This is a genomic window from Cohaesibacter haloalkalitolerans (genome assembly GCF_003574655.1).
GTDB lineage: Bacteria > Pseudomonadota > Alphaproteobacteria > Rhizobiales > Cohaesibacteraceae > Cohaesibacter > Cohaesibacter haloalkalitolerans.
In genome coordinates, this window is the sequence record NZ_QNUM01000003.1 from 346,029 (window position 1) to 403,699 (window position 57,671).

Below are 57,671 nucleotides of genomic sequence, written 5' to 3' on the forward strand. Positions count from 1 at the left end.
GTGGTGTTACCCCACCAGGTGAACAGCAAGAGCAGAAATTTCTTCATGACGTCCCACATGTCAGCAATTCAAACGCGAGACACTATGACTACATATTTTCGCGGATGTCCAGAGAAGCAGACAAAAATTCAGACGAATGGACCGCCCAGACAAACACTCGGACTGAAGGTGCACGGAGTGAAGGCGCAGACCTATCGGCGCCCCCGTCCAACACTTGCATAGCGCGACGGCCGTGAGTTGGTGCCTGTGCCAGACGAATCCTTCCGCGTCAGGCTGCTGCCGCGCCAGCCCGACGGGCTGTGACTGTGTGGTGTGGCCGTATCGCCTTCAAGCTCTAGTGGGTTGTGCATGATGCGATCGGCCGCCCGCTGCTGTTTCTTGGCATCCGGCAAGGTCTGTTCATGGAACTGCCGTGCCTTCTCCAGCGACCGCAAGCGCGAGCGCTTCTCCTCCAGCACTTCATGCATGCCATCGATGACATAGCGATCGCCTTCAAGGCGCATCAGGCGCTTGTCGCTGCACAGGGACCGCAGTCTTTGCTGCAAGGCCGCCGAGGACATGGGTTTGGCCAGCACATGATGAGCCCCGGTTTCAAACAGCTTGGCCACGCGCTGCTCCGTCGCATAGGCGGTGATCACGATGACAGGAATGAAGCTGAGCGGCTCCATGGTGCCGCGACGAATGAGGCTGAGCAGCTGCAGGCCGGACATCGGCGCCATGTTGAGATCCGTTATGATCACATTTGGTGGCTCATGCATGATGGCGTGCAGCGCGGCATCCCCACGATCATAGGAACGCACCCGAGCAACCTTCATCGAAGATATCATTGATCGAATCATCGTAAGCACCGACTTGGAGTCATCCACGATCACGATGTCCAACGATTCGATACTCAGCCCATATGCGGCATGATGCTCCATGGATCCGTCCAACCTGCTGTTTTATGGTCTTTTTTTAGTAGTCCGGCGGGTAGGATGACACAGAGCCATTAATTCGCGTTCAAGATCGCCTGTTGTATTTGACTTCAATTTTAACAGTTTTGTTAAAGCGCCCGAAAAAGTTAATTTCCCCACTGCTCCACCATGTGAGGCGCAGATTTTTCCCGTTCCTGATCAGGACGCAAAAAACACTATATATAGATTGACAGAAAATCTTCAGACACAAGCGATAGCCCTTCTTGCGTTCACTCGCTCAAGAATCCATAATCCGTTTTGTCGAGGCAGCGGCGTCTCTGGTTCAAAGCTCCAGACTTCCTGTTCCAACATTTTCGTACAGTAGCATGATCAAAATCTGACACGAGCAGCGGCTAGCGCTGTGTTTGTTGAAGATTTCTGGTCGCGCAATTTTGTGCGCTAAAATCTGGACAGGAAAACAGAGAGACACAACATATAGACATTGCCCTGACAACGTAGACACCATATATAGATTTTGTTAACCTATCCTCGATCTACTGGTGTCTGCAAGACAAGTTCATTGTGCCACGATTCGCTCGTGGGGCTGACTCAAAACTCCGGCAGGATTTCGGCCGTTCCGAGGCCAGGAATTCCGATGTCTTGCACCAACCACCGGCTGATCTCACAGCGAGAGACCAGCATTACCTTTGCGAAGGGGTTATAAAAGATGCGTGTAGAGCGGCGCTATACCACTGAAGGAAAATCAGCATACGAATCTATCGAGTTTCGTAAGGCTACTAGTGAAATTCGCAATCCCGACGGGTCTATCGTCTTTCGTCTGGAGAATATTGATGTGCCAGTAGCCTGGTCCCAGGTGGCTGCCGATATTCTCGCCCAGAAATATTTCCGCAAGGCCGGTATCCCTGCCGCACTGAAACGCGTTGAAGAAAATTCCGTTCCTTCCTGGCTGTGGCGCTCCGTCGCTGACGAAGAAGCATTGGCCGCTCTGCCGGAAGAAGAACGCTATGGCCCGGAAATGTCTTCCCAGCAGGTGTTCGACCGTCTCGCCGGCACCTGGACCTATTGGGGCTGGAAAGGTGGCTATTTCGACACCGACGCCGACGCCCGCGCCTTTTATGACGAACTGCGCTACATGCTCTGCACCCAGCGCGTCGCCCCGAACTCTCCGCAATGGTTCAACACCGGCCTGCATTGGGCCTATGGCATCGACGGCCCGAGCCAGGGTCACCATTATGTCGATTTCGAAACCGGCCGCCTAACCCGCTCTGCCTCAGCCTACGAGCATCCGCAGCCGCATGCCTGCTTCATCCAGTCCATCTCCGATGATCTGGTCAACGAAGGCGGCATCATGGATCTGTGGGTGCGTGAAGCCCGCCTGTTCAAATACGGCTCTGGCACAGGCACCAACTTCTCGTCCCTGCGTTCCGAAGGCGAACCGCTTTCCGGCGGTGGCAAGTCTTCCGGCCTGATGTCCTTCCTGAAAATCGGCGACCGTGCTGCTGGCGCGATCAAGTCCGGCGGCACCACCCGCCGCGCAGCCAAGATGGTTGTCGTCGACATCGACCATCCGGATATCGAAGCCTACATCAACTGGAAGGTGAAGGAAGAAGAGAAGGTAGCCGCTCTTGTGACCGGCTCCAAGATCGTTTCCAAGCACCTCAAGGCAATCATGAAGGCCTGCGTCAACTGCCAGGGTTCCAACGATGAATGCTTCGATCCGCAGAAGAACCCTGCCCTGAAGCGCGAAATCCGCGCTGCCAAGAAGATGCAGGTGCCGGAAAACTACATCCGCCGCGTCATCCAGTTCGCCAAACAGGGCTACAAGGACATCCAGTTCGACACCTACAACACCGACTGGGACAGCGCCGCCTATCTGACCGTTGCCGGGCAGAACTCCAACAACTCGGTCCGCATCACCGACGACTTCCTCAACGCCGTCAAGGAAGACCGCGACTGGAATCTGATCGGTCGTATCAAGGGCGACATCCGCAAGACCGTCAAGGCCCGCGACCTGTGGGAACAGATCGGTTATGCCGCATGGGCCTCTGCCGATCCGGGCCTGCAGTTCCACACCACCATCAACGACTGGCACACCTGCCTTGCCGATGGCGAGATCATCGCGTCCAACCCGTGCTCGGAATACATGTTCCTGGACAACACGGCCTGCAACCTTGCCTCCATCAACCTGCTGCAGTTCCTGCAGGCGGACGGCAACTTCGCAGTCGAGGAATTCGAGCACACCGTACGCCTGTGGACCATGGTACTGGAAATCTCCGTGCTGATGGCCCAGTTCCCGTCTCCGGAAATCGCAGAGCGTTCCTATCTCTACCGTACCCTCGGTCTGGGCTATGCCAACATCGGCGGCCTGCTGATGACCTCCGGCATCCCTTATGACAGCAAGGAAGGCCGCGCCATCTGTGCTGCCATCTCTGCCCTGATGACCGGCACGTCCTATGCCACGTCGGCCGAAATGGCCAAGGAGCTGGGTGCCTTCGAACGCTACGAAGCCAACTCTGCGCAGATGCTGCGCGTCATTCGCAACCACCGCAATGCCGCCTATGGCAACGCTGACGGCTACGAAGGGCTCGACATCAACCCTGTGCCGCTCGACCATGACAGCTGCAACGACAAGGCGCTGATCAGCCACGCCGTTGCGGCCTGGGACAAGGCGCTCGAACTGGGCCAGCAGTATGGCTATCGCAACGCCCAGACCACCGTTGTTGCCCCGACCGGCACCATCGGTCTGGTGATGGACTGCGACACCACCGGCATTGAGCCGGACTTCGCACTCGTCAAGTTCAAGAAGCTGGCCGGTGGCGGCTACTTCAAGATCATCAACCGCACGGTTCCCAATGCCCTCAAGAAGCTTGGCTATTCCGAGCAGCAGATCAAGGACATCGAAACCTATGCTGTCGGCCACGGCACACTGAAGAACTGCAACGCCATCAGCCACAACGCGCTGAAGGGCAAGGGTCTGACCGACGAGAAACTGGACACCATCGAATCCGGCCTCAAGAGCGCCTTCGACATCAAGTTCGCCTTCAACAAGTGGACCCTTGGAGAAGATTTCTGCAAGGAAACCCTCGGCCTTGATGACGACCAGCTGAACGATCCGCATTTCGACATGCTGGCCTTCCTCGGCTTCAGCAAGGAAGAAATCGACGTCGCCAACATCCATGTCTGCGGTGCCATGACGCTGGAAGGCGCCCCGCACCTGAAGGCAGAGCATCTGTCGGTCTTCGATTGCGCCAACCCGTGCGGTCGTATCGGCAAGCGCTATCTCTCGGTTGAAAGCCACATCCGCATGATGGCTGCATCCCAGCCGTTCATCACCGGCGCGATCTCCAAGACGATCAACATGCCGAATGACGCCTCGGTCGATGACTGCAAAGACGCCTACATGTTGTCCTGGAAGCTGGCCCTCAAGGCCAATGCTCTCTATCGCGACGGCTCCAAGCTCAGCCAGCCGCTCAACAGCCAGCTGCTGGAAGACGACGACAGCGATGCCGAGGATGCCGTTGAGGCTCTTGCCGCCGCTCCGATGCCGGAACGTGCTGCGCTGGTCACCGAGAAGATCGTTGAACGTGTTGTCGAGCGCGTTGTCGAACACCGTGTCCGTGAACGCCTGAAACTGCCGGATCGTCGCAAGGGTTACACCCAGAAGGCAACCGTTGGCGGCCATAAGGTCTACCTGCGGACCGGCGAATATGATGACGGCCAGATCGGCGAAATCTTCATCGACATGCACAAGGAAGGCGCCGCTTTCCGCAGCCTGATGAACAACTTCGCCATCGCGATTTCCCTCGGCCTGCAATATGGCGTGCCGCTTGATGAATATGTTGATGCCTTCACCTTCACCCGGTTCGAGCCGGCTGGCATGGTTCAGGGTAACTCCGCCATCAAGAATGCTACGTCCATCCTTGACTATATCTTCAGGGAGCTGGCCGTTTCCTATCTGGATCGCCACGATCTCGCCCATGTCAACCCGGACGATATCGCAACGACCTCGACGGGCAAGGGCAGCGCCGAAGGCAAGGTTCCAGTGCCGATTTCCAAGGGCCTGTTGCGCGGCAAGACCGAGCGCTTCAAGCTGGTGGATGGCAAGGAATATGCCCGTCTGCATGCCCACGATCACGACCATGATCACGATCATGACCACGATCACGGCGACCACAGCCATGGCGCTCCGGCAACCCCTGTGGTCAAGGCCGCCATCCCGTCGGCAACCGCAACAATGCTGAAGCGCGACAGTCAGGTTCAGCCAAGCACAGCTCCGGCTGTTGGCAAGGTGGAAACCAAGGCTGACCAGATCGCTCTGGCGCGCATGAAGGGCTACGAAGGCGAAAGCTGCAGCGAATGCGGCAACTTCACCATGGTCCGCAACGGCACCTGCCTCAAGTGCGACACCTGCGGTTCCACATCCGGTTGCTCCTGATCACGGGATCCGAGGCTCTGGCGCTCCCTATGGGCTGGCGTCAGACTTTGGCAGCCTGAAACAGAAACAGAAAAGCCGCCGACCTTTACAAGGGTCGGTGGCTTTTCTATGGAGTGATCCGGGGGTGCTCTCCCGGTCCCACCTCCACCGAGCGGTCAGTGTATCATTGAGACCGGATCCGAAGATTCGTCCGCCGATACACTGACGCTCCGGGGAGGGAACCGGATTGGTGGCGACAGGGCCGAAACCCTTCAGACCCTGCCCCGCCACCATGTCCCAGACGATCTGGCTATTTGGCGTCCTCAGCCCATTCAGCACCGATCGGGTATTCAAAACGATCCAGCGACGCCAGCTTCATGGTCGCGCCATAGCCGGGAAGCAGGTTCGGATAGTAACGGCCACGCTTGACGGTCAGCGGCTCTTCGAAATTCTCGTGCAGATGGTCGACATATTCGAGCACCCGGTTTTCCAGAGAGCCGGTCACCGCGATATAGTCGAACAGCACGATGTTGAGAGAATACTGGCAGAGCCCTACCCCGCCACCATGCGGACAGACCGGCACACCGAATTTTGCGGCCATCAGCAAAACGGCAAGCACTTCGTTGACACCACCAAGGCGCGCCGGATCAAGCTGACAGAAATCCATAGCCCCAGCCTGGAAGAACTGCTTGAACATCACGCGGTTGTGGGCGTGTTCGCCCGTGGCGATCCCGATCGGGCTGATGCGATCCTTGATGGCCCGATGGCCCTGAACGTCATCCGGGCTGGTTGGTTCCTCGATCCATAGCGGATTGAACTCGGCCAGACGACGCATGTTCTCGACAGCCTGATCCACATCCCAGTTCTGGTTGGCATCCATCATCAGCTGACGGTCCCAGCCCAGTTCCTCACGCAGGATCTGGGCGCGGCGAACATCCTGATCAATGTCGGCACCGATCTTCTGCTTGAGATGGGTCCAGCCATCCGCCACAGCTTCCCGGGCAAGACGGCGCATCTTCTCTTCCGAATAGCCCAGCCAGCCAGCGGCGGTGGTGTATCCCGGGAAGCCCTTCTCCAGCATCTCGGCTTCGCGGGCAGCCTTGCCCGGCTGTGCCTTGCGCAGAAGGCCGATGGCTTCGTAGGGAGTAAGGACGTCGGAGATATAGGTGAAGTCGACGCAGCGCACCAACTCTTCCGGGCTCATGTCGACCAGCATCTTCCAGACCGGCTTGCCCTCAGACTTGGCCCACATGTCCCAAAGTGCGTTGACAAGCGCAGCGGTCGCCAGATGTACCAGCCCCTTTTCCGGACCAACCCAGCGCAGCTGGCAGTCACCGGCCACAAGCTTGTGCCAGAAGGCACCGAAATTGGCCGTGATGTCCTCAAGCGTCTGACCGATGACGAACATCTCCGCCAACTCCCGGGCAGCGACGACGCACAGATCATTGCCACGGCCGATGGTAAAGGTCAGCCCGCAGCCTTCAAGGCCGCTGTCGGTCTGCAGCGTTACATAGGTGGCCGAGTAGTCGGAAATCGCATTCATGGCGTCCGAGCCATCAAGATTGCGCGACGTTGGGAAGCGGATATCGCGTACAACGACATTGGTAATTCTGGTTGCCATTTTAAACCTCATTGATGTGGAGAGACCCGCGCCGCAATGGCGGCCGGAGGCCAGACCGGTTCAGTATCGAGCCGGTCCGATTGTTCGTCAGGATCAGTGGAAGAGCATTGTCAGCTCGGGGAAGAAGAGCACCAGCAGCAGAACCAGGATCTGGATGCCGATGAAGGGTATAAAGCCCTTGAAAATGTCGGGCAGAGTGATGTGCGGCGGCGCAACGGACTTCAGGAAGAAGGCTGCCGGTCCGAACGGCGGCGACAGGAAGGCCACCTGCATGGCCACCGTGAAGACCACACCGAACCAGATCGGCACCATGGCCGCCTGATCCACCATCGGCCCAAGCAGACCAAGTTCGGCGCGCGGCAGCTCCACGACGATCGGCAGGAATACCGGCATGACGAGCAGCACGATGCCGACCCAGTCCATGAAGGCACCAAGGAACAGGAAGATCACCATCATGATGAGCAACACACCATAGGTCGGCATGTCTGCACCAATGATGAGATTGGCAATATAGGTCGGCCCGCCTGCCATGGTGTAGGCCCCGGCCAGAGCGGTGGCACCCATGGTGATCGACAGGATGGAACCGGTCGAGATGAAGGTCTGGCTCGCCGCCTGTTTGATGAGGCTGAAATTCAACTCCTTGCGGATGGCCACGATCAGCAGAACGATGATCGAACCCATGCCAGCAGCCTCGGTGATGCCGGTGATGCCACCATAAATGGAGCCCAGCACCACGCCGACGATGATGAATGGCGCGACAAGACCTTTGGACATCCGCCATGTTTCGGCGATGATCGTCTGGCCAAAAACCAGCCGTGTTCCTGCAAGCCCGATCAGCAGGGCGATGAGAGAAACCAGATGCTCCTGCATGCTATAGGGCAGATATTCTTCCGGCCTCAGGCCACCAAAGCCGTTCTGGATCTCGATGGCAGCGCCGTGAACCAGACGCCCCAGCCCCCACACCGCCAGCATCCAGCCAAGCAGGGTGACAAAACACTTGGTTTTCTCAAGCCCGGCCAGTTGGTCCTCGTCCATTTCCGGCAGCGGTGCCAGAGATGGATTGAGCCGTGTCCTGATGATGATATAGACGATGTAGAAGCCCCCCAGCATGAAACCGGGAAAGAAGGCGGCCTTGAACAGCGAGTGGATAGAGGTTTCCGTCACCAGCCCATACATGATCAGCACGATGGACGGCGGGATCATCGTTCCCAGCGTGCCACTGGCGCAGATCGTGCCGATGGCAAGGCTCTGGTTATAGCCAAGCCGCAGCATCTGAGGCAGGGCGATGAGACCAAGCAGAACAACCTCACCGCCGATGATGCCGGACATCGCGGCCATGACAATGGCCATGATCGATGTGACGATGGCGATCCCGCCGCGGGTCCGCGACAGCCACATGTTGAGGCTACTGTACATGTCTCTGGCGATGCCGGATCGTTCAAGCATCAGGGCCATGAAGATGAAGAGCGGCACAGATATCAGCGCATAGTTGGTCAGAACACCATAGATGCGCTGCGCCAGGATATTGAGTGGCCCCATGCCGAAGTGACTGAAAAGCATGCCCACGCCGAATTTCATCGCCATGACGGCGACAGCGAGCACACCGGATGCAAATGCTAGTGGCATACCGATTGCGAGAAGAAACAACATTCCCATCAGCAATACGGCCGAGATCAAACCCGCGTCCATAGCTCTGGCTCCTTTGATGAGAAGACACAACTCTCCCGTCGACTGCCTCGGCGCATCAAACAGGCGCGGGGTCACAGTCCGGAAACGGTCTTCAGAATTCTGGTTGAATGAATTGGGGTGCCAAGGGCCGGGTCAGCTTTCGCTTTCCCCGTCCTTCCAGTCCATGATCAGGTTGGAAATGGCCTGCACGACAATCAGCACGAAGCTGATCAGCAGCAGCGGCTTGAGCGTTGCCGGGATGGGGGGATCCCAGGCCGTGCCGAAGGTTTCCCACGAGATCAGCTTGCGGACAGCATCGGTGTAACTGCCCCAGACGAGCGCCATGACATAGACGCCAAGCAGAGCGACCGAGATGAGATCGAAGACATGCTGCAGCCAGCGGGGTGCAACGTCATAGATGACGGTGATGCGGATGTGCGACCGCTTGCGCATCGCATAGACCCCGGCCAGCAGATAGACGCCACCGCAGATCCACAGCGACAACTCGTTGGCCCACAAGGTGGGGCTGACGAAGACATAGCGCATGGTGACTTCGTAGAAGATCACGCAAACAACGACGGGAACGCCCCACATGCTGACCAGTCCCAAGAGGGACGACAGACTGTCTATCGGCGACCGCTTTTTTCCAACGTCCTTGTGAGAATTTGCCATCTCACATTCCTCCTGTGTGGCAACAGGCCGGTCCTTTGAAAGGCCCGCAGCCAGGTGATGACGGACGGTCGCAGGAATGAAGACCAGACTTCATTCTTCAGGGGCTGCGATCACTCCTTTTTCAAGTCTTCCAGCGAGTGCAAGCGGTTCATGATCGTGAGAACAATGTCATCCTTGTCGGATGCATTCACCCCTTCAAGCCCTTCTTCAAGGAAGGGAACACCGAAACTCTTGCAATGGATCTGCATGGCTCTGTGAGCAGCAGCAGGATTCCGCGCTTCAAGCGCCTCCAGAATGACTTCATGTTCCTTCTGCACGGCCACGATATTTTCCTTCGCCCCGAGAATCTGGCGCCGGATACGGGCCCAGTTCGGAAAGCGTTCTCGAACGCTCCAGAGCTGGTCCATGATGGAAATGAACATGTTGTTCTGCGTCGATTGCGCGATTCCCATGTGAAAGTCGAAATCATAGGTGTCCAGTTCCTGAACAGGTAGATCCGGTTCTTTCATTCTTTCCAGAATGTCCCGCAACTCGGCGAGCTTATCCTTGGAAATCGTCAGGGCAGCAACCGCAGCGATGTCGGCTTCAAACCAGTAACGGGCTTCGACCAGTTCGGAAAAACTGCAGTTGTCGATCAGTCCCAGTCCTTTTGCCGGCAATCGTTGGGCAACAAATGCTCCATATCCAAATCGTGTTTCCACATATCCCATCATTTCAAGAGATATCATGGCCTCGCGAATGGTGGGGCGGCTGACTTGCAACAGCTCCACCAACTCTACATCCGGTGGCATCTTCTGCCCTGGCTCGAGCGCACCCTGTCGAATAAGCTCGGCGATCTGATCCGCAACAACGCGATAGCGTGGCAATGGCGCTGCTGCCGGACTGATTGCCAGTTTCTGCTTGATATCTTTGGACATGTTCCCTCGCCAATCTTTCGGTGATCGTCAACTTCGCTCGCGCCCAACAGAGTTGAGACAAATAGTTGAGAACCAATACAATGCTTACCTTTAGACCACAACATTGCAAATATCGACAAGATGAGAACACTGTTCAAGCCAGACCGGCTGACATCCCCCTGAAGTCGGGACATCAGCCGAAAGAACCAATGCCGACCGGTTACTTCTTGCCCCCAAGACCGATGCGATCAAGAAACTCGATGTGGCTCTTGACGAGCTTGTCGGTTTCCGGGGTCTTCTTGGCCCACTCAAGCCAGCGAGCCTTGGCAGCAGCGCGGAAGGTAGCGCGGTCCTCGGCCGACCAGTTGTGAAGCGTCACACCAGCCTCTGGAGACTTGGCTGCGGCCTCGCCGTTCAGCACGAGGGTCTTCATCATCAGGTTCATGGAAAGCTTCTGCATGGCAGTCTCGAGAATGAGACGATGCGCCTCCGGCATGGCATCCCAGACATCCTTGTTGCAAGCCAGATGGTCGGCAGACATGGAATGGAAGCCCGGATAAGTGGTCTCCTTGACCACATCATACAACCCCAGACGATAGTTGTTGGTCAGAGTGGAAGCATCCGCACCATCGATGATCTTGGTTTCGAGCGCAGTGAAGATCTCGTTGAAGTCCATGACGACCGGCTTGGCACCAAGAGAAGCGAAAATTTCCGATTCCATCCCCGGAGGAGAACGGAACTTGAAACCTTCCAGATCCTTCACGCCATTCAGCGGACGCGAGGACACCAGCGATTCCTGGCCACCCATGAAGGCCCCGACGAATTGCATATTGTAGCTGTTATACAATTCGTTGATGGCCTGCTTGCCGCCGCCGTAATAGATCCATGACATGAACTGAAGCGGATTGTCATAGCCGCCCATGACGTCGGCAACAAACTGGAAGGCAGGGTTCTTGCCAGTCTGATAGCTGCCGTTGGTCATGTCGCAGCTGGCCACACCGTTGCGCACCGCATCAAAGGTTTCGGACGATTTGACCAGCGAACCGGAATAGTAGATCTCGACATCGATCTCCCCGTTCCCCATGGTGCGCACGTCATTCTCGAACTGCTTGATGAGTTCACCCGTCGTGGATTCCGCCGTTGTCGTCGTGGCAATTGTCAGAGATGTTTTGGCAGCTTCGGCTGCTCCCCCCAAACAGGCTGCCATGGCCGTCGCCCCCAGCAGGCGCGCCGACAAGCTCAAAAATTTCTTCATGATATTGTTCCTCCAAACTCCCATGAATTCGATCGCTATCGAACGATGAAAATGTCATATTGCCATATTGATAGATTGTCAAACAATATTACAGTTTGACGATTTTAGCAAAGGAACAGATTGGGCGCAAAATGCAGCCAGAGGATTGAAATACATACAAAAACACCTTCCGATCAGGTCTGACCAGAAGGTGGTGATATCGCACAGGATTGGGAAAAATGGGCAGAAAGACGGGAAAGTTGGACTCGCAAAGCGCCCTTGCCTGCCAGCCAGCCCCACCTGAGAAGCCAAGAACACGAGGAGCGCAAGACACAAGTCTCAGGCCTAGATGCTTCCGGCCTTCTCGATCACAAGGACCCGGGCCGGACCGTCCGGGCTGGCAAAATGTTCATCCCCATCTTCGGCGTGGAAAATATCCCCTGCCCTCAGTCGCAGAACCTCTTCGGCTCCGTCCCGACGAATATGCATGTCGACCACGCCATCCAGAACCACAAACACCTCGGGGCCATCATTGACGTGCCATTGATAGGGCGCATCCGTCCAGTGAAGACGCACTGTGGCACCCTCGATGCGTTCGATATCCAGGGCCTCCCACGCCCTCGTTCCGGTGAATGCGCTCGCAGTAAACTTTCTCATATGCCATCCTTTGTCCATCGGGGCTTTGTGCCAACCCGAGAGCATGATAAGAGCAAAGCGCAAAGCAGGAAACTTGCGTTCCGACGGAATGCGCCTGCCAATCGAGGGAAATGCAGTTGGATCAGACGGACAAGCGCATAATGGCAATTCTTGAACGGGATGGCCGGATCAGCGCAGCTGAACTCGGGCGACAGATCGGCCTGTCGCGAACTGCCGTACAGGACAGGATTTCCAGACTGGAATCCAACGGGACGATCACCGGCTATCATGCCAGGCTGTCGCCATCAGGGGACAGTCTGATCCGGGCGATCCTGTTTGTCAAAATCGCCATCCGCCCCTGCGAGAAGGCCCTCCTCTGGCTGTCAGGGCTGGAAGGAGTGCAGGAAGTGGCGTCCCTCTCTGGCGACATTGATGCAGTCGTGCGCTGCGCCGTACCGGACCTCAATGCTTTGACGAAATTGAACGACAGGATAGGTGCCAGCGAGCTGATCACAAGCTCGACATCCAGCATCATCCTGCGTCAGCTTTGACGAAAGAATACCATTTCATTTCTTAAGAAACAAAACGATAAGCGCAGGTTTTCTAGCGCTGAGTAAGAGCCAGCTTGGCCCCGAGCGCAACGAATGTTGCTGCGAAGCCGCGTTTCAGCCAGGTCATGACCTGCGGTTGCGACAACAGCTTGTCCCTCACCGAAGCCGCAGCAGCCGCCACCATTGCAAACACCACGAATGTCATCGCCATGAACACGGCACTCAACACGACCATATCCGCCAGCGGACTGGTCGTGTTGATATCAATGAACTGCGGCAGGAACGCCAGAAAGAAAATCGACAGTTTCGGATTGAGCAGGTTGAGCAGAATGCCGTCCCGCATGACACCAACCGCTGTCTTCTTGTGCGGCTCATCACCTTTGAGCTGGTCGGGGTCGAACTGTTCCTTGTCCTTCATCATCCGATAGGCCATGAACAGCAGATAGGCGACACCGGCAAACTTGACCATCTGAAAGGCCATGGCACTGGCATGCAACAGGGCAGCCACCCCGAGCGCAGCGGCAGTCATGTGGGAAAGGATCGAGAGCGTACCCCCGAGCGCGGCCAGCACACCCATGCGCAAGCCCCGGCGCAAGGTAATCAGCAGCGTGTAGATCATGCCCGTCCCCGGCGTAACCACAATGAACAGTGAGGTGATGAAAAACTCGACCGACATGACGCTCCCCCTGAAATGCACAAAGAACAATGCCCGAAAGCATAGAGAAGCATACAGCCCAAAGAGCTGCTCGACAATTGTAACATTTCCGATGAAATCAAAGTGAGCTATCTGCCAAGTTCGAGAAATTTGCACTTGTTCATCGTATGAAATTCGGTGATGACGAACTGCTCCTTGCCTTTCAGTTTGAAACGGCAACCAAAGCGCGCGCCGCCATAGGGCAGGATATTCGCGTCAACCTTGATTTTCTCTTCCACATTGAGACACATGACATCACCAACCGGCAGATTGCGTTCAATGTCACCATTCTCACTCTGCATCAGAATATAGAGCGTGCGCCCGGCCCCGTTTTCGAGACAGGCCGCAGAGGCCGACAGCCCACACAGCATTATCAAGCCGACACAAGAAACAAGAGTTCTAACACCGGCGAACAAAAAGCGTCTTTTCATAAGAACAACCCTTTCGGCACGGCAGGAATTCAGCCACAATGACGCATACAGCGCGCGTATTACACCACGACTCAAACCACTATAAATTGCACTTTGTAAAAAAACTGAAAAGAGGTAGGTATTTTCATAGATCACCTTGCCTCACTATCTATAACCATCAGTAAAGTCTTCGCAAATCAGTAGGAAGCCTGTTGTCGCACACTTAAATGCAACACAATCACCTCTATTGTTGCCCAGATCATATTTTTCCTTGACCTTTTCGGCGAAACAGCAGAAAAGGCCAGAGGAAAAGGAGAATGAAAAGAATGAAAACAGCCTTTTCCACGATCGCGCCGGATCGCTTCAGCCATGAAACATTCCGTGACGCCGAGGCTGCAATCCAGCGGCTGCTGGATATTTACGAAGTCCATACCGAATTCCTCAGAGAAGCCTTCACGCGTGTCGCCCGCAATGATGTTCCCTCCACGGGACGCTATCGCGCAACTTACCCTGAAATCCGCATGACGACCGACACGCACGCGCAGATCGACTCGCGCCTGTCCTTCGGCCACGTTCCTGGCCCCGGCACCTATACGACCACCATCACGCGACCGGATCTCTTCAGCCACTATCTCAAGCAACAGATCGAGCTGCTGCTGTCAAACCACAACGTGGCCATCGAGGTCGGCCCATCCGACACGCCGATCCCCATCCATTTTGCCTGGCCAAATGGCATGAATGTCGAAGGCGCCTTGCCCGAAACGTGGTCCCGTCCGCTGCGCGACGTATTCGATGTGCCGGATCTGGCCATTACCGATGATGCCATCGTCAACGGAACACAGCATTACGGTCCGGATGATATCGTGCCCCTCGCCCCCTTCACCGGGCCGCGCATCGACTATTCCCTGCACCGTCTGGCACACTACACCGCGACAAAGCCGGAGCATTTCCAGAATTTCGTCCTGTTCACCAACTATCAGTTCTATATCGATGAATTCGTGAACTGGGCCAAAGAACAGATGGCCTCGGGATCGACCGAATATGAAGCTTTCGTAGAAGTTGGCAATCAGATTATTCCGTCAGGCAGCACCGAGCCGGTCGAAGGCGAAGCCCCTGCCCACCAGCCGCAAATGCCCGCCTATCACCTGAAACGCCCGAACCGCGACGGCATCACGCTGGTCAATATCGGCGTCGGACCATCCAACGCCAAGACCATCACGGACCACATCGCGGTACTTCGCCCGCACGCCTGGCTCATGCTGGGCCACTGTGCCGGCCTGCGCAACACCCAGCGCCTTGGCGACTATGTTCTGGCACACGGCTATGTCCGCGAAGATCACGTACTGGATGCCGACTTGCCGACTTGGGTTCCCATTCCGGCCCTTGCTGAAATCCAGGTTGCCCTCGAAGATGCAGTTGCCGACATCACCGGCCTCAAGAATTATGAACTCAAGCGCATCATGCGTACGGGAACGGTTGCCAGCATCGACAACAGGAACTGGGAGTTGCGTGACCATCGCGAACCCGTTGAACGCTTGTCCCAGTCCCGTGCCATCGGCCTCGACATGGAATCAGCCACCATCGCAGCCAACGGCTTCCGCTTCCGCGTGCCCTATGGCACCCTGCTCTGTGTCTCGGACAAGCCATTACATGGCGAGCTGAAGCTGCCCGGCATGGCGAGTGACTTCTACACGCAACAGGTTCAGCAGCATCTCAAGATTGGCATCAAGGCCATGGAAACCCTGCGCAAAATGCCCGTTGAACGGCTGCATTCACGCAAGCTTCGCAGCTTCGCCGAGACGGCGTTCCAGTAAGGACCCGGGCATCAGCTTCATTTCGTTGGAAATAAAAAAGGCAGCGTCACGCTGCCTTTTCTGCATCTGAGCCGGACTCCAATCCCTCGGGTGGCTTGCTGACCTCATCCTTGCGGCGCCTTGCCACTTTCATCAACTCGCAGAAAGAAGCCCCGGGAAGCGGCGGTGCAAACAGATAGCCTTGAGCGGCTGAGACCCCCATCTTGCGCAACTGGATGACCTGCTCTTCGGTTTCCACCCCTTCGGCGATAACGCCGATGTTGAGCCGCTTGGCCAGCGAAATCAGCCCCTGCACCAGCTCAAGACCGGCAAAACCACCTTCCAGCGCGTCAATCAGCAGCTTGTCGAGCTTGACGATATCGACATTGATCGACGTCAGGTTATAGAGCCCGCTATGCCCTGAGCCGACATCATCAAGAGCAATCTCCGCACCGAGAGCGCGGATCTGGCTGATGACGTCAATGGCCAGATCCATATGCTGGATCGGAACACGGTCCGATATTTCAAAAATCAGATTGGAGAAGCCGAGCTTGCTGTCCTTGAAAACATCCTCGATATCAGTCACGATGGAATCGTCAATCATCTGGTGCGAGAACAGATTGAGGGCCACCTTGAAGACCTGCCCCTCCATCACCACCGGATCGAGCATCTCGCAGCTCTGCCGCATGATATGGCAGGTCACCTCGCGGGTAAGGCGATAGTTCTGCGCCAGCGGAATGAATTCCCCCGGAGAAACAACGCTTCCATCAGGCTTGTTCCAGCGCGCCAGCACCTCACAGCCCATGATCGCACCGGTATCCAGATGGATAATCGGCTGCATATAGGGAACAATCTCGCCGTTTTCGATTGCATCCAGAATGATGTCCGCGCCAGTGGCACGATAGCGTCCGAAATGCCAGCCAATGCCCATCAGAATGAGACCGATGAACGCGCCAATCAGGTTGATGAAGTCCCGCTTGTCCTGCGTGACTGCAGCAATGGCCGCCTCGGAAACGGCCATCTGGACTTCGAAGGGCAGAAACTCGGAACTCTCGGAAACACGGTCAATAAACGCGCCACCCGACTCCTCCGGCTCCAGAATGAACCAGTGGCTGTCTCCGATCAGTGACAGCATGGCATAGCGATAGCCCCTGAGATCGTTGCGCACGGGATCAAGCCGGATCAATTCCCCGGGTATCCGCGCCACGAGCCGCCGTCCACTGGCAACATGCCGGACAACAAGCAGCGACGGGATGGCATCCTGGCCGCTCTCAGCCGACAGCGAAAGCGTGATGTCCCTGCCATTGGATTGATAGGCCGGAAGTAGTCCGGTCTGCCGGGCCGACTGCCCCAGATCCGTACACACCAGATTGCCAGCCCGGTCCACCAGCCCAATGGTGTCAATCCATGCAGTGGAGCGCGCTGCCTCGCTGTAGCGATAGCGATGATCACTGGTGCACGAAAGTCCGGGAGACTTGGCCAGCTCGTTGAGTACGTTGATGGCCGCTTCCGTTGCCTTTTCCACTCGCTCAAGCATCAGGTCGGCGGAAATGGTCAGATCAGCCTTGATATCCTTCTCGGCCTGCCAGCGCATGACATATTGCATACCGGTGGTAAGCATCCCCGCCACAGCAGCAGCCAATAGCGTGTATCCGGCCATTTTTCTGGCATTTCTGATCATGTCGCCTCGCCAAGGTAAATCGAGCCGATTTGACCATAAATCAGTGAAAATTCTGTTGATTTTTTTGAAACTTATCCAACTTTCCCGGCACTTTGGCAGTTGTCACAACCAGCAAGAAGCAGAAGCAATTCCAAGGGATGAACAGACGGGGTAGCGCCCTCCGCCCCATGCAGAGAGCTCAGGAAGCGAGGTCCGCCTTGCGTCGGTCCGGACCGTCTTCAATGGCCTTCCGCCGGTGCACACCCCCCAGCGCATCGACCAGTTGCAGATAGGCCGAGGCGGGCAAGGCCGGTGAGAACAGGAAGCCCTGCGCCTCATCGATACCGGACCGCCGCAGATAGTCCAGTTGCTCGTCCGTTTCCACGCCCTCGGCAACCACCACCATGTTCATACCCTTGGCCATCTGGCTGAGAGAATCAATGATAGGAACATGTTTGCTGTCAGCAGTGATGGTGTCGACAAACAACTTGTCGATCTTGATAATGTCCATTCCCAGCTTCTGCAGATAGGCAAAGCCGCCATGGCCAGTACCGGCATCATCCAGCGCCACGCGAATCCCCAATTCCTGCATGCGCACAATGATGGCTCTGGCGCGATCAAGATTCTCGAGCGGCAGACGTTCTGTGACCTCAAACACAAGCTGACTGAACCGGACGCCGGAATTTCCGAAAACCTGCTCTGCCTCCCGGACAATTGCCAGATCATCGAAATGCCGGTTGAACAGATTGATGGCAACCTTCAGATCAGGATGGTCGGCATAGCTCACAGACAGATCCTTGGCCACCTGTTCCATCAGCAGCGCGGTCATCGGCAACGCCAGACCGGTGGATTCGGCCATGTCGATGAAATGCCCCGGCGAGACAACAGTCCCATCGGGCTTACGCCAGCGAACCAGCACTTCGCAGCCGGCCAGACGCCCGCTCTGGATATCCAGAATCGGCTGGTAATAGGGCACAAATTCCTTGCGGCGGATCGCTTTTTCAAGACTGACATAGGGGTCGGGTTTGCGCACTGCCATGCGCACGAACAGGATCATGATGAGCCCGCCAGTGAAGATGCCAAACGCATCCATCACATTGATCACCCCGTCATAGGATTCCCACACGGCATGAAATGGAACCGCAACCGAAACGACCAGTGGATAGCGAGTTGAATTGACCTCCCGCTCAATCAGATCTCGTGTCAGGTCTTCCGAAGCGGCGAACTTGTAGAAAGGCGCCCTCTCCTGCAGTCGGCTTTCCGGGGTGCTGCTGGTGACGACATCCCCGCTGTCGAGCTTCAACGACAATCGATAGGAGTTAGCCAGATCGGTTTGCATGGACTGTTCGCCCAGACTGTCGACCCGAATGAATGCTCCAATCGACACGAACTTTGAAATGGTCCACTCCACCAGCAGCCCGTCCTTTTCCGTCAGATCGTCCTGCACAGCCCGAAAGCTGAGATGGGGCACCGCTCCGGGAACCGCTTCGGATGCCGCCCCGAAATGGGTACTCCCTTTCATGGATGAGCAATACATATACTCGCCGTTATAGAGCAGCCCCACATCATGGATCGCCATATGGCGCATCATCATGACACGAAAGCTCTCTCTCAGCGCATCATCACAGACAGGAACCCGATAGTGCGGAAGGGTGGAAAGAACATCAACCGCATCCTGCACAAAGTCCTCTGCCCGCATGAGCGTTCGCCGGGCTGTCTGATCAAGAAAATTCTCACCCCGCGTCATGACGTAATCCCGCATGGCGATATGGGCGGCAAACAGAGGCAGCACGCCGAAAACCACGCCAAGAAACAGCAGGATTATGGAGCGAAATTGATTCTTCAAGGTAAGATTCCCGTTAGTCTCCAGTGAGAGTAGCGATGGACCGCTAACATATGATTAACCATATTCTTGCCTTGATGCTCAACCAGCATTCTTTCAAGAAATTGCTACAGCAGCACGGTTGCAAAGCGCCTGCAAATAGGCAGAATACCAACTGAATACTAGTAAAAACTACGATAGAGTGGGTTTTGACTATCACGCCGTCCGGTTCAACGCGGGATCAGCCCGGAACCTGCGGCAAAATGCGCAGATTTTGGCTCTTTCCGAGGCTGGGTTTGTAGCAATACCGATATTTGACAGGCATACTCATCAATTTTGGGGGACTCCAACCATATGAAACGTTCATGTCTGACCCTGGGCATTCTTCTGGTTTCGACCGCTGTCGTACAGGCACAAAGCGAAGCCGAAAAGACTTGGGACGCAATCATGAAGGACCTTAATCAGTCCGGATTGCTGACCGTGACGGCAGGCTCCGTTCACTATAACGAAGCGTCCGACAGCCTGACCGTACAGAATCTCCTGTACAAGACCGCATTCTCCCTGCCGATGCCAAAGAAGACCATGGCCAGCAAGGCGGGAGACGGCGCCAGCAAAGACAGCATGTCAAAATCGGGCGACAGCAACGGCGACAGCGACCTGAAGATCAGCGCCGAGGTCACCATCCCCACTGCGGTCTACACCGGCCTTCAAATGCAGGAACAGGGCTGGGCCTACGACACCCTCACGATCGACACCTTGAGCGGTGCAATGGATTTCGATTCTCCGGGAACGGCTGACGACACACGGATCGAGTTGCAATCGCTTGGCAAGTCCACCATGACAGCGGCCTATTCCCCATTCCTTGGTGAGTTCAAGATCGCGCCGTCGCGTCCGATCGGCAGCGTACTGGACTATGTGCGCCCGTTGCTGCTGCAATCAGGCTACGATGAAACCACCCTCGACGGGATGGTCATCAAGCAGTATATGGCCGGATCTCAGGACCCGATCCAGACAACTGAAACCGGCCCGATGTCCGTGTCAGATGTCCACAACGGCAGGATCGGCAGCTATGAAGTTGCCAATCAGAAGACGGACATGATCATCGATGACAAGGGCAGTCTTCCCGCAAAGGCAGATCAGGCCGCAAATCAGACGGAAGATCAGCCGGTCCACATTACCTACTCGATCGACAAGACCCGTTACGATGGCTATGACATCGGCGCCCTATGGAGCGCAATCGACCCCAACGCCCCAACCATCGAGGGGACCAGAGACGCGCTGAAAAAGATTGAAATGGCCGGTGCCAACCTGACCATCCCCAATCTCGCCGAGGTCAAGATCGGACCCGCCGTCCAGTCGGACATCACCGTCAAGCAGCCAGCTACCTATCTCGTGCCGCTGCTGGACAAGATGATTGCTCAGGATATCAACCCGGACGACCTGTCCGAAGAGGACCAGAAGGCGCTGATGACAGCTGGCTTCGATCTCCTCCGGAGCTTCTCCCTTGGACTTTCCGAGCTGGGCAGAACCGATGTCCAGATCAAGATACCTGATGGTCCGTATGTGGGCCAGAATGCGCAGTTCAGCTTTGACACCATCCGACAGGCCGGCGTCAGCAGCTATGGCATCAAGGAATCCTCCATCTCGGGCATGACCTATGCCGGGCCGCCGTCCATCACCCTCAAGCTTGGCCGTCTGGCCATCGATGAACTCGAGTTTGCCGACTACCAGGACATCGAGCGCGTCATGTGGCAATCGATCATGGAAGACAAGGAGCCGGAGGGCAGCGACGTGGCCAAGCTTGCCCCGAACGCGATGACCCTTGCCCTGTCCGGCCTCGACTATACAGATCAGGAGGGCAATGCGGTGAGTGCCAATGGCGCCAGCATCCGCTATGACCGCGCCGGACTGGCCGTTCCGGTCGAAATCTCGACAAAGATCGACAATCTGAAGGTTTCAAAAGCCCTGATCAAGCACCCGCTGGCCAGCGTATTCCTTGATCAGCTTGGTCTCGATGCCCTCACGGTCAATGAAGAGCTGAGCCTCATCTGGGATGATGAAAGCCAGACCTACATGGTCAATCCGCTCAATCTGGAACTGCCGGGCGTCGCCGCCCTCTATGGCAACATGGGCGTCGGCGGTGTCATGCGTGACTATCTGGACAAGCCGGAAACCGCGCAGGCCATCATGGCCACGGGGACCGTGTTGCCCGCTGCCCTGACCCTTAAGGATCTGGGTGGGCTCAACGAGTTGATCAATCTTGCCGGTGGCGCCATGGGAATGGGGCCGGACCAGATCCGGAGCATGGCCGGCATGCAGGTCAAGGCTATGATCAGCGGCTTCACCGAACCGGCATTTGCCGATTCTGTCGGCGCGGAAGTCGACCGTTTCTTCAACGACCCGAAGAGCCTGAAAGTGAGCCTGAGCCCGTCCAGTCCGGTTCCTCTGGCCCAGCTTCTTGGTCTGGCCGCAACGGCGCCCCAGCAGATCCCCTATATTCTGGCGATCGGCGTGATTGCCAACAGCGATTAACGACCGAAGATCAACGGCCAAAGATTAACGACAAGTCCGTTAATCACGACATTGCAGCAGGCAAAGAAAAAGGCGGCTTTCAAAGCCGCCTTTTTCATGCAATTCATTTGCTTGCAAGCGTTTCTTATTCTGGAAGATTAAGACGCAGATGCAATTCGCGAAGCTGCTGGTTGGTGGCGTTGCTCGGCGCACCCATCAACAGGTCCTGAGCCTGCTGGTTCATCGGGAACAGAGAGATTTCGCGCAGGTTCGGTGTGCCGCAGAGCAGCATGATGATGCGGTCCATTCCGGCAGCCATGCCACCATGCGGAGGAGCGCCATACTGGAACGCGCGATACATGCCGCCGAAGCGTTCCTGCAGAACGTCTTCACTGTAACCGGCAATCTCGAAGGCCTTCTTCATGACTTCGATACTGTGGTTACGAATGGCACCGGAGCCGATTTCATAGCCGTTGCAGACCACGTCATACTGATAGGCGTCCAGTTCGAGCGGATCAGTGTTTTCCAACCCTTCCAGCGCGCCTTTCGGCATGGAGAACGGGTTGTGGCAGAAGTCCACCTTCTCTTCGTCTTCGTTCCACTCATACATCGGGAAGTCGACGATCCAGCACAGATCGAAGCGATCACGGTCGATGAGGTTGAGCTCTTCACCCACCCGGTTACGGGCACGACCGGCAAAGTCATAGAATTTCTTCGGATCACCGGCAACAAAGAAGCAGGCGTCACCGGCATCCAGTCCGAGCTGGGTGCGGATGGCCTCCGTGCGTTCCGGACCGATATTCTTGGCAAGAGGACCAGCCCCTTCCAGAGATCCGTCTTCGCCCTTGCGCCAGAAGATATAGCCAAGGCCAGCCTGACCTTCGCTCTGAGCCCAGCTGTTCATGCGGTCGCAGAAGGTACGGGCACCACCGGTCTTGGCCGGAATACCCCAGACTTCATTGCTGCCCTCTTCGAGCATGCGTGCAAAAATCTTGAAGCCCGAGCCACGGAAGTGGTCGGACACTTCTTCCATGACGATCGGAATACGCAGGTCAGGCTTGTCAGAGCCATATTTGCGCAGCGATTCCTTGTAAGGAATGCGCGGGAATTCCTGCGTCACAGGCTTGCCTTCGGCAAATTCCTCGAACAGGCCACGAATGACCGGTTCCATCGTCGTCAGAATGTCTTCCTGCTCGACAAAGCTCATTTCCATATCGAGCTGATAGAACTCGCCCGGCAGACGGTCTGCGCGCGGGTCTTCATCGCGGAAGCATGGGGCGATCTGGAAATATTTGTCGAAACCGGACATCATCAGCAGCTGCTTGAACTGCTGCGGAGCCTGCGGCAGAGCGTAGAACTTGCCCGGATGAATGCGCGAAGGCACCAGGAAGTCACGGGCACCTTCTGGAGAGGAAGCCGTCAGGATTGGCGTCTGGAATTCGTTGAACCCGATCGCGTTCATGCGACGGCGAGCTGAGGCGATGATGGCGGAGCGCTTCAGGATGTTTGCGTGCAAGGTTTCGCGGCGCAAGTCGAGGAAGCGGAATTTGAGGCGCGTGTCTTCCGGATAGTCCGGCTCACCGAAGACCGGAAGAGGCAGCTCTTTGGAAGCGCCCAGAACGTCCAGCTTGGAAATGAAGATTTCGATCTTGCCGGTCGGCAACGTCTCGTTAATTGTGTCTTCCGAACGAGCCTTGACCTCGCCTTCGACCCTGACACACCACTCGCCACGCACTTTTTCAGCGTCTGCGAAAGCTGGAGAATCCGGATCGGCCACGACCTGGGTGAGACCATACTGGTCGCGCAAATCGATGAAAAGAAGACCGCCATGGTCGCGTACACGGTGTACCCAACCGGACAGACGAACATTTTCGCCCACATGGCTATCACGGAGATCGCCACAGGTATGGCTGCGATAAGGATGCATGAATAAACCCTGATGCTTGAGATGCCGGCTTGCCATTTGCATCAAACGGGAACGCCCGCATCTCGAATTGAACTTTACCGATAAATCGACCCGCTTTTAATAGAGCGCAATTCTATCGGTTTCAACGCAAAAAGGGCGCAGAACCTACGCCCTATGCAAAAATCTGCCCGGACCCTGCAACGGCTTGGGCAGGGTGTCAAGCCAAACCGCGAAAAAGTCCGGCTTTTCCGAAAGAAACTGGATTTTCGATGGGAATGCCACGCATTCGCCCTCAGGATCAATCCCTATTGGACGCTCATGAAAGCTTCAGGGAATTCAAACCGGCCATAAGGCATCCTGTTGTCAAACGGCATCACCATGATGCCGTCCGCATCGGCCTGTCTGGCGGCCAGCTGCGGTGCATTGAGGAAGCCAAGCGGCTTGAAATAGTCGGGATCCCCGACAATCGCCACGCCCCGGCCATGCATCGACCGCAGGATTTCGAGACCCTCGGCAATCAGCGCCTTACGTATCCCCTGACTCTGGCATTCAGGCAGGACCGAAATGGAACCGAGCGCATACCACCCCTTGTCCCCCGCCGTAACACGCAGGGGGAAGAACGCAGCATGCCCAACGATGGTACCATCGATCTCGGCGACCAGCGACAGGGCCAGCATGCCCGACTTGCGCATTTCATTGAGCGTATGATAGCCGCCCAGCTTGCCAACCTGATGCAATTTGGCAGCAGCCAGTGTCACATTCATGATCGCCTCGAAGTCGGCGACCGTCTCTTTTCTGATTTCCATGGAGCATTCCGACGTAAACAACAACACACAGCGAGCGATGGCCAGCGGCATCGAAAAAGTAAATCACGCAAGCCCGTTAAACAAAAGCTCTCCGAAAAGCTATGCAACAAAAGATTGACGACACAGCCATATTTGAGGAAATTTGTAAAATCATACAATTGAGGTTTCATTTTCTCTCAACACATTGCAATATTCCCCACTGTTGGCCCTGATGAAACAAAGAGTCGGCGACAAAACAAGAAATGTTCGATATAAGCGGACCCGATGAAGACGATAACAACTACTGCCGAATTGGCAGACGCTTGCACAAAATGCGCGAAACACCCCTACGTCACGGTTGACACCGAGTTTCTGCGTGAAACGACCTATTGGCCGAAACTTTGCCTCATCCAGATGGCTGTGCCGGATGACGCCTTTCTCATCGACCCGATGGCAGAGGGCCTGGACCTTGCGCCCTTCTTTGCGTTGATGGCCGACGAGAGCGTGATCAAGGTTTTCCATGCAGGCCGTCAGGACATCGAAATCATCTACCATCTGGGCAAGTTGATCCCCTCTCCCATGTTTGACACGCAAGTGGCGGCCATGGTGTGCGGTTTTGGGGACTCCATTTCCTACGATCAGCTCGTCCAGCGCCTTACGGGAAACCGCATCGACAAGTCCCATCGCTATACCGACTGGTCGCGCCGTCCGCTGACTGAGAAGCAGCTGACCTATGCGCTTGCCGATGTCACCCATCTGCGCGATGTCTACCACGCTCTTAGCGACAATCTGAAAGAACAGAACCGCTGCGAATGGGTGCAGGAGGAAATGGAAATCCTGACCTCTCCGGACACCTATTACACTGCCCCGATCGATGCCTGGAAGCGCATGAAGCTGCGCATTCGCAAGCCTCGCGAGTTTGTCGCGCTGAAAATGCTGGCCGCATGGCGAGAATCCGAGGCGCAGAGCCGCGATGTGCCGCGCAACCGCATCCTCAAGGACGAAGCCATTTTCGAACTGGCCGTGCATCAGCCGCAGACCCCGGAAGCCCTCACCGCCTTGCGGTCCATTTCCAAGGGCTACGAGCGTTCGAAAACGGGCCAGGACCTTTTGCAACTGATGCATGAGATCTCGGAAATCCCGACGACGGATCTGCCCGAGGTTCCCAAGGGCAAGAACCAGCCGGAAGGTTCGGGTGCCGCTGTCGACCTGATGAAGGTTCTGCTCAAACTGATCTCGGAACAGCACGGTGTTGCTGCCAAGATCATCGCCACGGTCGACGATCTCGAAAAGATCGCCTGTGACGATGACGCCGAAGTGACCGCCATGAAAGGCTGGCGTCGGGAGATGTTCGGCCAGTATGCCATCAAGATCAAGAAGGGCGAAATCGCCCTGCGTCTGGAGGGCAAGCGTGTCGGGATGATCGAATGCGACCCCCCGGTTCTGCAACCCCAGTCCCGCAATGGCAAGAAGTCTGGCAAGGGCCGCAAGGAAAAGCAGACCGAAGCCTCTGCCTGATGAATACCCCCCAAGGCGCGCCCAGCGTGCGCCTTGACCACCGGTCTCCCCCACCGGCCAATTAAGATCCGGCATGATCCTCTGGACAACACCTGAGGATCATCCTAATAGAACAAGTCCAGACATAACGGGCAGAATGGTCCCGGCCACGGCCACAAGACGGTTTGCCCGCCCCTAAAATTCCTCACGACTTGAACAGCCCTCCTCCCGCATGCAGCCCACACCGGCACATGGTCAAAGCCTCGCAAGCGCTGCACACAGTAAGGTGATGCGCAAAGGATATGGTTGCCAGGCTCGCCGAAACCTTCAGGATGCCCTTCATGAATTTCAGACTGACGTCGGTTTTTCGCTCCCTGAGCACCTTCAACTATCGTCTCTGGTTCTTTGGCGCCCTGATTTCCAACATCGGCACATGGATGCAACGCACGGCGCAGGACTGGCTGGTGCTGACCCAGCTGACCGATCACAGCGCCTCGGCTGTTGGCATGACCATGGCCTTCCAGTTCGGCCCACAGTTGCTGCTGTTCCCGGTCACCGGGCTGGTCGCGGACATGTTCGACCGGCGCAAGCTGATGATCGTCACGCAAACGGTGATGGGCATCATCTCCCTTCTGCTCGGCTTTCTTGTCATTGCCGATCTGGTCGAGCTTTGGCATGTCTACCTGCTCGCCTTCCTGTTCGGCTGCGGTGCGGCCTTTGATGCACCAGCCCGCCAGATCTTTGTCAGCGAACTGGTCGCCAAGAAGGACATCTCGAACGCGGTTGCGCTCAACTCGACCTCCTTCAACAGTGCCCGCATGATCGGCCCTGCAATTGCGGGCATCCTGATTGCCGCCTTTGACACTGGGCCGGCGTTCATTCTCAACGGATTGTCCTTTGGTGCGGTCCTGCTGTCGCTACTGATGATCCGGCAATCCGAATTGCAGCCCAGCGTTCATGCCCGCCGTTCGGCCAAGGGCATTCTAGACGGTTTCCACTATGCCTTTGGGCGCAAGGATCTGCGCGTGATGCTGATCATGCTGTTCCTTATCGGCACCTTCGGCATGAACTTCCCGATCTACATCTCCACCATGGGCGTCAAGCTATTCAACGCCGACGCGCAAGGCTACGGACTGTTGACCACCTTCTCTGCCATCGGCACCCTGATCGGAGCCCTGATGGCAGCGGGTCGGGAACTGCCCCGGTTTGAGACCCTGTTCATCGGCACAGCGCTATTCGGCGTCGGCTGCACGTTGGCGGCTCTGACGCCGAGCTACTGGTGGTTCGCGGTCACGCTGATTCTGGTCGGGCTGTCGGCGATGACATTCCTCAACACATCCAACGCCCTGATGCTGCTGTCCACCACCCCGGAAATGCGTGGGAGGGTCATGGCGCTGCGGTTTGCCATCACCATGGGCGGCACCCCGATCGGTGCCCCCATCGTCGGCTGGGTCGCCGATAATCTCGGGCCGAGATGGGCCTTGGGCGTGGGTGCTCTGGCCGGGTTCGTGGCAGCCATGGTCGCGCTCTATCACTTCACCAAAAGCAGAGCCCTCAACGAGCCGGTGATGATCACCCCCGATGAGCAAGTCTGAGCGAAAACCTTTGGGTGAGCTGCTCTGGAAGAGCATCGCGCGGCATGGCCAATCAGGCTTCGCCCGCCACCTCGCCAATGGAATCCAGATCGAAGTCTTCCTCGCCATCGTCCGGCTCCACCCGCTCTGCACCTTCCAGTTTCTTATAAGGCAGATCGCGGAACTGCTCGACCAATTGCTCCCACAGGGCCGACAGCAGCGCAATGGGCACAGCCTCATCCTTCAGCACGGCCTTGACTTCCAACAGCCGGTCCTGCTCGACTTTGGAGAAGGTCAGCGCCATTTCCGCAGGCAGATCCGCTTCAATCCGCGTGATCTCGACAAAGGTGGCCGAGCCCTCATCAACGGAAAGCACACTCTTGGCCATGACGAAATCCGCACCGGGCGGAAAGATGCTGTGTGAGACATCCCCAAGGGTAACTTCCCGCCAGCTGGGCCAAACCTCACTGGCAAAGCTGTCGCCCTGATCGTCAAAATCCTCCTGACACCAGTCGATGTTGCCTGCACCCTCCTCGACAAGGTCTTCCTCGAAGGTCACGCGCACTTCCACCAGATAGCCATAGTCGACGATGGAGATCAGCCCATCCTCGATCGCCTCGGGATCACTGGCGGCAAACAGCACATATTCGCCATAGGGAACCCTGTCGCGATAGCAAGCCTCGACGGACACCGGCGTGACCGGCGCATTCCTGTCCAGAGATCCATGAACGACAACCCATTGCCCATCTGAGGTCTTTTCACTGGTCATTGCGTAACGGGCTCCTTAGCTTGCAGGGTTCGGAAATCATGCGATCCGGGCGTCATAGCCCAGCAGCCGGACGAAACTGACAAAGCGCCTTTCCAGCTTGCCATGCATGAGGATCTTCAAATCATCGGGAATGGTCAGCACGGCCGTATCATCGGCCAGACGGATATCCAGCCGGTTGAGAACCCCCGGCAGATCACCAACGGCGGCATGGGCCAGACGCTGGGCAGCCCCGGTCAACTGCGCCATGCTGCGCAGATGCAGGTTGCTCAGGTCGCGCATGCGGGTCGACAGCTTCGAGCCGGACAGGCCCTCGTGCCGGAAATAGTTCGACATCGCCAGATAGGCACGGCCGGGATGGTCGATCCCGATGAAGGTTCCGTGGGCAATGACATTGAGGCTCTGCGTGCCACGATAGTCCGGATGGGCACGCCATCCCATGTCGACCAGCAGGCAGGCCGCCCGCCGCAGCCGTTTCTCATAGGCATTCTCGACGATACCCAGCGCAGAGTAGACCCCGTCCAGCCAGTCGGCCAGCTCATGAGCATACTGGGGCGACCGCGACCGCAGAACACACAGTTCCTCGCAGGCGGACAGCAGCGGGTCCTCTTCCTGAACCGTCTCTGGCAGCAGTTCGTAAAGATGCCCCTCCCGCACACCGATCGACGAAAAGACAACGCGCTTGGGCTTGCCTTTGCGGATCACCTCGGATAACACCGCCGCCCCATAGGGCAACAGGGCCCGACGGGACTTGGACACCACGCTGATGCCGGAGAAATCCTCGATATCATCGCGCATGCACTGACGGCAGAACTCGAACGCTTCTTCGGCATCCACTTCATAGTGATGCATGACATTGAGCGGATAGCCAACCGACGACATGTGCAGTTTGCCAAAGGCACGCCAGGTGCCGCCGACCGCATAGAAAGTCTTGCCTTCAAGCCCCTGCAACTGCTCGGATTCTGCCAGTTCGGTCTTGGCAATCTTCAGCGCCTGCCGCACCGATGAACCGGACATGTCCTGCAGCCGCAAGCCGCCAAGCGGATGGGTCGCCCCGGTGCCAAGGGTCTTGCCCTCGACGCCAATCAGTTCAAGGCTCCCCCCGCCAAGATCGCCGACAACCCCGAGCGGATCCAGCATGGCGGAAACGACGCCCAGAGCGGACTTGCGGGCCTCGTCTTCACCGGACAGAACCAGCGGCGCAATCCCGCAAATCTCTTCCACCTGCTTGAGGAAATCCGGCCCGTTTTCGGCATCCCGAGCGGCTGCCGTTGCCAGCACATATTTCTTCTCAACACCGGCATTGTCCATGAGGAAACGAAAGCGCCTCAGCGCCGCGAGCGCAGCGTCCACGGCCCCGACCTCGAGCTGGCCGGTCATGCCAACCCCACGCCCCAGACCGCACAGGTGCTTTTCGTTATACATCGGCACAGGCGCCCGCGCTTCGCGCTCATACATGACGAGGCGAACGGAGTTCGAGCCGATATCGACAACAGCAACGGGAACGGATCCATTGATCCGCCCCTGAATGTTGAGCTTGTCCAGAGTGTTATCGCTGGAATTGGTCTGAGAATGCCTTTGGAGAGTCATTTTCTATTGAATCACCTCGTCCTGAAAGACTTGGGTTGGTCATGAAGAAGCTGTGAGCATTGAAAGGATCTTCCCCTTCCGCAGCGGTTATGCGACGAGAAGAGCCATCCGGCAGAATCTCCCAACTTTGCTGGTTATCCATGATATTGGCAACCATGATCTGATCAAGAACCTGCGCATGGATGGTCGGATTGCTGACCGGCACATAGATTTCGCAGCGCCGATCCAGATTGCGCGGCATCAGATCGGCAGAGCCGAAATAGATGATCGCATCGGGATTTGGCAACTCCTGTCCATTGCCGAAACAGATGATGCGCGAATGCTCAAGGAAACGGCCAACAATCGATTTGACGCGGATATTGTCCGAGAGACCGGGGAATTGCGGCCTCAGGCAGCAGATGCCGCGGATGATCAGATCAATCTTCACGCCAGCCTGACTGGCGCGGTAGAAGGCATCGATCAACATCGGGTCAACCAGCGAGTTGGCCTTGGCCCAGATCCGCCCCGGGCGCCCGGCGCGGGCATGGTCGATCTCCCGCTCGATATATTCAAGCAGGGTCTTGCGCATGGTGTAGGGCGAAACCAGCAGCTTTCTGAGGTGATCCGGCTCAGCATAACCCGTGATGAAGTTGAAGATCCGCGCCACATCCATCGCGATCTCTTCATCTGCGGTGAAGAAGCTGAGATCGGTATAGATCTTGGCCGTGATCGGGTGATAGTTGCCCGTGCCGATGTGGCAGTAGGTCACCAGCTTACCTTCCTCGCGGCGGACCACCATCGACAGCTTGGCGTGGGTCTTGAGTTCGATAAAGCCGAAGACAACCTGCACCCCGGCGCGTTCCAGATCGCGCGCCCAGCCAATGTTGGCCTCTTCATCGAAACGGGCCTTCAACTCCACCAGCGCCGTCACCGACTTGCCCGCCTCGGCCGCCTCGATCAGGGCCCGAATGATGGGCGAATTCTTCGAGGTCCGGTAAAGGGTCTGCTTGATGGCGACCACGTTCGGATCAAGGGCAGCCTGCAGCAGATACTGCGCCACCACATCGAAGCTTTCATAGGGATGGTGAACAACAATGTCCTTTTCCCTGATGGCAGCAAAACAGTCGCCGTTATGTTCACGGATCCGTTCCGGGAAACGGGCATTGTAGCTCTTGAACTTCAGCTCCGGACGATCCAGCCCGACCAGCTCGGACATGTCACTCAGGCCGAGTGGCCCGTCGATATCGACCACTTCGTCATCATCGACATCCACCGCATGGGCAACAAAGTTGCGCAGGTCTTCTTCCGTCGAGCTTTCCAGCTCCAGACGAATGATCGACCCTCTGCGGCGGCGCTTTAGGGCGCTTTCGAAATGGCGCACCAGATCCTCGGCCTCTTCCTCGATCTCGATATCGGAATCGCGAATAACGCGGAAGGAGCCGATATTGACAACGGAATAGCCGGGGAAAATGCGATCGATGAACAGGGAAACCACCTGCTCAAGCAGAATACAGCGATGGCTGTTTTCAACGTCAGGGACCCCCGGCAACGAAATGAACCGCTTGAGCGCATTGGGCATGCGCACGATGGCCGTGAGATCGCCCCGTCCCTTTTCGCCCTTGAGATTGAGAGCCAGCGAGAAGCCGAGGTTCGGAATGAAGGGGAACGGATGAGCCGGATCGACGGCCAGCGGCGTCAACACCGGGAAGATGTCCTCAAGGAAGGTCTTTTCCAGAACCTGCAAATCCTGTTCGGTCAAATGGTCCGGCTCGATGAGGAAGATCATTTCCTCTTCCAGCAGCACCCGCAGATCACGGAAGCTCGCCTGCTGCCGATCCACCAGATCATGTACGGCGGCGTTGATCTTGACCAGCTGCTGGCCCGCGTCCAGTCCGTCGGCACTGATCGAGGTCACCCCGGCACGTTTCTGGCCCTTGAGACCGGCCACGCGGACCATGAAGAACTCATCCAGATTGCTCGCCGAAATGGACAGGAACCGCAGCCGCTCCAGAAGCGGATGGTTGGGATTCTCGGTTTCTTCCAGCACTCGGCTATTGAACCCGAGCCAGGAAAGCTCGCGGTTGACAAAGCGTCCGGGGCTCGCCATCAGCGCCTCGATCTCTTCTGCCGAAGGTGTCATGTCGGAGGCCTGAACATCAGCAGTGACCGGGCTTCCAGCCTCGGAAGCACCAATCATCTCGGAGGAAGAGTAGGGATTAGTTTCATTGATATCAGACATAGAGGTTCGTCCGTCGCTCTCGCATGAGGAAACAGCGTTCTTTCCAAAATGGATCGGAGCCGTTTCAGTTTTGTCACCACCGCACCGCTCGCGCAGGGCCAGCCCAGCCACAAAAGCTCGAGGGGAACGAAAACTCCGTGCCGCCCTGCCCACTCACGGTGAAACACAAGAGTGGCAATCGGGATTTGACCTGCAGGACTGTCGTACCAAAAGCAGCACGCAAATTCCAGTTCCCAATACGGTTGCACCAGCACAATACAGGAACCCCGGGGCACATCAAATCAGCAAATATAGGAATACCTTAGCAGTTATGTGACGGCCCTCATAATGCCGATGTCCCCGCCATGAAGATATCAACATGGCCAGAGCGGGAATCGCCTCCCCTCATCCGTGGAGGATGAGCGCGTGAGACAAGTCTACAGATCGCCAGTCGATCCCTCGGCTTCCTCGCTCAACGCCTTGATGATCATGGCGACAAACGGTCGGGTGATGGTCCTGTGCTGGGCCAGCGCCTGCCGGTCGACTGCCTCAACGATCTTCAGCGCCGCCCCGATGGACCGCTCCATGCGCATGAGGATATATTCGATAACGCTCGGGTCCGGCATCAACTGCCGGTCGGCGAACAGCTTGACCAAGACACTGCGCAACAGCTCGTCATCCGGCTCGAAAATCTCGACCGGTGTCGTCAGGCGCAAACGGGACATCAGGTCGGGCAGCGTCACGCCCCAGCTCTCGGGCCAGTTTCTTGCCGTGATCAGCACAAAGGCCCGTGCTTCCCTCGCCGCATTGAGCAGATGGAACAACGCGGTATCGTCTCTGCCCGGACAGTCCGCGTCCTCGATGATCACCGCTCCCGCGGACACCAGCGAAGTGGGATCAGACCGGTTCAGTGCGTCGATGGTCACGATCTGGGCGCCGCTCATCTCCTGCCAGATCTTGGCAAGATGCGATTTGCCCGCCCCGACAGGTCCGGCCAACAGAACCCAGCTGGCAGGCCAGTTCGGCCACAGATCGATCATGTCAAACGCTGCCTGATTGGAAGGACCCCGCAAAAAATCCTCACGCCCCATCGCCGCCTCATGCGGCAAATGCAATGGCATCTGATCGTTGAATTTTGCTGAACCCATTGACTTTCCTAATGATCCAAATTCCAACCCGTCACGAAAACCGACCGCCCGTCATCAGGGCTGCGACTCCCCGGCGGCTCCGGTCTCGCTCTTGTCTTCCAGCAGATCCCCACCGTGACCCCGATAGAGTGGCGAGTGAACATACTGGTTCAGGATGTACCGCACAATCACGCCCACGGCTGCGGCAGCCGGAACCGCAATCAGCATGCCGACAAATCCGAACAGCGAACCGAACGCAAGCAGCGCAAACATCAGCCACACCGGATGCAGCCCCACCCGCTCGCCAACCAGACGCGGCTGCAGGATATTGCCTTCCAGAAACTGCCCCATGGCAAAAATGCCGAAGGTGATCCCGATCGGGATCGGATCCGGCCAGAACTGCACGATCGCAACGCCACCCGACAGGATGAGTCCGATGGTCGCACCCGCATAGGGCACAAAACTGATGATGCCCGCAATGAGACCGATCAACAGGCCGAAATTGAGCCCCAGCAGCGACAGGCCGATGGCATAGAATGTGCCAAGAATGAGCCCGACCAGAATCTGACCGCGCACAAAGCCCGAAACGCTCTCGTCGATCTGGTCGAACAGCTCCCGAATCACCTTGCGGTGATCCCGTGGCAACAATCCGTCGATGGTTTCCACCATGCGATCCCAGTCATGCAGCATGTAGAAGGCAACCACCGGCGTGATGACCAGCAGCGCCAGCATGTTGAGCACCGCCTGACCGCCGTTCCAGATCGACTGGATGAGCTGCCCGGCCCAGGATGCCCCCTGACTGACCAGATCCTTGATGTTGTTCTGAAGGCTCTCCGCATCAAAGTTGGAGAGGAACTTGGGCATGTAATCGGCCGTGCTCTTGCTGACCATGGCCTGCAGTGAGGCGACATAAGTGGGCAGGTTCTTGCTGAAACCAGCCATCTGATGGGCCAGCGTCGGCACGATCAGAATGAGCAGCAGCATGAAGATCAGCACGAAGATCATCAGAACGCAGATCGTCGCCCACATCCGGTTGAGCCCGATGCGCTCGAAGGCGTCGGCCACCGGATCGAGCAGATAGGCCAGCGCCATGCCCGCCACAAATGGCAACAGGACGCCGCGAAACACATAGATGCACAAAACAAAGGCACCGAAGGCGCACATCCAGACCACAAACTGTTTTTGAAGCGACATCGTCGTCCCTCGTCCCCTTGTTTCCGCGCCCGTTCCCGAGCCTTGGCGTCCCCACGCCAATGACAAACCCGATGGCAAAGCCGATGACCGGGGTCATCGCAAGCCGCCATCTGGCCCTTTTCATGAAACATAGGGTCTCTTGATACAGAACCCAAACAAAGATTCATATGTTTCATTCGTGACGAAACCATGATTGAACAGCCTATCCAGAGGTCAATCACAGGCTTTGACCATGTATGATCGACCGGCAGCCGACAATCGGTATCTTGTCCCAAGGTCGCCCCAACCCCGGCTTTTCCCTGCCGAAGGAAACAAAACAGCGCTTTTTGCGCTCATAAACCCGCATGAGGGCTTGCATTTGATGTGATTTTCGTGTGTCTCAGGGGCAAACAACTGCGTCGTAAATTGTGTCAGGGATTCAATATGTCCGATCAGACCCAAGAATCAAACTCCCCCGCTTCAAACAACCTCACCTACGCCGACGCTGGCGTGGACATTGATGCGGGCAACGCCCTGGTCCAGGCCATCAAGCCCATTGTCAAAGCGACGTCACGTCCGGGGTCCGACACTGAAATCGGCGGTTTCGGTGGACTGTTCGACCTGAAGGCCGCAGGCTTCAGCGACCCGGTACTGGTCGCCGCCAATGATGGCGTGGGAACCAAGCTGAAAGTCGCCATCGAAACCGGCAAGCATGACACCGTCGGCATCGACCTCGTCGCCATGTGCGTCAACGATCTGGTCGTACAGGGCGCAGAACCGCTGTTCTTCCTCGACTATTTCGCAACCGGCAAGCTGGATGTGACGGCGGCTACGGACGTCATCGCAGGCATCGCCGAGGGCTGCAAGCAGGCCAACTGCGCATTGATCGGTGGCGAAACCGCCGAGATGCCCGGCATGTATGCCAAGGACGACTATGATCTGGCTGGCTTTGCCGTTGGCGCGGCCGAGCGTGGCACGCTGCTGCCAAGCGCCGATGTCAAGGCGGGTGACGTGCTGATCGGTCTGGCCTCCTCCGGTGTTCATTCCAACGGTTTCTCGCTGGTCCGTCGCATTCTGGAAGCCAACAGCCTGTCCTTTACCGATCCCGCTCCCTTCGCAGAAGGCAAGAGCATAGGCGAGGCGCTGCTGGAGCCGACCCGGATCTACGTCCGCTCGACCCTGAAGGCCATTCGCGAAACCGGCGCCATCAAGGCACTGGCCCACATCACCGGCGGCGGCTTCCCGGAAAACATTCCGCGCGTCCTGCCCTCTGATCTGGCTGCCCGCCTCGATCTGGCCAAGGTAACGCCCCCCGCCGTCTTCGGCTGGCTGCAGAAACTGGGCGGTGTCGCCAACAAGGAAATGCTGCGCACCTTCAACTGCGGCATCGGCATGATCCTCGTTGCAGACGCCGACCGGGCTGATGCTCTCATGGCCGTCCTCAAGGATGCGGGCGAAGCTCCGGTCGTTCTGGGCTCGCTGGCACCACGCGATGGTGATGCCGTCGTCTACGACAGCATGATCAATTTCGGGGGCTGAGCCGTCATGTCCAACGCCAAGATGCGCACCGCGATCCTGATTTCAGGGCGCGGAAGCAACATGACCGCCATTCTGGAAGCTGCCCGCAACAAAGACTATCCGGCAGAGATCGCCCTTGTGCTGGCCAACAACGCCGACGCCAAGGGCCTCGAAACCGCCGCTGCCGAGGGCATCGCCACGGCAGTGGTCGACCATCGTCCCTTCAAGGGCGATCGCGAGGCCTTCGATGCGGAAATCCAGTCTGTTCTGGAAGCCAATGGCATCGAGCTGGTGGTTCTGGCCGGTTTCATGCGCATCCTGACGCCGGGGTTTGTCGACAAGTGGCGAGATCGCATGCTCAACATCCACCCCTCGCTGTTGCCGTCCTTCAAGGGTCTGCACACCCACCAGCGCGCCATCGACACCGGCTGCCGCCTTGCAGGTTGCACCGTGCATTTCGTCCGCGCCGACATGGATTCCGGCCCCATCATCACCCAGGCAGCGGTTCCCGTGCTTGATGATGACGATGAAGACAGCCTGTCCGCCCGCATTCTGGTTATGGAACACAAGGTCTATCCGCGGGCCGTGGCTCTGGTCGCCGGTGGCAGGACACGGGTTGACGGCATGCGCGTCATCATCACCCAGACCAATGAAGACAGCCAGTCACCCGACCGTTTCCTCTTCCACTAGCCGGAAGCGCAAGCAGACTAGATACACAAAAGCCGATGAACGCCCGTGCGCTCATCGGCTTTTTTAAGTCCAAGGCCCGATGTCTATTTGCTGCAGGCTTCGTAATTGCTCAGAACAGCGCGCTTCTGCGACCAGCCAACCGATCCGCTCTTCAAGGCAGATGCCAGATCCTTCTCGCTCAGATCATCAACGAATTTCTTCGCAGCGCATTTGCAATCACCAAGAATGCTCTTGGTTTCATCATTCTTGGCCTTTTCCCAGCGATCATAAAGGCAGAAGTCGACCACCCGCGCCCGATACAGATCCTTGGTCAGCGTCTCCGCTTGCGATGGTACGGACAGCGTCATCATGGCGACAGAGGTTGCAGCCAGTATGACAGCCGCGCTTTTAAAACCAACCATTTGCATTCCCTCAAAAAAATTTAGAACAGATGTCGCCAATTTAGCGATTTCGTCGCCAAGGGCAATCCACAAAGCCCGGTTTCTGCACCATTCAAGCAATTGTCATCGCCAGACAGGCTCCTCCGCCCGCAAAGAAAAAGCCGCCAGCCAGATCGGCCAGCGGCTTACGAAATCCCTTCACGTGAAGAAACTATCCAACGATCTCTTCAGGGCTGAAGAAAAACTGGATTTCACGTGCGGCGCTTTCCGGCGAATCCGAACCGTGCACGGAGTTCTTGCTCATCGACAGGGCAAATTCCTTGCGGATCGTTCCCTCGTCGGCATTGTCCGGATTGGTGGCCCCCATGATTTCGCGGTTCTTGAGAATGGCATTTTCCCCTTCCAGAACCTGCACGATGACCGGACCGGAAATCATGAACTCGACCAGCCCGCCAAAGAATGGCTTGCCCTGATGTTCAGCATAGAAGCCTTCGGCCTGTTCCTGCGTCATACGGATGCGCTTGGAAGCGATCACGCGCAGACCAGCGCCCTCAAGCTTGGCCGTGATCTGTCCGGTCAGATTGCGTTCGGTGGCATCTGGTTTGATGATGGAAAATGTACGTTCAATAGCCATTGAGACTCCCCTCGTAATCAAATCTACAACCACACGAGGCACCTCTTTCCCTGCACCGAGCGGTTGAATTTTGCCGCTGTATACCCCGCCCCCGGAGTGGCTGCAAGACAAAAACCTTTTAATAACAAACATTCCCAAGAAGAGACTGAATTATAGACATTTGCATGCAAAGAAAACCCGGGTCATCCAAAAGTATTATACTTTAGCATTACGCCCCAAACCATCGAACAAGCCGAGGCAACGTTCGAACCATTCAAAAACCGGATCATCCTTTTCTAGCAATTCCAAGTCGGAAACCATTCTCGCCCATTGCAGCGATCCAAACAGGCAATAGTCAGCATAAAGAGGACTGTCTCCACCGAAATAGGATTGCTTGGAAAGCAAACTGCGTAGCGGCGAAAGGCTTGCCCTGAAAGTTGCCAGCCGGTCTTCCGACTGATCCTGCGCCGTCTCCAGCGCAACACCGAAACGCGCCTCGCGCGTTTTGCGAAAATAGCCCTGATCTGCCGCATCAAGCTTCTGATGAATGTCGAAAATGCACATGCGGGCAATCTGCCCGTCGATGAAACCGTCAGCCCAGTAGTGAACAAACCGGCTTACCGCTGCGCCCGCCTCACCGCCAAACAGCGACGGCATATCGGGGTATTTTTCTTCCAGATACAGGGCAATGGCAAAGGAATCCCGAATGACTACACCTCCATCATTGATCACCGGCACGGTTTTCTGTCCACCGCCCTCGATCGCTCCGATTTCGGTGAACATCGTTGGCACGGTTTCCACAGCGAGCCCCTTGTGGGCCAAAGCCATGCGGGTGCGCCAACAGGCCGGAGAAAACCTCAGATCACGGTCGGCTGCGCAAAGATCATACAACTTGATGGTCATGAAGACCTCCTTAAGGTTAGATGGTGGGCGCGCATCATGCCGTCACTCGATAGTCATGGCCAGAAAAACTTGGCCAAGCGCGAAATTTCCCGAAAAACAAATGCACCTTGTCCTCACCCCTGATGAAACAGACGTTTTCCCTGTTGCAAAATAGAGGCAGTTGAAGAGATTGCCTTCACACCGATTGCCAACGAGGCCGAAATCGGGCAAAAGGCAACCATTATGCTGCACATAAATAACCTTACCTACCGCATCGCCGGTCGCACACTTCTGGAAGACGCCACGCTGGTCGTACCTGAAGGCTCCAAAATGGGCCTCGTCGGGCGCAACGGCACGGGCAAATCCACCCTGTTCAAACTGCTGGTCGGCGATCTCGCCCCGGAAAGCGGCACTGCGACCATTCGCAAGGGTGCCCGCGTGGGTCAGGTTGCCCAGGAGGCTCCAGCCTCGGATGAGAGCCTGTTGGAGTTTGTCCTGAAGGCAGACACTGAACGCGCCGCCTTGCTGGCCGAGGCCGAAACCGCCACGGATCCCCATCGCATTGCCGAAATTCAGCTGCGCCTTGCCGACATCGGTGCCCATTCGGCTGAGGCACGAGCTGCGACAATTCTCTACGGCCTCGGCTTCGATGCGGACGCGCAGAAGCGCGCCACAGCCGACTTCTCCGGTGGCTGGCGCATGCGCGTGGCGCTTGCCGCGATCCTGTTCTCCGAGCCCGACCTGCTGCTGCTTGACGAGCCGACCAACTATCTCGACCTTGAAGGCACGCTCTGGCTTGAAAATTACATCGCCCGTTATCCCTACACGGTGATGATCATCAGCCATGACCGCGATCTGCTCAACAAGGCGGTGGACCATATCGCCCATCTCGACCAGTTGAAGCTGACCGCCTATCGTGGCGGATATGACAACTTCGAGCGCACCCGGCGCGAACAGCTTGAGCTGCAGACGAAAATGCGCACCAAGCAGATGGAACAGCGCAAGCACATGGAAGCCTTCGTCGAGCGCTTCCGCTACAAGGCCTCCAAGGCCAAGCAGGCACAGAGCCGCCTCAAAGCACTGGAGAAGATGGCCCCCATCGCCGCTGTCATGGAAGATCACGTCAAGCCACTGCATTTTCCCAATCCGGAAAAGGGCCTCGCGCCACCGATCATCCGTCTGGAGAAAGCATCGGTCGGCTATGAGCCGGGCAAGCCTATCCTGCGCAATCTCAATCTGCGCATCGACCCGGATGAAAGATTGGCCCTGCTGGGCGCCAACGGCAACGGCAAATCGACCTTTGCCAAGCTGATTTCCGACCGGCTTGACATTTCGGACGGCACGATCTTTCGCGCCGGCAAGCTCAAGATCGCCTTCTTTGCCCAGCATCAGCTGGACGAGTTGCGCCCGAACGACAGCCCCTATGATCACGTCCGCACCCTGATGCCGGACGCCACCGAACCCAAGGTACGTGCCCGCGTGGCACAAATGGGCCTTGGTACAGAGAAAATGGACATTCCGGCCAAGAATCTGTCTGGTGGCGAAAAGGCGCGGCTATTGCTAGGCCTTACGACCTTTGACGGCCCGCACCTGCTGATCCTTGACGAACCGACCAACCATCTCGACATCGACAGCCGCGAGGCGCTGGTCCATGCCATCAACGAGTATGAAGGCGCGGTGGTTCTGATCTCGCACGACCGCCATCTGCTCGAAGCCTGCGTCGATCGCCTGTGGCTTGTCCATGACGGCACCTGCAAGCCCTATGACGGCGATCTGGAAGACTATCGCCGCCTGCTGCTGGCCAACCGCAACAGCCCGGACAGCACCGAGAAGGAAAAGGCCGCCAGCGCCGAGAACAATCAGTCGCAGGAAAAACGGCGCTCCGCCGCGGAAAAGCGCAAGGAGCAGGCCCCCTTGCGCCGCAAGATCCAGGCCGCCGAGCGTGACATGGAGAAGATCCGCGAACGCATGGGCAAGATCGACGACATGCTCGCCGATCCTGAACTCTATGCCAAATTTCCGGAAAAGGGTGCCAAGCTCTCAAAGGATCGCGCCGACCTTGCCACCCTCCTCGACAAGCTCGAAGAGAAGTGGCTGGAAATGTCAGCAGAAATCGAAGAGTGAACCGCTACCAGCGGTTCGCTCTGTCATAGCACTCTCGAACGGTCCCGCTGAACGGCTCGACCCTCACCTTCTGGTTATTGCGATAGAGCGCGCAGTAGGATTTGCGAGTGAGGTTGATGTGAATGACAAAGGCGCCGTGCTTCTGGCCATCCATCCAGAAACCGCGGGCCTTGTTATTCTTGGCATCGATATAGACGCCTTCACCGTTGCGCTTGCCGTTGCGCCACTGGCCGACATAGGACGTGCCTTTGGCATAGGACATCCTGCCCTGCCCCTCCATCTTGCCCTTCACCCAGTCACCGCGATAAACACTGCCACTTGGGAACTGCAGCGTGCCTTCCCCCTGACGCACATTGCGCTTGAGGTTGCCGCGATAGACGTTCCCGTTGGGATAGGAGCAAGTTCCAAACCCGGTAATCTTACCGTCGGTGAACACCCCTGAGCAGGTCGTGCCACTATCATAGCGGAAAGACCCCTGACCGGAAATCTTCCCCCAGGAGAAAGAGCCGGTATAACGGGAGCCGCTGTTGAAACGTATCTCGCCCTGTCCGTGTGGAAGTTTTCTGTTATCCTTGCCCTTGATATACTGCCCTTCATAGGTGCCATTCTTGAAGGTGATGGTGGCGGCGGTTGCCGCCGTCGTGAAAAGGCCCGCAGTCAGGCAGGCTATTGCAAGGTGGCGCGCAATTCTCTTCATGCCCTGCTCCTGTCATCAAAATACAATCGATCTGAAACAAGCATCCAGAATGCCGTATTTAACAAACAGAAACAATTTGTGCTGAGGTGCATTTCGCAAAGAGAGTCGCAATACTCGCCTAAAAGCTAGGCTCAACCGCTGCCTGAACCCGGCAAAGCACAGCTTTTCCACGTAATGCAGCAATCCCCGGGAGAATATGATGCCGCAATCCATGTCCCTTATCGCCATTGTCGTGCGCGACTATGATGAAGCGATTGCCTTCTATACCGAGAAACTCGGCTTCGAGCTGATCGATGATACCTATCAGGCAGCACAGGACAAGCGCTGGGTCGTGGTGCGCCCCAAGGGAGAAGGCAAGACCGCCTTGCTCCTTGCCCGCGCCAAGAATGACCATGAGGCCCGCTATATCGGCGATCAGGCCGGCGGCCGGGTATTTCTCTTTTTGGAGACAGACGACTTCTGGCGTGATTACCGCTTGTATCAGGAGCGCGGCATCACATTCACCCGTCCGCCACTGGAAGCGGACTATGGCACCGTTGCCGTCTTTGAAGATCTCTATGGCAACCTCTGGGATCTGGTGGAGTATTCCACCAAGGTGTAGACCCGGCATTTGCAATCGCCCTGAACTTGTGGTGACATTCAAACAACTGAAACAGAGCCACGAGCCTGGGCCGGCTATGGCGAAGGGAGGAAAAGCCAATGAAGACCGTGACATTTGGCACAGAAGATGAGGTTCCGGCACTGGGACAGGGCACCTGGTATGTGGGCGACAAACCGACCCGCAAGGCAGATGAAATCGCCGCCCTGCGCCATGGTGTGGAGCTTGGCCTCAGGCTGATCGATACGGCCGAAATGTACGGCTCGGGAAAATCCGAGCGTCTCGTCGGCGAAGCAATCGCCCCCATCCGCGATGATGTTTTTCTGGTCTCCAAGGTTCTGCCCTACAACGCCAGTTACGAGGGCACGATCGAGGCTTGCGAGAATTCCCTTTCCCGTCTCCAGACAGACCGCCTCGATCTTTACCTGCTGCATTGGCCCGGCCCCAACCCGCTGGAGGAGACCATCGCCGCGTTTGAAACGCTGCAGCGGCAGGGCAAGATCCGTCATTGGGGCGTTTCCAACTTCGACCCGAACGACATGACCGAGCTGCTCAGCACCGACGGCGGGGATCGCGTTGCCACCAATCAGGTGCTTTACAACCTCACGCGCCGCGGCATCGAGTGGGACCTGTTGCCTCAGGCGCAGGAAGACGACCTGACGATCATGGCCTATTCCCCCATCGAACAGGCCCGGCTGCTGTCCAAACCCGGGCTGGTGCAGCTGGCGGCAGATCTGTCGCTTACCCCTGCCCAACTGGCACTTGCCTGGATCATTCAGCGCACCGGCATCATTCCCATTCCCAAGGCGGGCACGATGCGCCACGTCGAGGAAAATGCCCGCGCCCTCGAGATCACGCTTTCGCCAGACACCCTTGCCGAACTCGACCGCCTTTTCCCCGCCCCCAAAGGGCCGACATCACTGGCGATTCTCTAACCTCGTCGCAAACCGGCAACAAGCCGGAGGCAAGAGAGCCTGCCAAACAAAAAGAGCCAGAGAGGGGCATCCTTCTCTGGCTCTGTCATAGTCTCGTGAGAAGCTCAGAATTTCACGGCCTCCACCGTCTGCTTGAGCATGCTTGCCGACTTGCGCAGCGCCTCATGCTCGGCTTCATCCAGCTCGGGCAACAGGTCAAGCTCAATGCCATTGCGTCCGATCACCCGCGGCACTGACAGCGAGACATGGCGCACACCCTCGACACTCGGCGTCACGATGGACAGGGACAACACCGCCTTCTCATCCTTTGCAATGGCCCGAACGATGCGTTCAAGCCCGGCCCCGATCCCGTACCAGGTCGCGCCCTTGCCGTTGATGATCGTGTAGGCAGCATTGCGGACGCCATCATCGATCCGCTCCTTGACCGATGCTGTCAGCGGCGACTTGATGTTGGCGGCGAATTCCTCAACCGTCAGAGCCCCCGCCCGTGCCGATGACCAGGCAAGAATCTCGCTGTCACCATGTTCCCCCAGCACATAAGCATGTACCGACTGCGGTGAAATGCCCAAGTGCTGGCCGATCAAATGACGGAAGCGTGCCGTATCCAGCATGGTGCCTGAACCGATCACCCGATGGGGTGGCAATCCGGACAGGCGCGTGGCAATCTGGGTCATGATATCGACCGGGTTGGAAGCAACCAGCAGGATGGTGTCCGGCGCAACGGCCAGCACCTTGCCGATGATCTGCTTGAAAACCTCGGCATTGCGCGCCAACAGATCCAGTCGGGTTTCACCCGGCTTCTGCCCGACACCGGCGGAAAGGATCACGATATCGGATCCCTCCAGTGCATCATAGTCCCCGGCGGACACCACCGTCGAGGAGACAAACGGCGTTGCATGAGCAATGTCCTGCGCCTGCGCGATGGCAAACTCGGGCTTATAGTCGACGAAAACCACCTGACTGGCAGTTCCCCGCAATGCAATGGCATATCCCGCAGCCGAGCCGACCATGCCAGCCCCAACGATTCCGACCTTCATTCAACGCCTCCTTTGAAAAAGAAATCTGCTGCCATCATAGCGCAGCAAAGGCCATCCCGGCAGACCGACAGTTCACTTTTCTTCAAACAGAACCGTGAATGGACACCGGCTGGCCGAGACCATCATAGGATAACGCAACAGCGCCAGAATAAAGGCAGCCGTTCCCTATTCACCGTTGAAATATCAGGCTTTCTTTTCCCAGCCGCCACGGGATGTCTGCTGCCAGTAGGTGACGGAATGGCCCGCATCCCTCAGTGCCTTCCAACTGGCGCGTGCTGCCTTCAGGGCCTCATCGCTGGAGCCGTCAAACATCAGGATTCCCCGCTCCAATCCGTCCAGAAGTGACAGATTCTCCTCCGGCCTTGCACCATCGACAAAAAAGCGGACGTGCGCCTTGTTGGCCGCCGCCTTGCCTGTCGAATCGATCAGGATCGGCTGCAGCTCCGCATGGGCCATGCTGGCCATGCCATGGGCAAGGAAGCTGTCATCCCGCCAGGTCCACAAATGGGTGTCGAGCGCACTGGCGCGTTCCGGACTTCCGGTCTGCACGAACGACCGCCAGCCCTTCTCAAGACATTTTTCAAGCAGCTGCGGCAAAACCGCCTCAAGCGGCTGCATCTGAAGATGATAGAAGAAGATCTCGGTCGACATTACGCTTTTCCGGAACGGGAATACTCCTGTCTGTCTAGCATGGACAGAGCATCAGACAATAGCCCCAACTGAAAATGGACGGCGCCGAACAAGGAAAAAGGCCCGGCAATGCCGGACCTTTCCCAATTTCGCGATCTATCGACACAAGATCAGCCTTCGTAATTGTCTTTCACCAGACGGTCGAGCAGACGCACGCCGAAACCGGAAGCCCAGCCCTGGCTGATTTCCGTCTTTGGCGCATCCATTGCCGTACCGGCCACATCGATATGCACCCAGTCCACATCGCCGACAAAGCGCTTGAGGAACTGGGCGGCGGTGATGGAACCGGCCCAGCGTCCACCGGTATTCTTCATGTCGGCGAACTTGCTGTCGATCATCTTGTCATATTCCTTGGCCAGCGGCAGACGCCAGACTGTCTCGCCCGTGGCTGCGCCAGAGGCACTGAGCTGGGCGCAAAGCGCGTCGCTGTTGGAGAAGATGCCGGCATTGTGCGCCCCGAGCGCCACGATGACCGCCCCTGTCAGGGTAGCCAGATCGATCATGAAGCGCGGCTTGAAGGTTTCCTTGGAATAATGCAGCAGATCCGCCAGCACCAGACGGCCTTCCGCATCGGTGTTGATCACCTCGATGGTCTGGCCGGACATGGAGGTGACGATGTCGCCCGGACGCTGGGCATTGCCGTCGGGCATGTTTTCCACGAGCCCGATGATGCCGATCGCGTTGACCTTGGCCTTGCGCTGGCAAAGGGCATGCATGAGGCCGGTAACCGCTGCCGCCCCGCCCATGTCGCCCTTCATGTCTTCCATGCCGGCAGCCGGTTTGATGGAAATGCCGCCAGAATCGAACACGACACCCTTGCCGACGAACACCAGAGGCGCTTCATCGTTGAAACCACCCATCCATTTCATGATCGCGACCCGTGGCTTGCGCACCGACCCTTGAGCCACGCCCAGAAGAGCATTCATGCCCAGTTTCTCGAGGTCGGCCAGCTTCAGGATTTCCACCTCGGCGCCAAGCTCTTCCAGAGCTTTGGCCTTGGCGGCGAACTCCTTCGGGCCAAGAACATTGGCAGGCTCGTTGACCAGATCCCGCGCCAGAATCGTGCCGTTGGAAACCGCATCATCAGTCTCCCAGATATTGGCTGCGCCTTCCGCATCGGCAGCAAGGATAGTTACCTTGGCAGCCTTGGCCGCTTCCTTGGGCTTGCCCTTTTCGGTCTTGTAGAGATCGAAGTCATAGGCGCGCAGTTTCATACCCATGGCGATCAGTGAAGCGGTTGCCGCATCGATCTCCTTGCCGTTGGCTTCGGCAACGACCATGACGCTCTTGAGCCCCTTGACCGCGCCCATGGCCGCGCCGCCAAGGGCGGCGAAGTCCCGTTCCGACAGGGCCTCATCACCAAGACCAACAAGCACGATCTGATCGAGATCAGCCCCGGCAGGCGCAAGGATGCGGATCGTCTTGCAGAAGTCACCCTTGAAATCGGCAGCCGGGATCGCGCGCCCGATTGCGCCACCACTTTTCTCGTCGAGCGACTGCCCGACGCCACCAAGCGTAAGGGACTTGTCGACAAACAACACCGCAGCCCCGGTTTCGGGAACTGACAGGGACTCAAACTGAAACGCTGGAAGAGTGGCCATGGAGGATTACTTCTTTCTGTTTTCTAAAGGGGTACCGACTGCAATCATTCACAAAAAGCAAGGATAAGAGACGTCGGCCAGATGTATGTTTCTATCATTATAGTGGGCACAGGAAAGCTGTGGTTCAAGACATCCCTGCAAACTCAGGCTTGCATAAGAACTCCGTTTGCGCAAACCGTCGCCTATATCATGTGAATGAAAGGGAAATATCTCGGATATTATCCAAGACTGCTTAACTGAAATACTAAAATGCTTGCCAGTTGAAGGTGAGCCAGCCATATATCAACCACATTCCCGAACTAGGGAAAAGAACAATGGCCAGGATTCTGACGAACAGATCATGAAGCTGATCGAGCGATACATATTTATGCGCGCCGCGACCGCATTTCTCATGACAGTCACTGTGCTGACCGCAATCGTGTGGCTGACGCAGGCCTTGCGTGACATGGATCTGGTGACCGCCAAGGGCCAGACCATCCTGATCTTCATTTCCATGACCTCTCTGGTGCTGCCAACGCTGGTGATGACCATTGCCCCCTTTGCCGTGCTCATCGCGGTGGCGGTCACGCTCAACAACCTCAATGCCGACAGTGAGCTGGTGGTGATCAACGCAACCAGCGCGCCGCCATGGGTCGTGGTCAAGCCTATCGTCATTCTCGGGCTGGTCGCAACCCTTCTGGGTGGCTATCTCAGCCTCTATGCCGCCCCCGAGGCGCTTGGGTCCCTGCGCGGGTTCATCACTCAGGTGCGCGCCGACCTTGTCGCCAACATCGTCAAGGAAGGCATCTTCTCCGAGATCGAGGATGGCATGACCTTCCACATCCAGAAAAGAGAGCCCAACGGCATCATGCGTGGCCTGTTCCTTTCGGATGAACGCGACCCGCAGAAGCATATTGTCTATTCTTCGGAATTTGCCCAGATCATCGAAACCAACGCGGGCACATTCCTGAGCATGGAAAACGGCACCATCCAGCAGCAGCAGACCAAAGCCACCAAATCCGGCGAGATTGACGAAACCAACCCGGATTTTGCTTCGGTCAACATCATCAGTTTTGATTCCTATGCCATCGACCTGTCGAAATTCACCGGCGTCGATGACAGCCAGCCGAAATTCTTCAAGCCAAGAGAGCTGACCACCGACGCTCTCCTGTATCCGGACAAGGACGACCCGACGATCTCCCGCCAACCCGGCGTGGCCCGATCCGAATTGCACGACCGCTTCACCAACCCGCTCTACAATCTTGTGTTTGCCACCATCGTTGCGGCCTTTCTGGCTCAGGTGCGCACCACCCGCGAGCGACGCGGCAGCGCCATTCTGGTCGCCATTGTCCTCGTCTCCGGCCTGCGTCTGGGAGGCTTCGGTCTGACCAGCCTGGCCATCCAAACCCCGGTTGCCGTCCCCTTCATGTATGCGTTGCCAATCCTGTCGATTCTGGTCGGTCTGTGGATCGTGCTCAGCGGTCGCCGCCTGACCGCGATGGACAATCTCATCAGGATTATGGAGTTGTTTAACGACCGCATTTTGCATATGGTCGGAAAACTGCGGCGCAAGCCCAAACCGAAAGCGCCGATCCTAGAGCCGTGACATGATGCCCACTATCATCTTCCGTTATTTTGCAAAGCGGTTTCTCTGGTCGATTCTGGCGATTTTCCTCGGCTGTTTTCTGCTTATCCTGCTGGTCGACTATGTCGAGCTGATCCGTCGTGGCGGCAACAAGGAAACCGCCGACGCCTTCAGCCTGTTCCTGATGTCGCTTTACCGGGTGCCTGAACTGACCGAAAGAATCCTGCCGTTTGCCACGTTGTTCGGCTCGATTGCGGCATTTCTCAGCCTGTCCCGTCGCCTTGAACTGGTGATCGTCCGCGCCTCGGGCATGTCGGCATGGCAGTTTGTCAGCCCCGCGCTGTTTGTCGCCCTGGCCATCGGTGTCTTTGCCACCACGGTCTACAATCCCGGTGTCGCCATTCTCAAGGAAAAGTCGCTGGAAATCGATGCGCGCATTTTCGGCGCTAGTTTCTCGACCAGTGGACAACCGGCGAGCCAGGGGTGGGTACAGCAGAAGGGCGAAGATGGCGACTCGATCCTCAAGGCCCGAGCCACCTTCGACAACGGCCGCCAGCTCGGCGGCGTCACCGTTTTCTCCTATGATTCCGAAGGCAAGTTCATTGAACGGGTCGATGCGAAATCGGCGGAACTGGAGCCCGGCTACTGGCATCTGTCCGACGTTCTGGTCAGTTCCGCCAGCGCCGCCCCACGCCACTATGACACCTACCTCGTCAGCACCCACCTGACGCCTCAGGAAGCCAGCGAAACCATCGCCAATCCTGATTCTGTGCCCTTCTGGGACCTGCCTGCGATCATCGATCAGGCCAGTCGCGCCGGATTGCCTGCGTATAAATATCGCCTGCGTTATCAAACTCTTTTGGCAAAACCGCTGCTTTTGGCCGCAATGGTCCTGATTGCCGCAACAGTGTCCCTTAAAATTTTTCGCTTTGGCAATGTGGGAAAGATGATTCTGGGTGGCGTTATCGCTGGCTTCGTGCTTTATGTAGTCACAGAATTAGCTAAAGATTTAGGAAATACAGGGTTGGTTAACCCAATTCTGTCAGCTTGGCTTCCAGCGATTGTGGCATCCTTGATGGGTTTCTCAATTTTATTGTATCAGGAGGACGGATAAAGTATGCGTCGTACCGTCCAGACCGCATTTTGGAATGAAACTGTTTCCCGTGCAGACAAGGTTGCTCGTCTGCGCGCTGGCCTGCTTGCGTCAGTACTCCTGATTGCGCCGTCATCTGCCCTTGCCGCCACTGCGCAGGACATGCTTTCCGGCGCCAAGATCCAGAAGCCCGACGAGAATTCCCGCATGCTGGTTGAAGCCGACCAGATGGTCTATGACTATGACAACGAGCGTGTATCCGCAGTTGGCCATGTCCAGATCTATTATGGCGACTACACCCTGCAGGCCGACAAGGTTACCTACAATCAGAAATCCGCTCGCCTGATTGCCGATGGCAATGTGCGCATCACGGAGCCCGGCGGCAACGTGATGACGGCGAACTATATCGACATTACCGAGGATTTCCGCACCGGTTTTGTCCGGTCCCTGCGCGTTCAGACACCCGAGAAAGCCCGCTTTGCGGCCGACAAGGCCGAACGCCGCGACGACGACATCACCATCTTCGACAAAGGTGTCTACACCACTTGCGAGCCGTGCCGTGACAACCCTCAGAAATCACCGCTCTGGCAGATCAAGGCCTCCCGGATCATCTACAATTCCAAAGACAAGATGGTCTATTACAAGGCCGCCAAGTTCGAGTTTCTTGGTGTCCCGCTGCTCTACACCCCCTATCTGGCCCATCCGGATCCTTCCCGCAAACGCAGTTCGGGCTTTCTGGCCCCACGTGGCGGCTATAACAGCGATCTGGGCTATTATGCCACTCCGCGCTACTTCTGGGCGCCGTCCGACAGCTATGACATCACCTTCTCGCCGACCTACTATTCCAAGCAGGGTCTCATGGCGAATGCGACATGGCGTCAGCATGTCGGCATCGGCACCTACAATGTGCGCGTAGCTGGCATCTCGCAGCAGGACAAGAGCGCCTTTGCAGGCACGAGCGGCTACAAGGATTTCCGTGGCGCTGTCGAGAGCGCCGGCGAGCTCAATCTTTCCAGCAAGTGGAAATTCGGCTGGGACGTCTCCCTGCTCTCGGACAAGCTTTTCCTGCGCGATTACAAGCTGATCGGCGACGTGGAAGACAAGCGCTCCACGCTCTATCTGGTCGGCCAGGGTGAGCGCAACTATTTTGACGCCCGCGCCAACTACTACAACATCATGACCGACAGCCTGAACCAGTCGGAACAGGCCGTGGTTCATCCGTCGATCGATTACAGCGCCTTTTCCGAGAATCCGATTGTCGGCGGCGAAGGGCGGATCAAGATCAACTCCACCTCGATCACCCGCGACGAACTGAGCCAGACGACCGTTGGCGGCGTGACCCGCACCGATGGTGTCAGCGGCACCTATAACCGCACCAGCGTCGAAGCCAGTTGGAAGCGCAAGATCATCGCACCGGGTGGCCAGGTCATCACGCCGTTCACCTCCCTGCGCGGCGACGTCTACTGGATGCCGAGCCAGTCCGGCGCACCGGCTGCGCTGGTTGACGAGTCGATTGCACTGAGGGGCACGCCGACTGTCGGTGTCGACTATCGTCTGCCAATCCTGATTTCGGCCGGCAACACCTCGCATATCATCGAACCGATTGCACAGGTCATTGCCAGCCCCAATGAAACCCATATCGGCAAGTTGCCGAATGACGATTCGCAGAGCCTGATTTTCGACGACACCATCCTGTTCGACCCGAACAAGTTCTCCGGCTATGACCGCGTCGAAGGTGGCACCCGCGCCAATATCGGCTTCCAGTATCGCATGCAGATGGCCAATGGCTGGTCTGTCAACGCGCTGGCTGGCCGTTCCATTCATCTGGCCGGGACCAACTCCTTCTCGACCGATGACCTGACGAGCACGGGCCTTGACAGTGGCCTCGACAAGTCCCGGTCCGACTATGTCGCCCGCGTAGGCGTCAACAGCAACAAGGGCATTGCAGCCGTTGCACGCGGTCGCTTTGATGCCGATACCGCAGAGCTGAAGTTTGCGTCCCTCTCCGCTTCCGGCACCTATGACCGCTATTCCGGCTCCATCGGCTATGCCTATACCGACAAGCGACCTTCGGCGGGCATTGATGAAGTGCGTCAGGAAATTACGACCACCGCAAACATCAAATTTGCCGACTTCTGGTCTGTTGGCGGTTCCAGTCAGTATGACATTTCCGGTCGCGGTCTTGTAAGTGGTTCTGTGCGGCTGAAGTATGAAGACGAGTGTTTCGCCGTGAGTCTGAAATACTCCCAGACCCGCGAGACCTATTCGGATACGACCAGCGACAAGACGGTCATGCTGCAGTTTGATTTCAAATCGCTGGCAGATGGTCAGTTGAGCTATTCCAGAGAATCCAACTAGGAAAGCCGCTGGCCGTCTTCAGTTAGCCGCAATTTATTGCATAATGATCCGGCGTCAATCGTGGACAAAAATGACGCGCTTCTGCAGGCAGGCTTGCGGAATGTCCACTGACAAATCGTTTTAATAGCACCGTGATGAGCCCTTTCATGAAGCACGTTCAATTGAAGAAGACCTTGTCAATTTTCGCCCTTGCCGTGTTCGTCCTGTCGGCGAGTGCGCAAATCCAGCGTGCTGTGGCCAGCACGATCAAGGCCGTCGTCAATGGTGCTGTGATAACGGATTTCGACATCGCACAGCGGCAGCGACTGGAACGCCTGCTTTCCGGTGGACGACGGACCCTTGGCTCCACCGCAGCCCTCAATGTGCTCATCGATGACAAGCTCAAGCTGTTTGAAGCGCGTAACCGCAACATGACCCCGTCAGACGGTCAGATCGAGAACGCCATCCAGAACATGGCCCGCAACGCCAAGATGGACAAGAAACGCCTCGTTTCGATTTTCAGTCAGGCAGGCGTCAATATCGAGACCCTGAAGGATTGGCTGAAGGTCCAGCTCTCCTGGCGAGATCTGGTGGAAGCCCGTTTCAACACGCAGGTTCATGTGGACGAGGCCGAAATCTACCAGATGCTGAATGATCAGGCCAAGAAGGACGGCACCGTGCAGGATGCCATCCAGTTCGACCTGACACGCGTGCTTTTCATCACTCGGGCGAAAGCCTCCAGCGCTGCCAAGAATCAGCGGCTGGTCGAAGCAAAACGGTTCCAGAGCCGGTTTGCTTCCTGTGAGAAAGATCTTGAAGCCGCTCGCAATCTGACCGACGTTGCCGTTGAGCGCATCGGACGCAAATCGACCACAGACCTGCCGGAGCCCCTTGCCAAGCGCCTGAGGGATACGGAGGTCAACAAGCTGACGCCGCCAATCCAGGTCGGTGATGGATATGAAATGGTCGCCGTTTGCGGCAAGAAGGACCTTGGTAAACAGGCAACCCTGCGCACCGAGGTGCAGACCAAGCTTCGCGATGAAAAAAGCAAGGTGATGGAACGCAAATACATCTCCGAGCTGCGCGCCACCGCCATCATCGACAAGCGCTAACCCCAATATGCGCCTATCCAACGGCTGTTGTATGGTATAATACTCATTATTGTGCCAAAAAGTCAGTCTCTGCCGCCTGCGGCAGGGACCTTTTGTTTTCAATCATCGATATCCGGAATAATTCCATGGCTTCCAATCGCGATATTCTGGCTGTATCCATCGGCGAACCCGCCGGGATTGGCCCTGAAATCATCCTCAAGGCTTGGCTTTCGAGGGAAAAGGAAGGGCTGAACCCCTTCGTCGTCTTCAGCGATCCCGAGCTCTTGAAGGCGCGCGCGCGTCTGTTCGGCCTGACCGTTCCGGTACGGGTTTGCAAGCCGGAGGAGGTGTTCGACGCCTTCCCTATGACCTTGCCGGTGATTCCCCTTGAAAACAAGCTGAGTGACAATCCCGGCGAGCTGGAAGTCTGCAACGCACCCGGCGTCATCGAGTCGATCGAAAAGGCAACCGACGCCGTCTTGACCGGTCAGGCAAAGGCCATCGTTACGCTTCCGATCCAGAAGGCCAATCTCTACGACTACGGCTTCAAGCATCCCGGCCACACCGAATTCCTCGGCGCGCTCTCCGAGCAGCATACAGGCCAGAAGGTTCAGCCCGTCATGATGCTTGCAGGCCCGGAATTGCGAACCATCCCGGTCACCGGCCACATCGCGATCAACCGGGTTGCACCTTCCCTGACCCCTGAATTGCTGGAAAGCATCACCCGGATCACGATTCACGACCTGCAAACCCGGTTCGGCATCGACAAACCGAAGATCGCCATTGCTGGTCTCAATCCGCATGCAGGCGAAGGCGGCGCCATGGGCAAGGAAGATGCTACGATTATCGCACCGGTCATCGAGAAGCTGAAGAAGGAAGGCTTTGCCGTTACCGGCCCGCATCCGGCAGACACCCTGTTCAACAAGAATGCGCGCAAGAAATATGATGTCGCGCTGGCTATGTATCACGATCAGGCGCTGATTCCGGTCAAGACCATCGCTTTTGACGAAACCGTCAATGTCACGCTTGGGCTGCCTTTCATGCGCACATCACCTGACCATGGCACGGCGCTGGACATTGCCACCAAGGGCATTGCCAATCCGTCCAGCCTGTTGGCTGCTCTCAAGCTGGCCAACGAAGTGAAGATTTGATAATCAGGACAAATCTGAGATTCGTCGGCAAGCTTGAAAGACACATGAATGGCCCAGATTGATGATCTTCCGCCCCTGAGGGACGTAATAGAACGGCACGACCTGCGGGCCAAGAAAAGTCTGGGCCAGAATTTCCTGCTCGACCTCAACCTGACCTGCCGTATCGCCCGCTCCGCGGGCGATCTGACCAACCATACGGTCATCGAGGTCGGCCCCGGCCCCGGCGGTCTAACCCGTGCGCTGCTGCATGAAGGCGCAAAGCGGGTCATCGCCATCGAGATGGACCCGCGCGCGCTTGGTGCCCTTGAAGAGATTTCGGCCCATTATCCCGGCCGTCTGGAAGTCATCGAAGGCGATGCGCTCAAGGTCGACATGGCCAGCCTGGTGGATGAGGGGCCCGTGCGGATCGTCGCCAACCTGCCCTACAATGTCGGCACGCAACTGCTGCTGAACTGGCTGGAACTGGACCCATGGCCCCCCTTCTACGAATCGCTCACGCTGATGTTCCAGAAGGAAGTGGCAGAGCGCATCATCGCCACGGAAGAAGACAAGGCCTATGGCCGCCTTGGCGTCATCGCAGGCTGGCGCACCCACGCCGACAAGCTGTTCGACGTGGCAAAGGAATGCTTCAGCCCGCCGCCCAAGGTCACCTCCTCCATTGTGCATCTGACCCCGAAGGCCAATCCCCTTCCCTGCAATCTGCGCTCGCTGGAACAGGTAACGGCCGCCGCCTTTGGTCAGCGCCGCAAGATGCTCCGTCAGAGCCTCAAGAGCCTCAATGTCGATCACCTCGCCCTCATCGAGGATGCAGGGCTTGATCCGACCCAGCGGGCCGAAACCGTCTCTGTGGAAGGGTTTGTCGCCATGGCCAATTGTCTTGACCGCATGCGCAACTAAGCGCCTGCAAACACTCAACCCTATAGCAACAAAAGGCCCGGACACGCATGCATCCGGGCCTTTTGCATTGCTACAGAAACTGGTTCGAGATCAGTTGGCAAGCATGCCTTCAACGAAGCTGCGGGCTCCAATCACCCGTTCGCGCTTGTGGCGCTCGGCCTCCAGAATGGCGGAAACGGCTGCAAAGGCCTTCTCCAGATCATCATTGACGATGACATAGTCATATTCGTCCCAGTGGCTGATTTCGACGCGCGCATTATGCAGACGGCGCTCGATGACATCCTCGGAGTCTTCCGCCCGGCGAATAAGGCGATTCTTCAGTTCAGCCATGGAAGGCGGCAGCACGAATACCGTCACGATGTCCTTGCGGGCAGCCTTTTTCATCTGCAACGTACCCTGCCAGTCGATATCGAACAGCACGTCCTTGCCCTTCGACAGGGCCTCTTCAACCGGATCCCGCGGCGTGCCATAGAAATTGGAATGCACCTCAGCCCACTCCAGAAGATCGCCCCGATCCCGCATGGACACGAACTGCCGTTCGGACATGAAGTGATAATGCACGCCATCAATCTCGCTGCCGCGCTTGGGCCGCGTCGTGGCGGAAACGGAAAGCTGCAGATTGTCTTGCCTAGCCAGCAGATTGCGGCAGATGGTCGACTTGCCTGCGCCGGAGGGGGATGAAAGGACCAGCATCAACCCGCGTCGGATCATGGTATTTTCCGTCATTTTGGTTCACTCGACATTTTGGATTTGTTCACGCAGCTGCTCGATCGTTGCCTTGAGATCAAGGCCAATCGCGGTGAGGCTGGTGTCGTTGGATTTTGAACAGAGGGTGTTGGCCTCGCGGTTGAATTCCTGCGCCAGAAAGTCAAGCTTGCGCCCCACCGGCTTGTCTTCGGCAACAAGCGCCCGCACGGCAGCACAATGGGCATAGAGCCGGTCCAGCTCTTCCCGGACGTCGGCCTTGCCAGCCAGCAGCACGGCTTCCTGATAGAGCCGGTCCTCATCAAGGGACTTTTCCGCTTCCATGATGCGCTCGATCTGCTGGCGGAGCTTGGCCTTGATGACATCAGCTGTCCGGGCCGGACAGTCCTCGGCCTGACGGGTCAGGCTTTCCAGCTCCTCGACCCGCTGCATCACGACCTTTTCAAGGGCCACACCTTCGCTCTGGCGCATTTTCATCAGATCACTGATGGCCTCCTTGAAACTGCCGAGCATCGCCTCAAGCAGCGCTTCATGAAGCTCTTCGCTTTCCCGTTCCTCAACCTGCTCCATGACCCCCTTGATGGAGAGAATGCCGTCAAGGCTGGGCTCGCTCGCATCAACCCGCCCCCGGATCGACGCCATGGCCTCCAGCACGGAATCAAGCACCTGCTGGTTGATCTTCATGGTCTGGGTCGGCTCTTCATGCTGTACGGTCAGATTGACGTAGCAGGAGCCGCGCGACAGCCGCTCGCCCATGATCGCGCGCACCGGGCGGTCGAGATCATCGAACCCGGCAGGCAGACGCAGACGCAGGTCCAGCCCCTTGCCGTTGACCGTCTTGATTTCCCAGGTCCAGTTATATCTGCCAAAATTTCCACCCGTGCGAGTGAAACCGGTCATGCTAACAAGCGTCATGATGATCTTTCCTTGGATTGCCCAGCGAGCAGAAATGCATGCCACGCTGTCCTGCGCGCATACCATCAGGATCGACAGGCGACCTGTCAAGCCCACCAGCCTCCGTGACACAGCAAAATGAGTGACAATTCAACCCTGCAATGTTTTACTGCGGAAAAAGCAATGCCAGATAGAGGCTAGCCCTCTTCCACCCTTTCAATCCCTGAGGCAAGGCAACAGGCATGCCGCATCAGAAGGCCATAGAAACCCTTGAGCGATTCACGCTTTTGCCAGTCTCCAAGGCGAGCCTGTGCGCCAGTTTTGCCCTCCTCTATCTGACCCGCACCGGCCTCAGGCTGACAGAAGATCCGCTCTATACCGAGTCGATGAAAGGTGTTGTCTCGCGCACTCAGCACGGGGTCGATCTGGGCTGGGATTTCGAGACGGGCTTCATCCTTTCCCACGCCACCGGGCAACGCAAGATCGTCCTGAGGAGCAGTCATGCCGACCTTGAGGCCATCCGTTATTTCATCGAGGTCGAGGACATAGTCCCCCAGACCGAAACACCATTGAAGCTGCGGGTCAGCATCCCGCTTGAGATTTCCGGCGAAGAGGACATCCGGCACGCTCTTTCCAGTGCAGCAGTCATCTTTGAGAATGACCGGGAGCAGATCCACTAGCCCGTTACCGGCGCACCCTTGGCCCATTTCGGTCGATAGAAAAAGGGCGACCGCAGGATCCCCACGGCCGCCCCAATTTGTGACCAGAAAGCCAGCTCTATCAACCCTATTCCGCTGGCTTTTCCTCGGTTGCAGCCGGCTCGGCAGGTGAGGCCTCGCCCGCCTGTTTTTGCGCCTCGATGCGCTGCTTTTCGATCTCGCGCCAACGCCGAACATTATCGTTGTGCTGTTTGAGCGTTTCGGAGAAGACATGCCCACCGGTGCCATCAGCCACGAAATAGAGCTCCTTGGTGCGGCTCGGATTAGCCACAGCCTCCAAGGAGGCCCGCCCCGGATTGGCAATCGGCCCCGGGGTCAGCCCCGGTATCAGATAGGTATTATAGTCGGTCTTCTTGTCCAGATCGGACCGGAAGATCGGGCGATCCTTTGGCTTTCCCTGTCCGCCGAAGATGCCATAGATCACGGTCGGGTCGGACTGCAACTTGATACCCTGATTGAGGCGATTGATGAAGACACCGGCCACACGGGTCCTTTCGGAAGCCTTGCCGGTTTCCTTCTCGACGATGGACGCCAGCGTTACCAGCTCTTCCTTGGTTTTCAGCGGCAAATCAGGCGACCGGCGCGACCAGATCTCATTGATAGCGCGCTGGTGCGCATCGGCCATCCGCTCGACCATTTCCTGTCGCGTCGTACCGCGGGAGAATTTGTAGGTCTCTGGCAGCAGAGTACCTTCGGCTGGCAGCTCCTTGAGCGACCCGACCAGAATGTCATTCTCATCCAGAACCTGGGCGATCTGATAGGAGGTGTAGCCTTCCGGAATCGTCACAGAGTGCAGAATGGATTTGCCGGACGTCAGAATCTGCATCACCTGCATCATCGAGACGCCGGGGCTGAACAGATACTCGCCAGCCTTCAGCTTGGTATCCTGACGATAGATCTGGACGCCATAATTGAAAATCGTCTGGTCACTTATCACATTCTGACGTTCGAGAATCTCGGCAATGGTCCCCAGCCCGGTTCCGCCACTCACAAGAATGGTTTTCTCCTGCTTGAGCGGCCCTTCCTCGATGAAGGTCTGCTTGCCGTAATAGAGCAACCCGCCAATGGCAAGAACGCAGAGCAGCAGCACCGTGATGACGAAATTCATGAACACCACGATCGGATGCCGGACAGCCTTCGAGCGGGTTGGCGGCGGCGGCGGCGTATCGGGTTCGATGGCCTGACGCGCGCTCTTGGGCGCCTTCACCTCACCGGTATCATTGATCGCCGCAGCGACCGGTTCCGCTTTCTGCAAAGTCTCGGTATCGCTCGATGCTTCGGGTTCGGACTTGTCCTTTCCGGTGTCATCTCCTGCGGTCTTGTCCCCAATCTCTTCGGTGTCAG

Annotated in this window: 47 protein-coding genes (2 of these 47 cut by a window edge); 18 read left to right on the forward strand and 29 right to left on the reverse strand. The window is 57.1% G+C overall.

What is annotated here, in order from left to right:
* Positions 1-47, reverse strand: the 5' end (the start) of a protein-coding gene (locus DSL70_RS09075) for an NADH:ubiquinone oxidoreductase subunit NDUFA12 (protein ID WP_119307892.1). It extends 367 nt beyond the left edge of the window; only the first 47 of its 414 coding nucleotides appear in the window; it begins with the start codon at positions 45-47; its stop codon lies off the left edge, out of view.
* A 144-nt stretch (positions 48-191) separates the two neighbouring features.
* A complete protein-coding gene (locus DSL70_RS09080) occupies positions 192-920 on the reverse strand; it encodes a response regulator (RefSeq protein WP_119307587.1) in 729 nt (242 codons plus the stop codon).
* A 700-nt stretch (positions 921-1,620) separates the two neighbouring features.
* On the opposite strand from DSL70_RS09080, the gene DSL70_RS09085 reads away from it, so the two are divergent.
* On the forward strand, positions 1,621-5,349 hold the full coding sequence (locus DSL70_RS09085) for a vitamin B12-dependent ribonucleotide reductase (RefSeq protein WP_119307588.1): 3,729 nt from the start codon (positions 1,621-1,623) through the stop codon (positions 5,347-5,349).
* 289 nt (positions 5,350-5,638) lie between these two features.
* Here the strand turns inward: DSL70_RS09085 and DSL70_RS09090 are convergent, their stop codons facing one another.
* The 6 genes from DSL70_RS09090 to DSL70_RS09115 all read right to left on the reverse strand — a co-directional run bounded on the left by DSL70_RS09090 (position 5,639) and on the right by DSL70_RS09115 (position 12,076).
* A complete protein-coding gene (locus DSL70_RS09090; protein WP_119307589.1) occupies positions 5,639-6,949 on the reverse strand; it encodes an enolase C-terminal domain-like protein in 1,311 nt (436 codons plus the stop codon).
* Positions 6,950-7,042: 93 nt separating this feature from the next.
* Entirely contained in the window at positions 7,043-8,638 is a 1,596-nt protein-coding gene (locus DSL70_RS09095; protein WP_119307590.1) for a TRAP transporter large permease, read from the reverse strand.
* A gap of 132 nt (positions 8,639-8,770) precedes the next feature.
* On the reverse strand, positions 8,771-9,289 hold the full coding sequence (locus DSL70_RS09100; RefSeq protein WP_119307591.1) for a TRAP transporter small permease subunit: 519 nt from the start codon (positions 9,287-9,289) through the stop codon (positions 8,771-8,773).
* Between the two features lie 110 nt (positions 9,290-9,399).
* Positions 9,400-10,206, reverse strand: a complete 807-nt coding sequence (locus DSL70_RS09105) for a FadR/GntR family transcriptional regulator (RefSeq protein ID WP_119307592.1) — start codon at positions 10,204-10,206, stop codon at positions 9,400-9,402.
* Positions 10,207-10,405: 199 nt separating this feature from the next.
* On the reverse strand, positions 10,406-11,440 hold the full coding sequence (locus DSL70_RS09110) for a TRAP transporter substrate-binding protein (RefSeq protein WP_119307593.1): 1,035 nt from the start codon (positions 11,438-11,440) through the stop codon (positions 10,406-10,408).
* 324 nt (positions 11,441-11,764) lie between these two features.
* Entirely contained in the window at positions 11,765-12,076 is a 312-nt protein-coding gene (locus DSL70_RS09115) for a cupin domain-containing protein (protein WP_119307893.1), read from the reverse strand.
* Positions 12,077-12,186: 110 nt separating this feature from the next.
* Here DSL70_RS09115 and DSL70_RS09120 point away from each other — a divergent pair, with 110 nt between their 5' ends.
* Positions 12,187-12,606, forward strand: a complete 420-nt coding sequence (locus tag DSL70_RS09120; protein ID WP_119307594.1) for an Lrp/AsnC family transcriptional regulator — start codon at positions 12,187-12,189, stop codon at positions 12,604-12,606.
* Between the two features lie 52 nt (positions 12,607-12,658).
* Here the strand turns inward: DSL70_RS09120 and DSL70_RS09125 are convergent, their stop codons facing one another.
* Both DSL70_RS09125 and DSL70_RS22225 read right to left on the reverse strand, forming a co-directional pair.
* Positions 12,659-13,282, reverse strand: coding sequence for a LysE family translocator (locus DSL70_RS09125; protein WP_119307595.1), 624 nt, complete (start codon positions 13,280-13,282; stop codon positions 12,659-12,661).
* 107 nt (positions 13,283-13,389) lie between these two features.
* Entirely contained in the window at positions 13,390-13,866 is a 477-nt protein-coding gene (locus DSL70_RS22225) for a hypothetical protein (protein WP_162916497.1), read from the reverse strand.
* A gap of 170 nt (positions 13,867-14,036) precedes the next feature.
* Here DSL70_RS22225 and DSL70_RS09135 point away from each other — a divergent pair, with 170 nt between their 5' ends.
* Positions 14,037-15,524: an AMP nucleosidase gene (locus tag DSL70_RS09135; protein ID WP_119307597.1), complete on the forward strand. Its 1,488-nt coding sequence runs from the start codon at positions 14,037-14,039 to the stop codon at positions 15,522-15,524.
* 46 nt (positions 15,525-15,570) lie between these two features.
* Here the strand turns inward: DSL70_RS09135 and DSL70_RS09140 are convergent, their stop codons facing one another.
* Together DSL70_RS09140 and DSL70_RS09145 are read right to left on the reverse strand one after the other, a co-directional pair.
* Positions 15,571-17,184: an EAL domain-containing protein gene (locus DSL70_RS09140; RefSeq protein ID WP_119307598.1), complete on the reverse strand. Its 1,614-nt coding sequence runs from the start codon at positions 17,182-17,184 to the stop codon at positions 15,571-15,573.
* A 178-nt stretch (positions 17,185-17,362) separates the two neighbouring features.
* Positions 17,363-19,009, reverse strand: a complete 1,647-nt coding sequence (locus DSL70_RS09145; protein WP_119307599.1) for an EAL domain-containing protein — start codon at positions 19,007-19,009, stop codon at positions 17,363-17,365.
* A gap of 330 nt (positions 19,010-19,339) precedes the next feature.
* Between DSL70_RS09145 and DSL70_RS09150 the strand changes: the two genes are divergently transcribed.
* A complete protein-coding gene (locus DSL70_RS09150; protein ID WP_119307600.1) occupies positions 19,340-21,517 on the forward strand; it encodes a hypothetical protein in 2,178 nt (725 codons plus the stop codon).
* Between the two features lie 124 nt (positions 21,518-21,641).
* On the opposite strand, the gene aspS is transcribed toward DSL70_RS09150, so the two are convergent.
* Both aspS and DSL70_RS09160 read right to left on the reverse strand, forming a co-directional pair.
* A complete protein-coding gene (gene aspS, locus DSL70_RS09155) occupies positions 21,642-23,423 on the reverse strand; it encodes an aspartate--tRNA ligase (RefSeq protein WP_119307894.1) in 1,782 nt (593 codons plus the stop codon).
* A 284-nt stretch (positions 23,424-23,707) separates the two neighbouring features.
* Positions 23,708-24,208, reverse strand: coding sequence for a GNAT family N-acetyltransferase (locus tag DSL70_RS09160; protein WP_162916519.1), 501 nt, complete (start codon positions 24,206-24,208; stop codon positions 23,708-23,710).
* 264 nt (positions 24,209-24,472) lie between these two features.
* Here DSL70_RS09160 and rnd point away from each other — a divergent pair, with 264 nt between their 5' ends.
* The gene (rnd, locus tag DSL70_RS09165) at positions 24,473-25,705 is read left to right on the forward strand and encodes a ribonuclease D (protein WP_119307602.1); all 1,233 of its coding nucleotides are present in this window, start codon (positions 24,473-24,475) and stop codon (positions 25,703-25,705) included.
* 320 nt (positions 25,706-26,025) lie between these two features.
* Positions 26,026-27,279 carry an MFS transporter gene (locus DSL70_RS09170; RefSeq protein ID WP_119307895.1) on the forward strand — a complete coding sequence of 418 codons (1,254 nt, stop codon included), beginning with the start codon at positions 26,026-26,028 and terminating at the stop codon, positions 27,277-27,279.
* A 52-nt stretch (positions 27,280-27,331) separates the two neighbouring features.
* On the opposite strand, the gene DSL70_RS09175 is transcribed toward DSL70_RS09170, so the two are convergent.
* The 5 genes from DSL70_RS09175 to DSL70_RS09195 form a co-directional block, all read right to left on the reverse strand.
* A complete protein-coding gene (locus DSL70_RS09175) occupies positions 27,332-28,027 on the reverse strand; it encodes a hypothetical protein (protein WP_119307603.1) in 696 nt (231 codons plus the stop codon).
* Positions 28,028-28,063: 36 nt separating this feature from the next.
* Positions 28,064-29,614, reverse strand: a complete 1,551-nt coding sequence (locus DSL70_RS09180; RefSeq protein WP_119307604.1) for a Ppx/GppA family phosphatase — start codon at positions 29,612-29,614, stop codon at positions 28,064-28,066.
* Complete coding sequence (locus DSL70_RS09185) at positions 29,574-31,832, reverse strand: RNA degradosome polyphosphate kinase (RefSeq protein WP_425359349.1); 2,259 nt, start codon at positions 31,830-31,832, stop codon at positions 29,574-29,576. The genes DSL70_RS09180 and DSL70_RS09185 overlap by 41 nt, the downstream gene beginning before the upstream one ends.
* A gap of 416 nt (positions 31,833-32,248) precedes the next feature.
* Positions 32,249-32,959 carry an HdaA/DnaA family protein gene (locus DSL70_RS09190; RefSeq protein WP_119307606.1) on the reverse strand — a complete coding sequence of 237 codons (711 nt, stop codon included), beginning with the start codon at positions 32,957-32,959 and terminating at the stop codon, positions 32,249-32,251.
* Positions 32,960-33,013: 54 nt separating this feature from the next.
* Positions 33,014-34,132 carry an AI-2E family transporter gene (locus tag DSL70_RS09195; RefSeq protein WP_119307607.1) on the reverse strand — a complete coding sequence of 373 codons (1,119 nt, stop codon included), beginning with the start codon at positions 34,130-34,132 and terminating at the stop codon, positions 33,014-33,016.
* Between the two features lie 423 nt (positions 34,133-34,555).
* On the opposite strand from DSL70_RS09195, the gene purM reads away from it, so the two are divergent.
* Both purM and purN read left to right on the forward strand, forming a co-directional pair.
* Positions 34,556-35,650 carry a phosphoribosylformylglycinamidine cyclo-ligase gene (gene purM / locus DSL70_RS09200; RefSeq protein ID WP_119307608.1) on the forward strand — a complete coding sequence of 365 codons (1,095 nt, stop codon included), beginning with the start codon at positions 34,556-34,558 and terminating at the stop codon, positions 35,648-35,650.
* Positions 35,651-35,656: 6 nt separating this feature from the next.
* Positions 35,657-36,319, forward strand: a complete 663-nt coding sequence (gene purN / locus DSL70_RS09205) for a phosphoribosylglycinamide formyltransferase (RefSeq protein WP_119307609.1) — start codon at positions 35,657-35,659, stop codon at positions 36,317-36,319.
* A gap of 83 nt (positions 36,320-36,402) precedes the next feature.
* On the opposite strand, the gene DSL70_RS09210 is transcribed toward purN, so the two are convergent.
* From DSL70_RS09210 to DSL70_RS09220, 3 genes are all read right to left on the reverse strand, one after another.
* Positions 36,403-36,720, reverse strand: a complete 318-nt coding sequence (locus DSL70_RS09210; protein ID WP_119307610.1) for a hypothetical protein — start codon at positions 36,718-36,720, stop codon at positions 36,403-36,405.
* Positions 36,721-36,910: 190 nt separating this feature from the next.
* Positions 36,911-37,333, reverse strand: coding sequence for a nucleoside-diphosphate kinase (gene ndk, locus DSL70_RS09215; protein WP_119307611.1), 423 nt, complete (start codon positions 37,331-37,333; stop codon positions 36,911-36,913).
* 195 nt (positions 37,334-37,528) lie between these two features.
* A complete protein-coding gene (locus tag DSL70_RS09220) occupies positions 37,529-38,215 on the reverse strand; it encodes a glutathione S-transferase family protein (protein WP_119307612.1) in 687 nt (228 codons plus the stop codon).
* Between the two features lie 222 nt (positions 38,216-38,437).
* Here DSL70_RS09220 and DSL70_RS09225 point away from each other — a divergent pair, with 222 nt between their 5' ends.
* Complete coding sequence (locus DSL70_RS09225) at positions 38,438-40,318, forward strand: ABC-F family ATP-binding cassette domain-containing protein (RefSeq protein ID WP_119307613.1); 1,881 nt, start codon at positions 38,438-38,440, stop codon at positions 40,316-40,318.
* Positions 40,319-40,322: 4 nt separating this feature from the next.
* Here DSL70_RS09225 and DSL70_RS09230 read toward each other — a convergent pair whose 3' ends face one another.
* Entirely contained in the window at positions 40,323-41,015 is a 693-nt protein-coding gene (locus DSL70_RS09230; protein WP_119307614.1) for an MORN repeat-containing protein, read from the reverse strand.
* Positions 41,016-41,214: 199 nt separating this feature from the next.
* Between DSL70_RS09230 and DSL70_RS09235 the strand changes: the two genes are divergently transcribed.
* Together DSL70_RS09235 and DSL70_RS09240 are read left to right on the forward strand one after the other, a co-directional pair.
* On the forward strand, positions 41,215-41,616 hold the full coding sequence (locus DSL70_RS09235; protein WP_119307896.1) for a VOC family protein: 402 nt from the start codon (positions 41,215-41,217) through the stop codon (positions 41,614-41,616).
* A 98-nt stretch (positions 41,617-41,714) separates the two neighbouring features.
* The gene (locus DSL70_RS09240; RefSeq protein ID WP_119307615.1) at positions 41,715-42,548 is read left to right on the forward strand and encodes an aldo/keto reductase; all 834 of its coding nucleotides are present in this window, start codon (positions 41,715-41,717) and stop codon (positions 42,546-42,548) included.
* Between the two features lie 104 nt (positions 42,549-42,652).
* Here the strand turns inward: DSL70_RS09240 and DSL70_RS09245 are convergent, their stop codons facing one another.
* The 3 genes from DSL70_RS09245 to DSL70_RS09255 form a co-directional block, all read right to left on the reverse strand.
* Entirely contained in the window at positions 42,653-43,585 is a 933-nt protein-coding gene (locus DSL70_RS09245; RefSeq protein ID WP_119307616.1) for an L-lactate dehydrogenase, read from the reverse strand.
* A gap of 183 nt (positions 43,586-43,768) precedes the next feature.
* A complete protein-coding gene (locus DSL70_RS09250; protein WP_119307617.1) occupies positions 43,769-44,236 on the reverse strand; it encodes a DNA polymerase III subunit chi in 468 nt (155 codons plus the stop codon).
* Between the two features lie 149 nt (positions 44,237-44,385).
* The gene (locus DSL70_RS09255) at positions 44,386-45,876 is read right to left on the reverse strand and encodes a leucyl aminopeptidase (RefSeq protein WP_119307618.1); all 1,491 of its coding nucleotides are present in this window, start codon (positions 45,874-45,876) and stop codon (positions 44,386-44,388) included.
* Positions 45,877-46,243: 367 nt separating this feature from the next.
* On the opposite strand from DSL70_RS09255, the gene DSL70_RS09260 reads away from it, so the two are divergent.
* From DSL70_RS09260 to rsmA, 6 genes are all read left to right on the forward strand, one after another.
* Positions 46,244-47,461: an LptF/LptG family permease gene (locus tag DSL70_RS09260; protein ID WP_280955345.1), complete on the forward strand. Its 1,218-nt coding sequence runs from the start codon at positions 46,244-46,246 to the stop codon at positions 47,459-47,461.
* 1 nt (position 47,462) lies between these two features.
* Positions 47,463-48,554, forward strand: coding sequence for an LPS export ABC transporter permease LptG (gene lptG / locus DSL70_RS09265; protein ID WP_119307620.1), 1,092 nt, complete (start codon positions 47,463-47,465; stop codon positions 48,552-48,554).
* Positions 48,555-48,557: 3 nt separating this feature from the next.
* Complete coding sequence (locus DSL70_RS09270) at positions 48,558-50,891, forward strand: LPS-assembly protein LptD (protein ID WP_119307621.1); 2,334 nt, start codon at positions 48,558-48,560, stop codon at positions 50,889-50,891.
* Between the two features lie 146 nt (positions 50,892-51,037).
* On the forward strand, positions 51,038-51,982 hold the full coding sequence (locus DSL70_RS09275) for a peptidylprolyl isomerase (RefSeq protein ID WP_162916523.1): 945 nt from the start codon (positions 51,038-51,040) through the stop codon (positions 51,980-51,982).
* A 125-nt stretch (positions 51,983-52,107) separates the two neighbouring features.
* Positions 52,108-53,112, forward strand: a complete 1,005-nt coding sequence (gene pdxA / locus DSL70_RS09280) for a 4-hydroxythreonine-4-phosphate dehydrogenase PdxA (RefSeq protein ID WP_119307623.1) — start codon at positions 52,108-52,110, stop codon at positions 53,110-53,112.
* A 48-nt stretch (positions 53,113-53,160) separates the two neighbouring features.
* Positions 53,161-54,009 carry a 16S rRNA (adenine(1518)-N(6)/adenine(1519)-N(6))-dimethyltransferase RsmA gene (gene rsmA, locus DSL70_RS09285; protein ID WP_119307624.1) on the forward strand — a complete coding sequence of 283 codons (849 nt, stop codon included), beginning with the start codon at positions 53,161-53,163 and terminating at the stop codon, positions 54,007-54,009.
* A gap of 90 nt (positions 54,010-54,099) precedes the next feature.
* Here rsmA and gmk read toward each other — a convergent pair whose 3' ends face one another.
* Both gmk and DSL70_RS09295 read right to left on the reverse strand, forming a co-directional pair.
* Positions 54,100-54,735 (reverse strand): guanylate kinase, encoded by a 636-nt coding sequence (gene gmk, locus DSL70_RS09290; protein ID WP_119307625.1) that lies wholly within the window; start codon positions 54,733-54,735, stop codon positions 54,100-54,102.
* A 6-nt stretch (positions 54,736-54,741) separates the two neighbouring features.
* Complete coding sequence (locus DSL70_RS09295; protein WP_119307897.1) at positions 54,742-55,629, reverse strand: YicC/YloC family endoribonuclease; 888 nt, start codon at positions 55,627-55,629, stop codon at positions 54,742-54,744.
* Between the two features lie 221 nt (positions 55,630-55,850).
* Between DSL70_RS09295 and DSL70_RS09300 the strand changes: the two genes are divergently transcribed.
* On the forward strand, positions 55,851-56,288 hold the full coding sequence (locus DSL70_RS09300; protein ID WP_119307626.1) for a hypothetical protein: 438 nt from the start codon (positions 55,851-55,853) through the stop codon (positions 56,286-56,288).
* A gap of 106 nt (positions 56,289-56,394) precedes the next feature.
* Here DSL70_RS09300 and mltG read toward each other — a convergent pair whose 3' ends face one another.
* Positions 56,395-57,671 carry the 3' portion of an endolytic transglycosylase MltG gene (gene mltG, locus DSL70_RS09305; RefSeq protein ID WP_119307627.1) on the reverse strand. 160 nt of this gene lie beyond the right edge of the window, so the window shows 1,277 of its 1,437 coding nt (coding positions 161-1,437); its start codon lies beyond the right edge, outside the window; it ends in the stop codon at positions 56,395-56,397.

Bases quoted from the DNA above. Each gene is read 5' to 3' on its own strand.
- DSL70_RS09080 (WP_119307587.1), bottom strand. From the start codon at position 920: ATGGAGCATCATGCCGCATATGGGCTGAGTATCGAATCGTTGGACATC.
- DSL70_RS09240 (WP_119307615.1), top strand. From the start codon at position 41,715: ATGAAGACCGTGACATTTGGCACAGAAGATGAGGTTCCGGCACTGGGA.
- aspS (WP_119307894.1), bottom strand. From the start codon at position 23,423: ATGCATCCTTATCGCAGCCATACCTGTGGCGATCTCCGTGATAGCCAT.
- ndk (WP_119307611.1), bottom strand. From the start codon at position 37,333: ATGGCTATTGAACGTACATTTTCCATCATCAAACCAGATGCCACCGAA.
- DSL70_RS09255 (WP_119307618.1), bottom strand. From the start codon at position 45,876: ATGGCCACTCTTCCAGCGTTTCAGTTTGAGTCCCTGTCAGTTCCCGAA.
- DSL70_RS09295 (WP_119307897.1), bottom strand. From the start codon at position 55,629: ATGACGCTTGTTAGCATGACCGGTTTCACTCGCACGGGTGGAAATTTT.
- DSL70_RS09195 (WP_119307607.1), bottom strand. From the start codon at position 34,132: ATGTCGCTTCAAAAACAGTTTGTGGTCTGGATGTGCGCCTTCGGTGCC.
- DSL70_RS09085 (WP_119307588.1), top strand. From the start codon at position 1,621: ATGCGTGTAGAGCGGCGCTATACCACTGAAGGAAAATCAGCATACGAA.
- DSL70_RS09245 (WP_119307616.1), bottom strand. From the start codon at position 43,585: ATGAAGGTCGGAATCGTTGGGGCTGGCATGGTCGGCTCGGCTGCGGGA.
- DSL70_RS09095 (WP_119307590.1), bottom strand. From the start codon at position 8,638: ATGGACGCGGGTTTGATCTCGGCCGTATTGCTGATGGGAATGTTGTTT.
- purM (WP_119307608.1), top strand. From the start codon at position 34,556: ATGTCCGATCAGACCCAAGAATCAAACTCCCCCGCTTCAAACAACCTC.
- DSL70_RS09150 (WP_119307600.1), top strand. From the start codon at position 19,340: ATGAAACGTTCATGTCTGACCCTGGGCATTCTTCTGGTTTCGACCGCT.
- lptG (WP_119307620.1), top strand. From the start codon at position 47,463: ATGATGCCCACTATCATCTTCCGTTATTTTGCAAAGCGGTTTCTCTGG.
- DSL70_RS09170 (WP_119307895.1), top strand. From the start codon at position 26,026: ATGAATTTCAGACTGACGTCGGTTTTTCGCTCCCTGAGCACCTTCAAC.
- DSL70_RS09125 (WP_119307595.1), bottom strand. From the start codon at position 13,282: ATGTCGGTCGAGTTTTTCATCACCTCACTGTTCATTGTGGTTACGCCG.
- DSL70_RS09235 (WP_119307896.1), top strand. From the start codon at position 41,215: ATGCCGCAATCCATGTCCCTTATCGCCATTGTCGTGCGCGACTATGAT.
- DSL70_RS09180 (WP_119307604.1), bottom strand. From the start codon at position 29,614: ATGACTCTCCAAAGGCATTCTCAGACCAATTCCAGCGATAACACTCTG.
- DSL70_RS09175 (WP_119307603.1), bottom strand. From the start codon at position 28,027: ATGACCAGTGAAAAGACCTCAGATGGGCAATGGGTTGTCGTTCATGGA.
- pdxA (WP_119307623.1), top strand. From the start codon at position 52,108: ATGGCTTCCAATCGCGATATTCTGGCTGTATCCATCGGCGAACCCGCC.
- DSL70_RS09135 (WP_119307597.1), top strand. From the start codon at position 14,037: ATGAAAACAGCCTTTTCCACGATCGCGCCGGATCGCTTCAGCCATGAA.
- DSL70_RS09190 (WP_119307606.1), bottom strand. From the start codon at position 32,959: ATGGGTTCAGCAAAATTCAACGATCAGATGCCATTGCATTTGCCGCAT.
- DSL70_RS09100 (WP_119307591.1), bottom strand. From the start codon at position 9,289: ATGGCAAATTCTCACAAGGACGTTGGAAAAAAGCGGTCGCCGATAGAC.
- DSL70_RS09105 (WP_119307592.1), bottom strand. From the start codon at position 10,206: ATGTCCAAAGATATCAAGCAGAAACTGGCAATCAGTCCGGCAGCAGCG.
- DSL70_RS09160 (WP_162916519.1), bottom strand. From the start codon at position 24,208: ATGGAAATCAGAAAAGAGACGGTCGCCGACTTCGAGGCGATCATGAAT.
- DSL70_RS09110 (WP_119307593.1), bottom strand. From the start codon at position 11,440: ATGAAGAAATTTTTGAGCTTGTCGGCGCGCCTGCTGGGGGCGACGGCC.
- rnd (WP_119307602.1), top strand. From the start codon at position 24,473: ATGAAGACGATAACAACTACTGCCGAATTGGCAGACGCTTGCACAAAA.
- DSL70_RS09210 (WP_119307610.1), bottom strand. From the start codon at position 36,720: ATGGTTGGTTTTAAAAGCGCGGCTGTCATACTGGCTGCAACCTCTGTC.
- purN (WP_119307609.1), top strand. From the start codon at position 35,657: ATGTCCAACGCCAAGATGCGCACCGCGATCCTGATTTCAGGGCGCGGA.
- DSL70_RS09220 (WP_119307612.1), bottom strand. From the start codon at position 38,215: ATGACCATCAAGTTGTATGATCTTTGCGCAGCCGACCGTGATCTGAGG.
- DSL70_RS09225 (WP_119307613.1), top strand. From the start codon at position 38,438: ATGCTGCACATAAATAACCTTACCTACCGCATCGCCGGTCGCACACTT.
- DSL70_RS09300 (WP_119307626.1), top strand. From the start codon at position 55,851: ATGCCGCATCAGAAGGCCATAGAAACCCTTGAGCGATTCACGCTTTTG.
- DSL70_RS09185 (WP_425359349.1), bottom strand. From the start codon at position 31,832: ATGTCTGATATCAATGAAACTAATCCCTACTCTTCCTCCGAGATGATT.
- DSL70_RS09120 (WP_119307594.1), top strand. From the start codon at position 12,187: ATGCAGTTGGATCAGACGGACAAGCGCATAATGGCAATTCTTGAACGG.
- DSL70_RS09260 (WP_280955345.1), top strand. From the start codon at position 46,244: ATGCGCGCCGCGACCGCATTTCTCATGACAGTCACTGTGCTGACCGCA.
- DSL70_RS09090 (WP_119307589.1), bottom strand. From the start codon at position 6,949: ATGGCAACCAGAATTACCAATGTCGTTGTACGCGATATCCGCTTCCCA.
- DSL70_RS09140 (WP_119307598.1), bottom strand. From the start codon at position 17,184: ATGATCAGAAATGCCAGAAAAATGGCCGGATACACGCTATTGGCTGCT.
- DSL70_RS09275 (WP_162916523.1), top strand. From the start codon at position 51,038: ATGAAGCACGTTCAATTGAAGAAGACCTTGTCAATTTTCGCCCTTGCC.
- DSL70_RS09230 (WP_119307614.1), bottom strand. From the start codon at position 41,015: ATGAAGAGAATTGCGCGCCACCTTGCAATAGCCTGCCTGACTGCGGGC.
- gmk (WP_119307625.1), bottom strand. From the start codon at position 54,735: ATGACGGAAAATACCATGATCCGACGCGGGTTGATGCTGGTCCTTTCA.
- DSL70_RS09115 (WP_119307893.1), bottom strand. From the start codon at position 12,076: ATGAGAAAGTTTACTGCGAGCGCATTCACCGGAACGAGGGCGTGGGAG.
- DSL70_RS09270 (WP_119307621.1), top strand. From the start codon at position 48,558: ATGCGTCGTACCGTCCAGACCGCATTTTGGAATGAAACTGTTTCCCGT.
- DSL70_RS09250 (WP_119307617.1), bottom strand. From the start codon at position 44,236: ATGTCGACCGAGATCTTCTTCTATCATCTTCAGATGCAGCCGCTTGAG.
- rsmA (WP_119307624.1), top strand. From the start codon at position 53,161: ATGGCCCAGATTGATGATCTTCCGCCCCTGAGGGACGTAATAGAACGG.